Consider the following 57,671-nt stretch of genomic DNA (forward strand, 5'->3'; position numbering starts at 1 on the left):
AAAGGAGTCAGTCGAAAGATTGGCTCCTTTTTTTGGTATATACACCAGCCGTTGTAGAGATGTGGCGTGCCGCATCTTATCCTTTCGAAATGTGCCGGATTTTGGTTAATCCAGCACTAATTTTACGATAGCCCCGTAAGAGGGTACGTTCTTAAAAGCGTCTTGCAAAGGATATTCGCCAGCGTAGACCCGGGCACAAGTCAATACCCCGCCATGCGCGAACAGGCATACCTTTTGCAGCCCGCTTTTGCGAAGCTCATTCAAGAAGTCGCTAACCCGGTCGTATTGATCTTGTAGGGATTCACCGTTTGGAGTCGGGTTATTAACCCAATCCTTAAACCAAGCCTCTGAGCGGGGATCGGAGGATAGCTCATTCCACGATTTCATTTCCCATTCCCCGAAATTCACCTCCTTGATACGGTCTTCTCTCTCCGCCTCCGGAAAGCCGCAATAATTAGCTAAGCGCACGCAGCGGGTAAGGGGACTTGTCCAAACCTTATCGAACGTATGATCGCTCAAGCCTTTTTTTACCTCTTCCGCCTCTTCCTCGAAGGTCGGTTTCAATGGAACATCGGTTTGCCCGTAGGCGTAGCCGGCGGGAACATCGACAGAGGTATGTCTGATTAAATAAATCTCCATAATTATATAGTTTGATAGATGATCACGAAACCCATATAGAAGCTTAACTCACAAAGAAGAAAAGTCGCTCCACAGCAGTCTCCCGTATATCCTTGTATCTTTCTCTTCATGAAAGAGGTGAGGAAGTACCAAGTGATAACCGGGAATATACCCGCTAGTAAGTAAACAGGTTGGGGAAGCCATAATAATGGTAAGAAAGCACAAATGATGCTAAATACATATTCTCGAGAGGTCATTCGGCTATATACGGTCTTGTTCTTGGCTTCCTCCTCTTTCCTCGCGTAAGGCAGGCGATTGATGATCATGCTGGAGACGCCTTTGCAAAAAGGATCTCCAGCCAGTATGGCACATCCCGCTAGCTCGATCGGGAGACTGCTTACTAGTAGGTAGAACAGTCCGAAGTAGAAAATCAGTCCGATTACCCCATAGCTGCCTATATGCGAGTCTTTCATGATCGCCAATATGCGTTCCCGGCTCGTGCCGCCGCCGAAACCGTCGAAGAAATCCGCCAGCCCGTCCTCATGCAGGCAGCCGGTTATCAGCAATCGGGTAATCATGGCGCATAAGATCGCCACGGATGACGGAAGAATCAAGGAGGTAGCGTACAATACCAATACCGACAAACCAGCCGTCAGCCAACCGACCAACGCCCAATGGCTCACGATATTCTTGAAACAGGCCGCCGGAACCTCCGCCAACCGCCAGAACGGTAACCGAGTAAAGAATATAAACGCAGCGAGTATCCGCAACATATCAGAAATATTTAGTGATTGCCGCTTGCTTGAAACTATGCATCTCGTTGATCATGCGAACGGCGGAGTCGAGTATCGGGTAAGCGCATACCGAGCCGGAACCTTCTCCCAGCCGTAGCCCTAGATCGAGCAATGCTTTTGCCCCCAAGAAATCCAGTATCCGTTTATGCCCGGCCTCGTCGCCGCAATGCCCGAATACGCAATACGATTGCATTTCCGGATATAAGCGGGAAGCCACCAATACGCAATTCGTCATGATAAAACCATCCACGAGGATAATCATCTTCAGTTCGGCGGCACGCAACATGCCTCCTACAGCCATAACCATCTCATACCCTCCGAAGTAGCGCATTACATCCAAGGCGCTTCCATCCCCTTTGTAATTCTCCAACGAGCGTTTCAGTACGTTGTATTTATGCCGTACGCCTTCGCTGTCCAGTCCGCTACCGGCCCCCACACAGTCGATCAATGGGATTTGCGTGAGGCAAGTCATCCACATGCTGGAAGCCGCCGTATTCCCGATACCCATCTCTCCGAAACTGATCACGTTACAGCCTTCGTTGTAACAATCCGTCACGATATCGGCTCCGTATTGAAGGGCTTTCTCCATTTCCTCCACGGTCATGGCCGCCTCGTGAAGAAAGTTACGGGTTCCTCCCTTGCGCACCTTGCGGTCGATAAGTTGGGGGATAACGGGGAAATCGAAATCCACGCCGCCATCCACGATCTTCAACTCAAACCCATGCTGGCGGGCAAGGTAGCAAACTCCCGCTCCTCCGTTCAAGAAATTATGGATCACTTGGCGAGTTACCTCCTTGGGAGATTTGCTTACGCCCTCGTCGGCGATGCCGTGATCCGATGCATAGATTACGTTCACGGGATGACGCAAGACAGGCGATAAGGTTTGCTGGATCAATCCCACTTGCAGGGCGAGCGCCTCGAGCGTTCCCAATGAGCCTTTCGGCTTTGTCAGATTATCGATCTTGTCTTGTAAAGCGGCCTCCAGCCCTTTGTCCGGGGCCTCGATGTGAAATTGTATCATGATAGTAGTATTTTATATAAGTCGTTGTTCTTATTCCTTGATCTTGACGGGGATTCCGCTGACCATCAAGACAACCTCGTCCGCTTTAGAGGCGATATATTGGTTGAGCCAGCCTTGCATATCGGTAAATTTACGTTGCACCTCGTCTATCGGCACGCCTCCCATACCCAGCTCGTTCGTCACGAAGATCAGGTAGGCATCTTGCCGGGAGAGTTTATCGAACTCCGCTTTGAGGAGGGAGAGGGATAATTCCACGTCGCTTTGATTGTCGAAGAAGAAGTTCGTCCCCCAAAGGGTTACGCAATCGATCACCACGACACGATCGGTAAGATCGTGGCGGCTCAAGTATTTCTCCTCCTCTATATTGGTCCACTCGGGTCCACGGTCTCGCTGGTGGCGTTCCACCCGCTTCCGGAACTCCTCGTCCCAGATGCGGGAGGTAGCTAGGTAAACCGGGTTGGGCGACAGCGATAAGGCGAGCCTCTGTGCGTATCCGCTCTTGCCGGACCGCTGTCCTCCAGTCACTAAGATCACTTTCTTACTCATCGCCTTCGTGATTCCTGTTTTTCCGGTGGGCGGCACGTTTAGCCTTGTTGATCGGATTGTTCTTGCTCGTCTTCCGAAGGGCGGCCGATTTCGGGTTGGCGGCGATCCGCTGCGCCACCGCCGATTTGCTCAGTGCCTTTCCGAACTTGGGGCGTAAGGCATCCCGCAATAACTTCTCCTCGTCGGTAAGCTTGGCGGTCTTGGATTTCCAGCCTCCCTCTTTCTGCGCCTTACGGGCGGCAGCGTATTTATTGAACTTTCCGAACTTCTCCATTTTAGCGCCTTCACGGCCTCCCTTGTTCTCGGGTTTCGCTTTCCGGAGCGTGCCGAGTAATTCTTTTTCTTGCTGCACCTCCTTTTTCTCCTCCTCTTGCAGGCGGATATATTTCTCTACATTCAAGCGTTCACCGTCCACCAATACGACATCCTCCGCCGTGACCTTCTGGCCTACGTGCGGTTGCTTGCCGTTTACGGTTACCCGTTCCATCTCGATGAAATTGTCTGCTTCCCGGCGTGAGCAAACACCGGCTTCGCTTATCAGTTTGTTTAATCTAATTTCCATATTATTAATATTATATTATTAGTAAAATAAGGGTGACGATCACACCCATCAACAGTTCCGTATTACTATTCACTTGAATGGCGATACGCATATCCTCGGTCGTGAAAGGCCTCGCGTTCGTTCCGATATAAGGCTTCTCCACCGGTTTGCCGAAATAATCGTGCGTCCCCCCGAACTGGCAGTCCAAGACCGCCGCCAAGGCCGCTTCTGGATAACCGGAATTAGGGCTTGCGTGTTCAGGGCCGAAACGCCGTACGAAATCCCTTTTCCCCCAATTATTGGAGACCAGCAACATCAAATAGGCCGTGAGGCGGGCCGGGATGTAATTGGCGATATCGTCGATTTGCGCCGCTATCCGTCCGAACTCAAGGTAACGCTCATTCTTATAACCGATCATCGAGTCCAGCGTATTCACCATCTTGTAAGCCATCATCCCCGGCAACCCCAGCAGGGCAAACCAAAACATCGGGGCGATCACGCCGTCGCTTAAGTTCTCGGACAAGGTCTCCAACGCCGCCGCCCGTATCTCTTGCGGCGACAGGTTCGAGGTATCCCTCCCCACGATCCGTGCCACTTGCCGCCGTCCTTCTTCCGTGCTACGGTCCACGGCCTCGAACACCGCCTTCACTTCCTTGATAAGCGTCTTTCCGGATAGGCAATAAAATACGCCGACAGCCGTCAGCAACCCACTGAACTGCGGATGTATGATCCAAGCCCACGACAATATCCACTCGCAGATTAAATACACGCCAAGGATAAGCACGACTGCTAGTATGCCGCCTTTTAGGGCCCGCTCGGAGCCTTTATTCAACGCTTTCTCTCCGGCGCTGATCGCTTTGCCAAACCATACGATCGGATGGGGCCAACCTTCCGGGTCTCCCAGCAACCGGTCGGATAACCAACCACCCAAAAAGGGCACGATCTTGAGTAAATTGATAGAATGATGTAACCAATACATATTGAATGTCATTGAAGGAACAAACTTAGACAAAAAAAAGAACATAAGGAAGCGGTAAGCGATTCTTCATCACACATTAGGCGAAAGAAACCTACATTTAAAGGATTTCGAGCGTAGACTTTCATCTTCTATCATCTGTTGTATGATCATCCATCATCCGTTGCATGATCTTCTAACAGTTGGTGGATGATCATACAACGGATGGTAGAAGATGAATAGGTACGGAAAAAACGGCTAAAGAATGCCTTTAGAAGCCTTAAATCTTCGGGAAGGGAGGGCTTGATATACAGTGGATTCCTTTCAATTTTGTGTTTATTAACAAAAAAACGTTCTTACGGCCGGTTATTATTACTTTATTTGCTCCCACCGTATCGTGAAAGGAGTTAATCGAGATGACAGATGAAAAATCCATTTTAGAACAATTTGCCGTTGGAAATCATACCGCTTTCCGGGAATTGTTCATGCGTTACCATCTGAAAGTCTATTATTTCGTGCTGGGACTCGTGAAGTCCGAGAGTGATGCCGAGGACTTGACCCAAGAGATTTTCCTAAAGCTTTGGACGCATCGGAGTCGTTTCACGGAAGTGAGGACGTTCGGTTCCTACCTCTATGTGCTGGCGAAGCATACGGCGTTCAATTATATCGAATCCCGCCGGGTGAATCTCGTGAGCTTGGAGAGTGCTTCGGAGGAAGACGAGGAGCGAAGTACGCCTTATGAGGATTTAGTCGCTAAGGATTTGCGATTGTTGGTGGATATGATTGTAGAGACCATGCCGCCACAGCGGAGGATGATCTACCGGATGAGCCGTAATGAGGGATTGTCGAACACAGAGATCGCCGAGAATTTACAACTCTCAAAAAAGACCGTAGAAAAACATTTGAATCTAGCGTTAAGGGAATTGCGGAACGTAGTATTGACTTTCCTTCTTGTTATGATATGTTAATGAATTGAGGGTGAAGTGAGAAAAGTAGGTCCTATAAACAAGATAAAATAGAAAAGCAGGAATGAGTCCTATAAAAAAGATATTAAAATACTTTTTCCATCATTCGTTCTCCGGGGAGATGGTGGATCGGGTACATCAACGATTGGCGGAGCCGGGAGACGAACGGGAAAAGGAAGAGGTTTTACGGGAGATCTGGAATGAGATCGGTTTTCCGGAGGCGGATAAACGAAGCGAGATGGCTTTCGCCCGGTTGGAGAATACATTGGACGTGAGGCCCCGTCCCTGTCTGCGTATCCCGGCATGGGTGCGTATCGCCGCTATCTGGCTGATCCCTTTGTTGTCGTTGGGTGTTTCTTATTATCTATATAGAGACGCACGGGATGTCAGGCAGCTCGCTTTTATGGAGCGGTTCGTACCTTCCGGCAAGCGGGAGCGGATCACCTTGCCCGATGGTAGCGAGGTCTGGTTGAATTCCGGTACCTTGCTGCTTTATCCATCCGACTTTATCGGGGATAAGCGAGAGATCTATCTGGTGGGAGAGGGATATTTCAAGGTGCGAAAACGTCCTGAGCAACCTTTCATTGTGCGGACGAAAGCGATGCGGGTACAAGTGTTGGGTACCGAGTTTAATTTATCCGCTTACTCGGACCAAGAGAAGATAACGACAACCTTGGAGGAAGGTTCCTTGAAGATCCTTCCTGATGATCCCTCGGTGGCTCCATGTATATTGAGTCCTAACGAGCAGCTTGTCTACATCCCTTCCCGGGGAAAGGTGGACGTGCGGCAGGTGGTGGGCTCGGATTACTCGGCATGGAAAGAGGGAGGCTTGTTGTTTAACAACGATTCTTTCGAGGAAATCTTGAAAACCTTGGAACGTGTCTACAACGTGAAGGTGCATTTGCGTACTTCCGCTTATCATTCCAACCGACTTACGATCCATTTCAATAAGCATGAGTCGTTGGAGAACATCATGATGCTGGTCAAGGAGATGATACCCGGCTTGGAGTATCAGATCAAAGAGGATGGGATCTATATTGATTGAGTTAAGGAGATATTAGGCTTTTATAATTCGTTAACGTTTTTCCGTTGGGTGCGCTCCTCGTTTCCCTTGTCCTAATAGTGAGTACGTACTACAAAGGAGATATAAATGTTTAACTAAAAAATCTAATATCGCATGAACAGGAATAAATCTATACGTGTCGCTATTCTTTGCCTGAGCCTCGCTATGGCTGGGAGCTTGCCTATCGATGCGCAAAAAGTGACCTTCCATGAAGGTTCGATCTCATTGAAACAGGCATTTGAGAAACTAGAGTCGAGCTCTGTTTATAAGATAGCCTATAACGATAGCCAATTGGACATGTCGAGAAAGGTCTCGATGAATCAGAAAGACATGGAAGTATTGCAGGTCTTATCACAGCTGTTAAAGAATACGGGATACACGTATAAAATAAACGGGAATTATGTGATCATCGTGCCGGAAGAGGTCAAGACTGTCAAGGGGAAAAAGCAAGTCTCGGGAGTGATTGTCGATACGAATGGCGATCCTGTGATCGGGGCGAACGTGGTGGAGAAAGGAACTACCAACGGTACGATTACCGATCTCGACGGAAAGTTTACGCTAGAGGTAAATGACAACTCTGTCCTTCAAGTTTCCTATATCGGTTATAATACACAAGAGGTCTCGGCGAACGGAAAGACGAGTTTCTCTATCAAGCTGGGCGAGAATACACAGACATTGGATGAGGTGGTAGTCGTAGGTTACGGAACGATGAAGAAGAGCGACTTGACCGGATCGGTTACCAACGTAAAGGCGGAGAAGCTGTTGAGCAAGCCGGTGGTGAATGTTGGGCAGGCCTTGGCGGGAAAGGCTTCCGGTGTGGAGATCTTTGAGAATGGCGGTACGCCGGACGGGAAAGTACGGGTGCGTATCCGTGGTAATAACTCTATCAACTCATCGAATGAGCCTCTGTATGTGGTAGATGGCGTGATTGGCGTAAGCAATATCAATCTGTTGAATCCTAGTGAGATCGAATCCTTGGAGGTATTGAAGGATGCCTCCGCCACGGCTATCTATGGTGCTCGTGGAGCGAATGGCGTGATCATGATTACGACGAAACGAGGTATCAAGAACGAAAAAGCGCAGATCTCGTACGACGGTTATGTCTCTATCGGTAAAATGGCGAAGAAACTGGACTTGATGAACGCTTCCGAGTGGTGGCAGAATTACAATACCACGATGGATAACGGGCAGAAATATGATCCGGAAGGGTATGCGCAAGGCAAGTACAAGAAAGTGACGCCGGCGGATCTGCCGAATTTGTTCGATGCTAACGGTAACCCGCTGTATGATACCGATTGGCAGGATGAGGCTTATCAAACGGCTATCAACCATAATCACCAAGTCAGCATCCGGGGCGGAGCCGATAAGACCTTGTATAGCGTGCATTTGGGATATATGCATAAGGATGCTTTGATGCGTAACGGTTTCCTAGACCGGTATAGCGGTAGGATCAACTTAGATTCCCAGCTTCGGGATTGGTTGAAAATGGGTGCCAATATGTCGTTCAATTATAATAAGGGAAACGATAATTACAAGAGTTATGGAGTAAAGCGTTTGGTACAGGAAGCTATTCCGTTGATTCCCGTAAAATATCCCGATGGCTCTTGGGGAAGCAACCGTGATTTCCCCGGTGCGGTACAGGATACACCTTCCCGGTATCTGGAAGAGATGGTGAACGAGACTTCCAATATCCAGACGATCGCCGACCTATATCTGGATTTCAAGATCACGGACGACTTGAACTTTAAGTCTACTTTCGCCGTAGATGCCAGTAATAGGAAACGTAATTATTATTCGGGTAAGGATCTGATCCAGTTCAGTAAGACGGCGGGAGGTATCGCTACGATAGAGACTTTGAAGGAAATGTATTGGCAGAATGAGAACTACTTTAATTATAATAAGGAGTTTAATAAAAACAATCGCATGAATGTGATGCTTGGATTAAGCTGGCAGCAGCGAGTTGCCGAAAGCGTGGAAGCTACCTCGCAGAATTTCAGCGATGATTTTTACCAATGGCATAATCTGGGAGCGGGAACGGTGACGATTCCGTCGAAATCGGAAGATTACGGTTGGTCTATCAACTCTTATTTCGCGCGTATCAATTATACCTTGAAAGACCGCTATCTATTTACGGCCACAGGCCGTTACGACGGATCGTCCAAATTCGGAAAGAATAATAAATACGCATTCTTCCCCTCTTTCGCCTTTGCGTGGAGAGCCTCGGAGGAAAGCATCTTGAAAGGTGTCAATTGGCTGAATAATTTAAAGGTACGTACTAGTATCGGCGAGATCGGAAACCAAGAGATCGGCAATTACGCTTTCTACCAGAAGCTAGGCTCGGAGAATACCATTTTTGGTAATGACTATTATACGGCTCTATACCGCAGTACGTTCGGTAACCCGGACTTGAAATGGGAGAAGACCTTGCAATGGGATGCCGGTGTCGATGTGAGTGTATTGAATCAGCGTATCGATCTGTCTTTGGATTATTATTATAAAAAGACGAGCGACTTATTATTGGAGGCCCCGATCCCGGGAACTTCTGGATTGAATACGATCATGCGGAACATCGGCTCCGTGCAGAACCAAGGTTTTGAGTTGACCTTAAATACGCATAATATCCAAACGGATAATTTCAACTGGATGTCTACAGTATTATTTAACGTAAACCGTAATAAGATATTGAACTTAGGCGAGAATGATGAGGATATTTATCCGAAACCCCGCCATGCGCAAGGGGATATGCTGATCCTGCGTGTCGGTGAACCTGTTGGTTCGCTATGGGGATTGCGTCGTCTGGGAACTTGGGGGGAGGACGAGGCCGCTGAAGCGGCTAAATACAACCGCCTTCCGGGAGACGTGAAGTATGAGGACTTGAATGGCGACGGGAAGATCAATAGCGAGGATAATACGATTATCGGCTGTACCTCCCCGGACTGGACCATGACGATCTCTAATACGTTTCTTTATAAGAACTTCGATTTCTCGTTCGATCTCCGCTTCGTGTTCGGGAATGATGTCGTGAATTGCGCTACTCATAATGCTGAAGACCGGTCGGGTGTAGCGAATGGCTTCAAGTCGAATTTGAACGCTTGGACTCCGCAAAACCAGCATACGATGGTCGCCCAGCGTCGTCCGATGAAATCGTACTATGATTCTTATCCGGATTCACATTGGATGCAGAACGGTTCTTTCGTTCGGGGGCAGAACTTCGTCTTGGGATATACTTTCAGCAAGAGCTTGCTCCAGAAGATAAAGTTACAGGATTTGAGAATCTACGCGAGTGCTCAGAACTTGTTCTGTATTACGAAGTACAAAGGCTATGATCCGGAGGTTACGACCTATGAGGATGCTGCTTTCGGACAAGGTATCGACGACTTCAGCGAGCCTAAAGCACGTACTTTTACTTTCGGTTTAAATGTTAAATTCTAATGCGATTGAGTTATGAAAATAAATAAAATCTATATCGTCTCATTATGTGCGTTATTCTTGTCTTCTTGTAATAATTTCTTGGACGAGCAGCCTACCGGTACAATGACTACCGATTCAAAGTTGACAAGTAAGGAGTCCGCTTTGGCCTTGACGAATTCGGCTTATTTGAAGAATACGGTCTTTAATAAGATGACCCCGGGTTGGGGATGTAATACGATCTTATTGCTCGAATATATGACTGGCAAAGCTACTTCCGAGAATTCCCAATCGAATTATAAGGACTTTCAGGATCTACTGGTGAGTGATCGTTCTTTATATATCGAGGACTGGTGGCAAGATTGTTATGCAGGTATAGCGAACTGTAACCTCGCGCTTCAAAAACTCGGGGAGTTCGAGAATCTGGATGCTTCCTTGGTTAATGGCTACATGGCCGAGGTGAAGTTTATGAGGGCTTTGTATTATTTCTATTTGGTACGTATCTTTGGTGATGTCCCTAAGATTACGACCGTACAGTCGGAGTTGGGAGAGCTGCAAGTATCTCGTGCCCCGGTAAAGGAAATCTATGATGAGATCATTATTCCGGATTTGTTGGAGGCCGAGCAATCGGATCTGGCTTTTAGCGATCATACAGGGCGTGTCTCGATGGGAGCGGTGAAAGCGCTTCTTGCGGATGTCTATCTTACGTATGCCGGTTATCCTTTGCAAGGAGGTAAATCTTATTACGCGGAATCGGCTAAACGTTCATTGGAGGTTATAAAATCGAATGAGTATACGCTCTTCACGGATTATGAGAGCCTACGGCTTCCGTCGCAGAATAATAAGGGAGAGTTTATTTATCAAGTTCAGTTCTCCTTGAACAAGCGGCATAACGAGTCGGTACGTATCTTTTTACCTTCTCGTTCCGGCATTTCCGCCTACGATTTGGAATATGGTAGTCTGATCCCTACCAAGGAATTCGTGGAAAGCTTTGAGAAAGGAGATAAGCGTACGGAAGAGAAGCAATATTTCTTTACGAACTACAAGGGGCATCCGAGTAAGTTCTCTCCGGGAGCGGCAGAGTTGGAGTTTATGGATTTGAATGGCTATTATATCTATAAGTTTTTTGATCAAGTGGCTATTGATAATACGGCGAAGTCAGACTTGAACTGGAGTGTATATCGTTACACGGATGTATTATTAATGTATGCGGAAGCGCAAGTGAACGCGGATGGTACTCCGAACCAGCAATCCATCGATATCGTGAACCAAATACGAGGAAGGGCCGGATTAGTACCGTTTAAGCAGACCAACGCAAGCGCATTCTTGGAGGAAGTCTGGGACCAACGTTACTTTGACCTATGTTATGAGAATAAGATGTGGTTTGATATGCTACGCACCCGTAAGATCCGGGATGATAAATCCGGGGAATATGTGGACTTTATCGGCTATAAGACGAATTGGGGTAAGGTGTATACGGAAACCCAGCTATTGTTCCCGATTCCATTAAGCGAACGGCAGGCGAATCCGAACCTGACTCAGAATCAAGGTTATTAACGAATAGAAAATAATATATGAAGATCAAGTTGTCTTTATTAGCCACCGGTTTACTATATGTGCCGGTGGTGTTCGCCCAAAAGCAACCCAATGTCGTGATCATTCTGGCGGATGATATGGGTTACGGGGATGTTGGATGCAATAATCCATATGCTAGGGTACGTACACCGGCCATCGATCAATTGGCCCGGAACGGTATCCGTTTTACGGATGCCCATTCTGCGGGTGCGTTGAGTGGGCCTTCACGCTACGGTTTAGTGACAGGACGTTATTTTTTCCGTACGCCGAAGAAGTCCGAGTATTGGGGGTACTTGTCTCCATATATCGAACCAGAGCGTTTGACGATCGGTTCCTTGATGCGTAATGCCGGCTATACGACCGCTTGTGTCGGGAAATGGCATCTAGGGCTCGACTGGCAGTTGAAAGATGACTCGAAACCACAGATTCTTACCCCTAAGAAATTTGGTTATACGAATACGGATTTCTCCGCCCCTGTAAAAAGAGGCCCTACGGAATTAGGGTTTGACTATTCTTTCATCCTTCCGGCTTCCTTGGATATGCCGCCTTATGCGTTCGTGCGTAATGACCGTGTCGTGGACCCGGATGTCATCTTGACGGCGGACGCTTATCCGAAGAAACAGGATGAGACGGTTTACGCTTGGGATCGTAAACATACGAACGAGAATGATATTTATTGGGAACGGGGCGTTTGGTGGCGTAACGGAGAGATGTCGCGCTCCTTTAAGTTTGAGGAATGTTTCCCGACAATCGTAGATGAGGGTATCGCTTTTATCGATCGGGAAGGACGAAAGGACAAGCCATTCTTTTTATATATGCCGTTAACCGGTCCGCATACCCCATGGCTGCCCACCGTTCAGTTTAAGGGATCTACCGAGTTAGGTACCTATGGCGATTTTATGGGCGATATCGATAATGTCGTGGCTCGGGTGAATGCCAAACTAAAGGATTTAGGTCTGGAGAAGAATACGATTGTCATTTTCGCCAGTGATAACGGAGGCGCATGGGAAGAGGAGGATATCCAGCAATACGGGCATCAAAGTAACTGGAGCCGCCGTGGGCAGAAAGGTGATGCGTGGGACGGCGGTCATCATGTTCCGCTGATTGTTCATTGGCCGGATCATATCAAGTGCCCCGGGGTTTGTTCCCAAACGGTTGGCTTGGTAGATATATTGGCTACATTGGCGGATTTAACCGGGCAATCCCTTCCTAAAGGACAGGCAGAGGATAGCTTTAGCTTTAAGAAAGTATTGGATGGTGATATGAATGCCTCGACGAGAGACCAGATCATGTACTTGTCCGGCTCCGGCAAATTAGCGATCAAGAAGGGAGATTGGAAATATATCGATTGTCTGGGCTCCGGTGGTTTTACGGCTCCCGCCCGTTTATCCCCGGTGAAGAATGGACCGAAAGGCCAACTTTATAATATGCGGACCGATTCTTTGGAGAGTAATAATCTCTTCTTGCGTGAGAAAGGCATTGCGAATGAGCTTTCTGCGTTGTTGAAGAAATTGTTGGATCAAGGATATAGCCGTCCGCAATAAAGGTAATCTTGATTAGGCAAAAAGTTGAATCGAATGACAAAGTTAGGCGTATTGTTTAGTGTTTTGGGAGTGGGGGCCGGTTGTATTCCGGCCTTCGCTCAAAAACAGCTCCCCAATATCATCGTAATGTTATCGGATGACCAAGGTTGGGGCGATTTGGGCTTCACGGGGAATACCTTCGTGCAAACTCCTAATATAGATCGTATCGCTCATGAGGGAACGATCTTGGAGAATTTTTATGTCTGTCCGGTGTCATCCCCGACAAGGGCGGAGTTCTTGACCGGACGCTATCATGTACGGAGTGGCGTTAATTCTACGACCGGGGGAGGCGAGCGCTTTAATCTGGGAGAGAAAACGATCGCGGAATATTTCCGGGAGGCCGGATACGCTACCTCTCTATTTGGAAAATGGCATAGTGGTACGCAATATCCCTACCATCCGAACGCAAGGGGCTTCGAGGAGTTCTATGGTTTTTGTTCCGGGCATTGGGGGAATTATTGGAACCCGGTGTTGGAGCATAACGGAGAGATTATTTCGGGCGAGGGCTTTATCATAGATGATCTGACCGATAAAGCCTTGGATTATATACGTGATCATAAAGAACATCCATTCTTTATGTTCTTGTCTTATAACACACCTCATAGTCCGATGCAAGTCCCGGATAGTTGGTGGAACCGTGTAAAAGATCGTACCTTGTCGCAGCGAGCTACTTTCCCGGAGCAAGAAGATACTACGTTTACGAAAGCGGCTTTGGCCTTGGCCGAGAATTTAGATTGGAATATCGGACGTGTATTGTCTTTGTTACATTCATTGGATTTGGAACAAGAGACGATTGTTATTTATTTCTCGGATAACGGCCCGAATAGTTTCCGGTGGAATGGTGGAATGAAAGGGCGAAAAGGCTCTACGGATGAAGGGGGTGTTCGTTCGCCGTTTTGTATCCGTTGGCCGGGACATATAAGGAAAGGGGCCGTGGAAACCCAGTTGTCCGGGGCTATAGACTTAATCCCTACTTTATTAGGTTTGGCGGGAATAGAATATACCCCGTTAAGGAAACTGGACGGAATCGATTGGGGACAGCGATTGCTGGATGAGAAAGCTCCTGCTATAGATCGGGTTTTATATAGTTATTGGGGAGGTAAGACGAGTGTGCGTATCTCATATTATCTATTGGATGCGGAAGATCATTTATATAAAACGGATATAGATCGTGAGCAACGGAAGGATGTATCGGATAAAGAACCCGAGATATATGAGCGGATGAAGCGTTATTCGAATTGGTTTAAGGATGAGTTACTGGCGGATTTCCCGAAGAAGGATACCCGTCCGTTTATAATCGGTCATCCGCGGGAAACCTATTCAAAGCTACCGGCCCGGGATGCGAGGATATCTGGCCCGATCGAACGCTCCAACCGTTATCCGAATTGTTCTTATTTTACGAATTGGAAAAGCCCGGAAGCGGAGATAAGCTGGAATGTGGAGGTTGAGGAATCCGGCTTGTTCGAGGCTTTTATCTATTATACTTGCGATAAACGAAATATAGGCTCTACTTTTGAACTTCGTACGGACCGGGATGCCGAGAATCTTGTATTTACATTGGATCAAGTAAATGACCAACCCATGCTCGGTGCGGATTTGGATAGGGTTCTCCGGGAGGAGTCTTATGTGAAAGGATTTACTCCTTGCTCTGTCGGTACGATTCCTCTATCGAAAGGTACGGCCACTTTATCCTTGCAAGCGAAAACGATCCGGAATGAGGAGGCTATGAATTTTTGGATGTTGGTGCTAAAACGAGTGAAATGAGTCTGAGATTGAAAAAAGTTGTATAACTATTTGCCAGTTATCAAATAATCACTACCTTTGCACCGCAAAATTTTTTATTAATCAATATTAAACAGCGTTTTATGAACAATTACGAAACCGTTTTCATTTTGACTCCCGTTTTGTCTGACGCTCAGATGAAGGAAGCGGTAGAGAAATTCACGAACCTTCTGAAAGCTCAAGGAGCTGAGATCGTGAATGAAGAGAACTGGGGCTTGCGCAAGTTAGCTTATCCTATCGACAAGAAGACAACAGGCTTCTACCAGTTGGTTGAATTCAAGGCAGATCCTAGTGTTATCGCTACGTTGGAGTTGAACTTCCGTCGTGACGAGCGTGTGATCCGCTTCTTGACTTTCCGTCAAGACAAGTATGCCGCAGAATATGCAGCTAAGAGAAGAAATCTGAAATCATCTAAAGAAACAGTAAAGGAGAATAATTAATTATGGCAGCAACTCAATCAGAAATCAGATATTTAACTCCGCCTTCAGTAGACGTTAAGAAGAAAAAATATTGCCGTTTCAAAAAGAACGGTATCAAGTATATCGATTATAAGGATCCTGAATTCTTGAAGAAATTCTTGAACGAGCAAGGTAAGATCCTTCCGCGTCGTATCACTGGTACTTCTTTGAAGTTCCAACGTCGTGTGGCTCAGGCTGTAAAGCGTGCTCGTCACTTGGCTTTGCTTCCTTACGTGACCGATTTGATGAAATAATTAATTAAGAGGAGACAGAATATGCAAGTTATTTTGAAAGAAGATGTAGTGAATTTAGGCTACAAAGACGATATCGTAACAGTAAAAGACGGTTACGGACGTAACTTTCTAATCCCCACGGGTAAGGCAGTGATCGCTTCAGAGTCTGCTAAGAAAGTATTGGCTGAGAACTTGAAGCAACGTGCCCACAAATTGGCTAAGATCAAGGAAGACGCTCAGACTTTGGCCGCTAAGTTAGAGGGTGTAGCTTTGACGATTGGTGCTAAGACTAGCTCTACAGGTACGATCTTCGGTTCTGTAACGAATATCCAAGTTGCTGAGGCTTTGGCTAAGGCTGGTTTCGAGAATATCGATCGTAAGATTATCTATATCAAGGAGTCTGTTAAGGAAGTAGGTAGCTATAAGGCTGTTTTGAAACTTCACAAAGAGGTTTCCGTTGAGGTTCCTTTCGAGGTTGTTTCTGAATAATAGATACTTTAATATATCATGAAAGAGGGTAGTTTCGAAACTGCCCTCTTTTTTTGTTTTAATTATAAAAAAAGACATCTGTCAATCAGCAAAAAAGCGCTACATTTGTTCCCGAATTTGCAATAATTTTAGAAAGTGAGCAAAAAGTCTTTTCTATATATTAACTTGCTATTTGCGTTGTTTTTTTTCTTGCCCGGACTTCAGGCGAGAGAGAAGACTTTTACGGTCGTGATCGATGCTGGGCATGGCGGGAAGGATCCGGGCGCTAGAGGGGCGAATATTAATGAGAAGGAGATAAATCTCGCTGTCGCCTTAAAATTGGGTCGACTGATAGAGAATAACGCGGAGGATGTGCGTGTGATCTATACTCGTAAGACGGATCGTTTTATCGAGTTGGACGAACGTGCGAATATAGCGAACCGCAATAAGGCGGATCTTTTCGTGTCTATCCATACGAATGCCGTAAAGCGTGGAAGTACCGTGCAAGGTACGGAGACGTATACGCTGGGTTTGGCCCGTAGCGAAGAGAACTTAGAGGTGGCTATGAGCGAGAACTCAGCGATCTTGTTGGAGGATAATTATCAACAACGGTATGAGGGATTTGACCCGAACTCTTCGGAGTCATATATCATTTTCGAGTTTATGCAGAATAAGCATATGGAGCAAAGTATTAGTCTGGCTTCCGAGATACAGAAATCGTTCGGGGCTTGTAAGCGGGTAGACCGTGGCGTAAGACAGGCTGGTTTTTTGGTGCTTCGCAAAACGAGCATGCCCAGTGTTCTGGTCGAGTTGGGGTATATCTCGAATCGTCAAGAAGAGCAGTTCATGAGAACCGCCGCCGGACAAAATAAATTGGCGGAAGCGTTGTACGATGCTTTTTGCAAATATAAGAAGAATTACGATCGTCGTAAAGGAAATTTTTCCGGAGTTGTCGCTGCTCCCGTAGCGAATGAGGAAACTCCGCCTCCGGGGAGCGAGGCTGATATCTTAAATAAAAAACAGCAAGCTACAAGACAGAAAACCTCAGTTTCTTCTACCACTTCCGTGAACAGGAACACGAAAGGAAAGGTTATATATAAGATACAATTCTTGACTTCCAATAAGAAGCTTCCTGCGAACTCCCGGTTATTTAAGGGGTACAAGAACGTGGATTTCTATGTGGAGAAAGGTATCTATAAATACACGTATGGCGAGACTTCGGATTTTAACTCGATCCGGAAGATGCGCCGAACGATCGCGAAGGATTTTAAAGATGCCTTCATCATCGCTTTTAAGGATGGGAAGAAGGTGAAATATTAATGATATAGGAATAAATTATACATTATAAATAAAGGAAATGAAAAGTGTATTCACTAAAGAGGCGAAGATCGGACTTGTGACGATCGTAAGTCTGGCGTTATTGTATTTAGGCATTAATTATCTGAAGGGTATTAACCTGTTTCAACCGGTGAACCATTACTACGTATCATTCAGCAACGTAAAGGGGGTGACGATTTCCAGCCCTGTATTTGTGGATGGTTTTAAGGTGGGATTGGTTCGTGATATTATTTATGACTATGATACGACCGGTAAGATCATCGTTGAGGTTAGTTTGGAAGATAAGATGAGGCTGAATAAGGGAAGTTATATAGCGGTTGTCAATACTTTCTTAAGCGGAGCTGAGTTGCATATTCATTTGAACACTTACGTGGATGACTTTTTGAAGCCGGGTTCTACGCTCGAGGGACGAATGGAAGAGGATATGATGCAATCCGTACAGGAGAAGATCTTGCCAAGCGTTGAGAACCTTTTGCCGAAGATCGACACGATTTTGGGTAGCTTGCAAACCTTGATCGCTCATCCGGCCTTGGCTCAATCCTTGAATCATATCGAAAAAACGACTAGCAACCTAGAGGTGTCTACCCGTCAGTTGAATCAGATGTTGAGTAAGGATGTACCGGGTATCGTGAATAACTTGAAGACGATGACGGATAATTTCTCGGAGGTGAGCGCCAACTTGAAAGAATTGGATTTGGCTACAACGGTCAATTCCATCAATGCGACCTTGGCGAACTTGAAGTTGACTACGGATAAATTGAACTCGACGGATAATAGCATCGGCTTATTGTTGAACGACAAAGGATTGTATGATAATCTGAACAGCACGATGGACAACGCCTCCAAGCTATTGCTAGATTTGAGGGAGAATCCGAAAAGATACGTCCATTTCTCTGTTTTTTGATTATGTTAAAAAATCATAGTATAAAAGACGTTATTTAGAATCATTCTAATTAGACAAAAAGTTAGGGGACTCCTGCTGATTATACGCATAAGGCCTTTAGGTAAAGTGAGATAGATACTTCCTGAGGCCTTATTCCGTCACCGGACGTCAGCGTTTACGCTTTTGTAGAGGTCTCTAAAATAAAGGGTTTTTGAACGTTGGTCGATCTAAATAGCAGTAAATCAGACAGGTATTAGTAACTATCTGAATCTAAAAGGGATATTGAAAATTCATATTTACCAAACAAAATAGCACTTTTTTTTTCGGAATTAATTTCTAAACTTTGTAGTCCGAATGTAAAAAGTATTAGTGGGAGAGAAAGAAAACATGCAGACTGATTATCAAACATTGTGGAATAAGTGCCTTGCGGTCATAAAGGATATTGTGCCTAAGGCAGCTTTTGACACATGGTTCGTACCTATCGTTCCGTTATCATACGAAGACAAGAAGTTTACCATACAGGTGCCTAGTCAATTCTTCTATGAGTATCTGGAAGAGAAGTATGTTAATGTTTTGAAAGTTACATTGTATCGTGTAATCGGTCAAGGAACCATTCTTAACTACCGTATCATGGTGGATAAGACCACTGGTGGTACGGTTGATTATCCGGCGGAGAATGCTTCCACCGCTGTAAAGAAAGTCACTCCCAAGGACGCTAACAAGGCTCCGAATCCTTTTATGACGACTGCTCCGCAGGATTTGGACCCTCAGTTGAACCCGAAGTATAATTTTGATAATTATTTCGAGGGTACGAGCAATAAGCTGGTTCGTACGGCGGGTGAGGCTGTTGCCCAGAATCCGGGAAAGACTACGTTTAACCCGTTGTTTATTTTTGGTCCGTCAGGAGTGGGTAAAACTCACTTATGCCATGCGATCGGAACCCGTATCCGGGAGTTGCATCCGGAAAAGAAAGTGTTATATGTATCTTCGCATTTGTTCCGGGTACAGTTTACAGATGCTATCCGTAAGAATACGACTAATGACTTCTTGAATTTTTATCAAAATATCGATGTGCTGCTGTTAGATGATATACAGGAGTTAATCGGTATGGATAAGACTCAAAATACATTCTTCCATATTTTCAACCACCTGCACCAGTTAGGTAAGCAGCTTATCTTGACTTCTGATAAACCTCCTGTGGATTTGCAAGGGATGGAAGAGCGCTTGATCACCCGTTTAAAATGGGGATTGACGGCTGAGTTGAGCCGTCCGGATCTGGATCTACGTAAAAAGATACTGAAGAATAAGATCAACCATGACGGAATCATGATTCCGGATGAGGTCTTTAACTTTATCGCTAATAATGTGACGGAGAATGTCCGTGACTTAGAAGGTATTCTCGTCTCTTTAATGGCTAATGCGGTTATCAATAATCGTGAGATCGATCTGCCGTTGACGAAACGTGTGGTTAGCCAAGCGGTTCGGTTGGAGAAGAAACAGATCTCCGTACAGATGATTCAGGAGATCGTTTGCAAGTATTTCAACTTGGAGCAATCGGTTATCCAGACTAATTCCCGTAAACGTGAGATCGTGCAAGCCCGTCAGATCACGATGTATTTGGCGAAGAAATATACGGACTCCTCTTTTTCCCATATTGGAAAGATTGTAGGAAAGAAAGACCATGCGACGGTCTTGCATGCTTGTAAGACGATCAAAGACCAGATTGAGACTAGTAAGTCTTTCCGGTCTTCCGTAGAGGAAATCGAGGTCTTGCTCAAGAACTAAATTAAGAATCCCTATATAGTAGGATAAGGACGTCTCTCTAAAGAGACGTCCTTCTTTGTTTTGGGAAATCCGTGTAAGTGTTAAGTTTTCTTTTTGGAAAACTATTTGATGCTTGGTTTTGTTTAAGTAGTTGAAAATGTGGGGTTGCGAGTTTGGTTTTGGAAAACTTTTCAATAAGTATTCTTTTTAACGTAGGGTAATTTGGATAACTGGTAAAGTATGCGTAAACTTGCAGTCGCAAAATAAATATAATAATTGTGGATCGTAAAACTTACACTTTTGACGAAGCGTTTAAGGCTTCATTGGATTACTTTACCGGTGACGAGCTCGCCGCTAAAGTATGGGTAAATAAATATGCCTTGAAGGATGCGTTTGGAAATATCTATGAGGAATCTCCGAATGATATGCATCATCGCTTGGCAAGTGAGATTGCCCGTGTGGAAAAAAAGTATCCGAATCCGTTGTCGGAACAAGAACTTTTCGACCTGTTTGATCATTTCCGCTACATCGTTCCGCAAGGAAGTCCGATGACGGGAATTGGCAATGATTATCAAATTGCCTCACTCTCTAATTGTTTTGTTATCGGATTAGACGGGCAAGCGGATTCGTATGGTGCGATTATTCGTATTGACGAAGAACAGGTACAATTAATGAAGCGCCGTGGTGGTGTAGGCCATGATCTTTCGCATATCCGCCCGAAAGGTTCTCCGGTTAAGAATTCCGCGTTGACTTCTACCGGGTTGGTTCCGTTTATGGAACGTTATTCGAATTCCACCCGTGAGGTGGCCCAAGATGGCCGTCGTGGAGCTTTGATGCTGAGCGTTTCTATTAAACATCCGGACTCGGAGGCGTTTATCGACGCTAAGATGACGGAAGGTAAGGTTACAGGTGCAAATGTATCTGTGAAGATTGATGATGATTTCATGAATGCCGCGGTTAATGGCGGTACCTATAAGCAACAATATCCAATTGATTCGGATTCTCCCGTTTATGTGAAGGATATCGATGCTTCTGGCTTATGGAAAAAAATTATTCATAACGCTTGGAAATCCGCTGAACCGGGTGTGTTATTCTGGGACACGATCTTACGTGAGTCTGTACCAGACTGCTATGCGGATCTGGGGTTCCGTACGGTTTCCACGAATCCTTGTGGCGAGATACCTCTTTGTCCGTATGATAGTTGCCGTTTGTTAGCAATCAATTTATATTCATATGTGGTAAATCCGTTCACTCCGGACGCTTATTTCGATTATGATTTGTTCAAGAAGCATGTAGGTTTGGCCCAGCGGATTATGGATGATATTATTGATTTGGAGTCGGAGAAGATCGAGATGATCTTGGCTAAGATCGACTCGGATCCGGAATCCATGGAGGTAAGACAAACAGAGCGTCATTTGTGGGAAAAGATCCAACGAAAGACTTTGCAAGGACGTCGTACAGGTGTGGGCATCACGGCGGAAGGCGATATGATTGCCGCTTTAGGTTTGCGTTATGGAACAGAAGAAGCAACCGATTGTGCGGAACTTATACAAAAGACATTAGCTTTGGCCGCATATCGTTCATCCGTAATGTTGGCGAAAGAACGTGGTGCCTTTGAGATATTCGATGCGAAGCGTGAGGAAAAAAATCCGTTCATCAACCGTTTGCGTGAGGCTGATCCTGCTTTATATGAGGATATGTTGAAATACGGCCGTCGTAATATCGCTTGCTTAACAATCGCTCCGACAGGAACGACTAGCTTGATGACACAGACCACTTCCGGTATAGAGCCGGTATTCTTGCCGGTATATAAGCGCCGCCGCAAAGTAAACCCGAACGATTCCGAGGCTCGTGTGGATTTCGTGGATGAGACAGGCGACGCTTTCGAGGAGTATATCGTATTCCATCATAAGTTTGTAACGTGGATGCAAGCGAATGGTTATTCGGCAAGTAAGAAATATACACAAGAAGAAGTGGAGGAGCTAGTTGCTAAGTCTCCTTATTATAAAGCGACTTCCAATGATGTCGATTGGTTACAAAAAGTCCGTATGCAAGGACGCATTCAGAAATGGGTGGACCATTCTATCAGCGTAACGATCAATTTGCCGAACGATGTAAGTGAGGAGTTGGTAGACTCTTTGTATGTTGAGGCATGGAGATGCGGATGTAAAGGATGTACTGTTTATCGAGATGGTTCTCGTTCCGGTGTCTTGATTGCGACAGATAAAAAGAAGAAAAAAGAGGATTGTAACTGCATGCAACCACCGGTTATCGTATCTACCCGTCCTCGTGAATTGGATGCGGATGTGGTAAAATTTCAGAATAACCGTGAGAAATGGATCGCTTTCGTCGGCTTGTTGAATGGCCGTCCGTATGAGATCTTTACCGGTTTGGCCGATGATGACGAGGGTATCATGTTACCTAAAAACGTTTCTAAAGGTACGATCATCAAGAGCTATGATGAGGATGGTAATAAGCATTACGACTTCCAGTTCAAGAATAAACGCGGTTATAAAATGACAATCGAAGGTTTGGATGGCAAGTTTAATCCGGAATATTGGAACTACGCTAAATTGATCTCCGGTGTGCTCCGTTACGGAATGCCTATTGATCAGGTTATAAAACTGGTACAGGGTATGGAGTTGAATAGCGAGTCTATCAATACTTGGAAGAATGGCGTGGAACGGGCCTTGAAGAAATATTTACCGAACGGCATGGAAGCGAAAGGGCAGAAATGTCCGAACTGTGGGTTGGAGACCTTAATTTATCAAGAAGGTTGTTTGATCTGCACGAATTGCGGAGCCTCTAAATGCGGTTAAATAATTGACTAAATCTATATACCATGAAAGTCACTTTTAATATAAACTTCCATACCGTTTGGGGACAGAAGTTATGTGTAGTGGGCTCCATACCGGAATTAGGCTCTTGGGAACCTGCTTTGGCTAAGGAGATGAATTACTCTGGGGATGGAAACTGGAAACTGGAACTGGATCTTCCACCCGATATAAAAGATATAGAATATAGATATTTCTTAAGTGTTAATGATAAGCAGATCTTTGAGGAGTGGGAGAAGAATCACCGGATTGTATTGGATGGACAATCTGATTCTTACATCCTTTATGATTATTGGCAAATCCGTCCGGATAATCTAGCCTTTTATTCTTCTGCTTTCACCAAAAGTTTATTCGCTCATCCCTGCAATACACATGAGAGGGTCGTTAGAAGTGGAAGAAAATTGGTGATAAAGATATCCGCTCCCCGGGTGGAAAAGAATCAGTGTGTAGCCATTACTGGAAATCAAGAATGCTTAGGTAACTGGCATCCGGACAAGGCTTTATTGTTGAGTTGCGATACTTTTCCGGAATGGCATATTGATTTAGACGCTGCGGAGATACGGTATCCTTTAGAATATAAATTTTTGGTTTGGGATAATGATTCCCGTCAACCTTTGTATTGGGAGAGTGATGAGAATCGTATTCTAAGTCTTGTTCCCCAGAAACAGGGTGAGACCGTTGTTATATCTGGTCTTTACTTCCGGGATAGCTTACCGTTATGGCGTTGTGCCGGCTCGGTTATCCCCGTCTTTTCCTTGCGCTCGGAAAAGAGCTTTGGGGTAGGTGATTTGGGAGATTTACACATGTTGGTGGATTGGGCTAGAAAGACGCACCAACGTATCATTCAAGTATTACCTATGAATGATACGACGATGACCCATACTTGGGTGGATTCCTATCCGTATAGCGCTATTTCTATTTATGCCCTTCATCCCATGTATGTGGATTTATCGGCTTTGGGGACCTTGCAAGATCCGGAGAGAGCTGCTTTTTATGCAGGGAAGCAAAAAGAATTAAACGCAAAAGATACGGTTGATTACGAGGAAGTACTGAAATATAAATTGGGTTATTGTCAAGAATATTTCGCAGGGGAGGGTAAGGCTGTATTAGATACGCCGGAGTTTAAAGAGTTCTTGGCGCAAAATGAGTCATGGTTGATGCCTTACGCTACTTATTGCTTCTTGCGGGAAAGTTATGGGACATCGGATTTCTCTCAATGGCAAGGTAATTCTACTTACAATAAGACACGTGTTCGCGCCCTATGCCGGGAAGATAGTGACGCATGGCCGGAGATCTCGTTCTCTTATTTCTTGCAATATGTATTGCACAACCAGTTCAAGTCGGTATCGGATTATGCCCGTAAGAATGGAGTTGTATTGAAAGGTGATTTACCCATTGGCGTGAGCCGCACTAGTGTAGAGGCTTGGACGGAACCGAAATATTTTAATATGAATGGTCAAGCGGGTGCTCCCCCCGATGACTTTTCCATGAACGGTCAGAACTGGCTGTTCCCGACTTATAACTGGGATGCGATGGAGAAAGATAATTTCTCTTGGTGGAAAAAACGCTTCGCTAAGTTAAGTGATTATTTCGATTGTTTCCGTATAGATCACATCTTGGGATTTTTCCGAATATGGGAGGTTCCTTGTGAATATGTGCAAGGGCTTTGTGGTCATTTCAATCCAGCGTTGCCGTTCTCGAGAGAAGAGATCGAGCAGTATGGATTGAATTTTAACGAGTCTCGTTTCACGACCCCACATATCAATCGACAATTCTTATCGGAATTGTTTGAGGAAAATACAGAAGAGGTGATAGGTGCTTATTTGGCACAATCCTCCTCCCGGCATTATGTGTTAAAACCGTTCTGTGATACGCAAAGGAAGATTGAGGCGTTGTTTGCGGATAAGGCGGATCCTGTTTCCCTACGGATCAAGAATGGCCTGTTTACGATTGCGAATGAGGTATTATTTCTTCGTGATCCAAGAGAGACCGATAAGTTTCATCCCCGGATCTCGGCGAATCAATCCTATATCTATCGGGAATTGAGTGGTTCCGACCGTTATGCGTTCGATCAGTTATACTGGCATTTCTTCTATCATCGCCATAATGATTTTTGGAAGGCGCAAGCGTTTAAGCGTTTGACACCGTTGGTTGCGTCCACGGAGATGTTGGTTTGTGGAGAGGATCTCGGTATGATCCCCGCCTCTGTTCCCGAGGTTATGAATAAGTTGCAAATACTAAGCTTGGAGATTGAGCGTATGCCGAAGAGCCCACAGCGGGAATTTTCCGATATGTTCAATCTGCCTTATCATTCGGTTTGTACGACTTCTACACATGATATGACTCCTCTTCGTAATTGGTGGAAAGAAGATCCGGAGAAGACACAGCGTTATTACAACCATGTATTGCAACGGATCGGTGAGGCCCCGGATGAATGTACGGCTGAAATCGTTGCCCAGATTATTTCTAATCATTTGAAGACTCGTTCCATGCTGACGATTATTCCGTTGCAGGATTGGTTTGCTATGGATGATTCTATCAAGCGGAAGGATATAGAATCCGAGCGTATTAACGTTCCTGCGAATTCAACGCATTATTGGCGCTACCGGATGCATATTACGTTGGAACAGCTTTTACAGGCTGATAACCTGAATAATAAGATAGTCTCGTTGATAAAAGAGGCTGGACGAAAATAAGAAAGACTAAGGGCCGTATCGAAAAGTGCGGCCCTCAGTCTATTTGTCCGCTTTCTTTTTCTCGGAACACATCGAGCAGGCTCCGTTGAACCGTGCGTTTGGTTCGATCTCTAGGGATTGGGTATATATATCTCCCTTGATAATTGCTGTTGATTTTAGAATAAGCTTTGCGCTTACTTTTACGGAGCCATCTACCTCACCGAGAATCTCAGCATTCTCGGATACGATATTGCCTGTTACGCTACCTTTGGGGCCGATAACGATCTTGCCGTTGCAACTGATATCTCCCTCTACTTTTCCATCCAAGCGAAAGTCTGTCTCTGTGATAATATTACCCTTTATCGTTGTCCCCGCAGCCAAGGCGTTGTGTAATCCGCCTGCGGAATTTTCATCTTTTTGTTTTATTCCCATCATAATGTGTTGTTACTTGGTTGACAAATATAAGACTATTTTTTTGCAGGAAGGTTTACTTTCTATACATTTACAGATAAATTAAAAGATTATGACAACAAAGATTGAATTACGAAGGATGACATTCTATGCCTATCATGGCGTGGCACCCCAAGAGACCCGGGTTGGGAATACTTTTATCGTAGATTTGATACTGACAGCTCCGTTGGAGAACGCGGTATGGAGCGATGATTTAAGCGATACGATCAATTACGCCACAGTATATGAAACCGTGAAAGCAGAAATGGCTATCCCCTCGAGACTTCTCGAGCACGCGGCGGGGCGTATCTTGAAGGCTTTGAAAGAGAGATTTCCACAGATCACGGAGGTGGAACTTGTCTTGTCTAAATTAAATCCTCCGTTTGGCGGAGATATTCATAGTGCCTCGATAATTCTTAAAGAAAGCTTTCTTTCTGTTTAGAAACTTTTATTTACCTTCGCGTTTGTAAAGAAGTGATGCGATATACGATATACTAAAAGCACAAATACGATAACATTATGGCATTTACCAACAACGTAATGATTGTTCGTCACGGATTGCTGGCGAAGTTAGTAAAGCTCTGGAAAGAAAACCGTCTTCTAGAAGAAATTGATCGCTTGCCGATCGAGTTGAGTCCCCGAAAATCGAAAGTGAGGGGCCGTTGCTGTGTACATAAGGAACGTGCCGTCTGGAAATACAAAACCTTGCCTTTGCTTGGTTTTGATATGCAGGACGAGGAAGATGAGTTGACACCGCTTTCAGAGTATGCGAAGCGTGCCTTGTTCCGCTCGGAGAATAAGAAGGAAAATATCATGTGTGTAGTGGATGAGGCGTGTTCCTCTTGTGTCTCCGTGAATTATGAGATCACGAATCTTTGCCGGGGGTGCGTGGCTCGTAGTTGTTATATGAACTGCCCGAAGGACGCTATCCGATTCAAGAAAAATGGTCAGGCCGAGATTGATCATGAAACTTGTATCAGCTGTGGTAAATGCCACCAAAGCTGTCCGTACCATGCCATCGTTTATATCCCGATCCCTTGCGAGGAAGTTTGTCCAGTTAAGGCGATCAGCAAGGACGAGTATGGGGTGGAGCATATCGACGAGTCTAAATGTATATATTGCGGTAAATGTGTGAATGCTTGTCCGTTCGGTGCTATCTTCGAGATCTCGCAAGTATTCGATATCTTGCAACGCTTGCGGAATAAGGAACAGATGGTAGCGATTGTCGCTCCGTCTATCTTAGCTCAGTTTAGCGCTCCGAAGGAAAAAGTGTATGGCGCTATCAAGTCCTTGGGATTCGAGGAAGTGGTCGAGGTGGCGCAAGGCGCTATGGAAACCACCCGCCATGAGGCGGAAGAATTGATCGAGAAATTGAAAGAAGGACAACCGTTCATGACCACTAGTTGCTGTCCGTCTTACGTGCAATTGGCCGAGAAACATATCCCGGATTTAAAGAAATACATCTCTTCTACCGGATCTCCGATGTATTATACGGCCCGTATCGTGAAGGAAAAATATCCGGATGCGAAGATCGTGTTTGTTGGCCCGTGCGTGGCGAAACGAAAAGAGGTGAAACTAGATCCGTGCGTGGATTTTACACTTACGTTTGAGGAAGTAGGTTCCGTATTGGAGGGATTGGGTATCAAGATCGAGGAGGCCCAGCCTTTCTCCGTATTATTTAACGCTGTCCGTGAGGCGCATGGCTTCGCCCAAAGTGGTGGTGTGATCAACGCCGTTAAGGTTTATTTGAAGGACGAGAACGTAAATGCCGTGCAGGTAGCCAACCTGACAAAGAAAAATGTGGCATTATTACGCGCTTACGCTAAAACCGGAAAGGCTCCCGCGCAGTTTATAGAAGTGATGGCTTGCGAGGGCGGTTGTGTGACCGGTCCTTGTACGCACGCCGATAAGACTGCCGGACAAAAGCAGCTTATTAAGGAGCTTACTAAATTCTAGACAAAATGATTAAAAAATTGGTTTTATTTGTCTCCTTGACGGGAGTTTTTCTATGTACCGCTTCTTGCGGGCATAAAGAATTACCGTCAATGGGAGATTATTCCGTACAGGTATTTAATGATACCCGCATACGTTTCGCTCCGGATGTATATCCCGCCGCTTTTAACGCTCCGGGACCGGACAGTATCTATCATTTGGTGAATGGCCGTATTATCTTGAAGAAGGTAACATTGCCGGAATATAAGCGAAACGTTTCCGTCAAACTCCGGGTTACGGTAGCTTCGAATGGAGATCGCTGGGATAAATCCGGCTCTTGTTTTGTATTGCCAAATGCCTCGGGCATTAATTTGTTGAATATCGCTAAAGGCGAGAAGGAGTTTCCTGCGGTGGATAGCGTGAAACTGGAGAAGATGATCGGTATCATCCCCGGGACGGATTATCAACCTACCGTGGAATTGATGCGTTTCATGACTCCGTTCGGAGTAGGGCATTACAGTAGTCCCGAGGATAGCTTGACGAAACATCGTAAACCGGTGTATGTCGACCATTGGGAAGATAGCGTAAGCTGGGAGCAAGACATAACCGATTTGTATCCTCTTTTGGAAGGTGGTGCTTATGTTGGAATCTTTATCGATACATGGACACCGGAAGGATACGTCGCAAGCATGACGATTGATGTGGATGAGTCCGATCTGACTTGCGACGCTTTGCCGAAGAAACATGTAGAGCCGTTGATGAATACGGTTTATTATATCGGGCAGGAATATCCGGATATATTCGCCCGGAAGGACGTGTCATTGGATTTTGATATTCCTCAAGGCGCACGTGATGTCCGTCTGAAATATATCGTTACGGGACATGGCGGTCATTCCGGCGGGGATGAGTTCGTGGAAAAACAGAATATTGTTTCCGTTGATGGAGTTCCAGTCTTGGATTTTGTTCCTTGGCGTACGGACTGCGCTTCTTTCCGTCGTTTTAATCCGGCTACCGGGGTTTGGTTGAGAAAGCGTCTGGCTTCCTATATCACCGAGAAGGGATATTCGGAGAAAGAAGTAGAGGAACCCTTGGCGTCTTCGGATCTTTCCCGCTCTAATTGGTGTCCCGGATCGGATGTGATACCGGAAGAGGTAGCGTTGAAAGATATCCAACCCGGCCATCATACGCTGACGGTGAGTATTCCGGAAGCGGCAGAAGTGGATGGGAATAAGCTGAATCATTGGTTGGTCTCAGCCTATTTGGTCTGGGATGAGTAAATAATGTGATAATATGTTATGTACCAATGTGCCAATCATTCTCTCTTCAACTAATTGGCATATTGGCACATTAGCCAATTAAAAAATTATTGATATGGAAGACTTGTTACCTTTCGCCCTATTATGTTTCACTTCGTTTTTTACGTTGACCAATCCACTCGGTACGATGCCGGTTTTCTTGACCATGACCAATGGTATGAATGACCATGAGCGGAAAGCGATTGTCCGAAGGGCCACGATCGTGTCGTTCATCACCTTGATGGTTTTTACTTTCTCCGGTCAGTTCCTGTTTAAGTTCTTTGGTATCTCTTCGAACGGCTTTCGCATAGCTGGCGGCTTTATTATCTTCAAGATCGGTTTTGATATGCTTCAAGCACGCTACTCCAATGCGAAGTTGAAAGAGGAAGAGGTGAAAACCTATGCGGATGATATATCCATTACTCCTCTGGCGATCCCGATGTTGTGCGGTCCGGGAGCGATCGCCAACGCTATCATGCTTATGGATGACGCTTCGACATTCACCTTAAAGGGTACGTTGATCGGAATAATCGCATTGGTCTATTTTATCACATTCTTGATCTTGCAAGCTTCTACCCGGCTGGTACGTATATTGGGAGAGACTGGAAATAACGTGATGATGCGTTTGATGGGATTGATACTGATGGTGATCGCCGTGGAATGTTTCGTAAGCGGATTGAAGCCTATCTTGATCGATATCTTGCGTGAGGCGATGGGCTAACAAATTACCAGACCAGCTTCTTTCTGCGATGGGTGCTAAATATTGGAATAACCTTTTTTTATCCTCATCGCAATCGGAGATATTTGCTTTCCAGATAAGTTGCTCTGCTTGGAACGGGAGATACGATATGATATCATGGGTGTGTGTTGTTCCGTTTGAGATCGTGATCTTCTTGGATTTAGCATACAGGTTCATATCCTTCATTTTTTGCTGTCCTTCAGGTGTCGTATCATGAACTTCTTGTGTGAAATGAAGTCTGTTTATTTTTAACATGGCTAGGTGATCGATCAATTCTTTGAGATTATCCTTCGAGATGAGAGTGAAAGGTGTGTGTATTGCCACGGTCCGATTGCTGTATCGGGGGCCATCTAGTATGGTCATTCCCGGTACGTTCCATTGAATATTCTCTACCTGAGTTTGGTTGTTTATTGCTGGAGGAAGCAGAAAACGTAAGGTTTGCATTGCGTAAAAGAAACCTTTTTGTCCAGATGCTTTTATTAGAATACAAGAGGGGGCTATATTCAGTTTATAATGTTCGGCCGCTAGTTCTCTGTCTGTGCGGAATATGATATTGGCTCGTTTGTCTTGTATTTTTATTTCTGGGGTGAATCCGGCGGAAAGCGTGAACAGATCGGTCAACTCCCGAGCGATCATAGCCTGTTTTTCATTTTCTACACTGATGAGAGTTGCCTTATTGAAGGTGAAATCACCTTTGTCTGATACACTTTGCAAGGGGAAAGGAATGATCTCCGGTTTTTCGTCCGGAAGGAAACATTTTACAAGTATCATAACCAAAATAATAAAATATATACCTGTTGTACGTAACATAAGAATAATTTTTAATGATATGCTTTTTTGTTTAATTTTTCACTTGCTGCAAATCTATGCTTTAAGGATATTTTCTTGGGTCCAAAATCGTCCGTGAAAATTCAAAAAACGTTTTTTTATACTCTGCAAGCCTTATATTTCGGACGATTTAGTATTTTTGCCGAACAATGGGTGATATACAACTATGCGAGTATTTTGGAGGTTTTTACAATTATATCTATTGCTGTTTTTTGTGTGTTTAGCGGAGTCTCTTTATGCAGCTCCTAAGTATTATTTTAAACAAATTTCTTTGGAAAACGGATTATCGCAGTCTTCCGTAAAATGTGTACTGGTAGATGAAAGAGGTGTTATGTGGATTGGTACCCGGTTTGGGTTGAATCGTTTCGATAGGGAAAAGATTACCGTTTATCAGGAGGAGAGGGAGAACCCGCATTCTCTTCCTTATAATGATATAGTTTTTTTGGAGGAAGATGCGGAGGGGAATGTTTGGGTAGGAACTAGTCGCGGATTGGCATATTTCGATCGTGGTACTCGAAAATTTGTACGTCAGGAAATAGACGGTCAACCTTTGGTCGCTGCTTGTAGCCTCCTCATGCCGGAAGGAATCTATTTTTTAGGGAAGCAAGGTGTTTTTTGTTATTCCTATGCGGAAAAGAAAATGATCCGGTGTAAGTTCAAGGAAAGTCCGTTTGAATTTTCGCCTAATTATGTTTATTTGTATGACGAAAAAGAGAGGAAGGTCATACTGTCTTTTCTGGAAAAAGGGCTTTGGTGGTATTCGCTAGACACCGGAGATATGGAACGTGTGTCGTTTATCCCCAAAGGGAATATCCCCTCCATGTATATAGATTCATTCAAGAGAATATGGGTGGCTATCTATAATAAAGGTGTTTTTTGTTATGATCGAGAGGGGAGATTGCAGGAGCATTTGGAAACCCCGGAGAGATTGACTCATAATATCGTGCAAGATATGTGCGAGAAAGATGGCGAACTTTGGCTGGCGACGGACGGAGGTGGTATCAATATATATAATTACAAAAATAAGACCGTAAGAGCGATTATGCATCTTCCGGGCGATCGCCATTCGTTGCCGGTAAATTCTTTCGCCTGTCTGTATATCGATGATGAGGATAATGTTTGGGCGGGCAGTATCAGGGGAGGATTGATCGGCATCAAACCTGTTTTTATGACGACTTATCGGGATGCTCCTCCCGGGGCTTCTTACGGTTTGAGTTTTCAGTCGGTCACTTCCATGTATGAAGATCGTGATGGGAAAATCTGGATAGGAACGGATGGGGGAGGTCTTGATTTGTTTGATCCGCAAAAAGAGACTTTCCGGAAATATCCTCAGACTGCGGGGATGAAGGTGGTGTCTATCATGCCGTATAGCGATTCGGAATTGTTGTTATCTTTGTTTGGTGTAGGGCTTTATCATTTTAATAAAAATACAGGAGAATGCCGGGAGTTTTTGTTAAATTGGGGGCATGTGCGAAAGGATTTATTCTTACGAGGTAATTCGATTCGTTTATTTCCTTTAGACGAGGACTGTTTTTGTCTTTTATCCGATAATCATTTGTCTGTGTATAATCGGCGGAAACAACAATTTGAGCCTTTACCGGAAGATCTGTTACCGCAAAGTTTGCTTGCACCCCGTTTCATACAAGGCGATTCTTGTTACATAAGTTCTTCCGCAGCTTTGTATGTGTTGGATATCCCGCATAAGCAACTACGTCCGTTATTTGTGAGGAATGAGGATATCGGTACGATACTTGCGGTAAAACAAGATAAAGATAACCGTTTTTGGTTGGGGACATCTTCCGGTCTATATGTTTATGACCGTCTCTCGGAAAGATTGGACACGGTTGATCAGGATCGTTTTATTGGGGTAACGTCTCTTGCGTTTGATCGTTCTGATCGCCTTTGGATAAGTACTCATGAAGGGTTGTATGCGTATGTACCGGAAGAGAAGCGTGTAATCGTTTTTGGGGAATCTGACGGTGTCTTTACACGTGAGTTTCTTCCGGAACCTGCTTTTGAGGCTTCTTCCGGTAATATTTATATTTCTGGGGTGGAAGGGCTGGTTAGGATACGGCCCGACTATGACATTCATGAGGAAGAGGATTTTTCTGTAAGCATGATTAATTTGGCTTTAGATGGGGCTCCGATTCATCCCGATGGTATATCCGGGGAACAGGCTATTTCCATTCCGTGGGATTATGTTTCTTTTGGGTTAAGTGTTATCGTGAAAGAGAAGGATTTGATGCGGAAGAAATTATTCCGTTTTTACATCAAGGGAGACCGTGAGGAGTTGTTGGAGACTTCAAGCCATGCATTTACATTTCCGGCACTTTCTCCGGGCAACTATGAATTATGGGTTTCCTATAGCAAGAAGAATGGAGACTGGAGTGTTCCTTTGAGATTATTGACAGTAGATGTGGAGCCTCCTTTGTGGAGACGCGCTTGGTTCCTGATCGCGATGGGGGTGATTGTGTTTGCGGCAATTGGAGGGATGATCTGGTCTGTCATGCGACGCAAAGAAAGGAAACTTGCTTGGGCCATGAAAGAACATGAACGAAAGTTTTATGAGGAAAAAGTCCGTTTCATGGTGAACATCAGCCATGAATTACGTACGCCGCTTACTTTGATCTATGCTCCGCTCAAACGTTTGCTGAAATCCGGAAAGGTGACGGATAAAGATGTATCCCGGCAATTGGATGGTTTGTTGTTGCAAACTTGCCGGATGCGGGAGATCGTCGATATGGTGCTCGATGCCCAGAAGTCTGATACGAACGGCGATGTTATGGATATTCGTTTTTACGATCTTAACGATTGGATACGATCGGTAACGGATGATTTTATCATGGAATTCGAAGCCCGTAGGATTTCTGTGCGGTTCCAGTTGGATGCTTCAGTAGAGAAAGTACCCTTTGATACTTCCAAATGCCGTGTCGTTTTATCTAATTTATTGATAAATGCGATGAAATTCAGCGATCCGGATACCTCATTAGTCATTGGTACGGAGCGTATGGATAAGAATGTGCGGGTTTTCCTTGCGGACCAGGGGATCGGATTGAGACATGTGGATATAAACCGTCTTTTTACCTGTTTTTACCAAGGTGAACACGACCGTAAAGGGAGTGGGATCGGGTTGGCTTATGCCCGGAAACTAATAGAGTTGCATGGCGGAAGTATAGGTGCTTACAATAATGAGGATGGAGGTGCCACTTTCTATTTCGACCTTCCTTTCACGCAAGCGTTTGTTGCCGCGGAACCGGATAGCGTTATCGATTTAAGCGTGAAGGGCACTGACAAGCCGGAAACAGATGTGTGCGGGGTACAGGTAGATACGGAGCTTGCTAAATATACATTGTTGGTGGTTGAAGATGAGATAGAGCTGCGTAACTACTTACTCGGTGTCTTGCAGGCAGAGTTTAAGGAGGTTTTTGTAGCCGGAGACGGGGAAGAGGCTTGGGAAATCTTGGGGCAATGTCAGCCGGATATTGTAATCAGTGATGTCATGATGCCTCGGACTGATGGTTTTGAGCTGTGTTACCGAATCAAGAACGACGTAGCGGTTAGCCATATTCCTGTGGTTCTATTGACCGCTAGGGTGGATCAAGCAAGTTCGGTAGAGGGGTATAAATCAGGGGCGGATATCTATTTGGCGAAGCCGTTTGATATAGATTCCTTGTTGGTGATTCTACGGAATATATTGAGACAGCGAGACCTACTTCGTGTGCGTTATCGTGAGTCCGGTTGTCTATTCTCTCCAAAAGAGGATGCGACAAGCAATGCGGACGAACAATTCATGTGTAAATTGAATACGTTGCTTCGGGAGAACTTGAGTAATCCGGATTTGAATGTGCCTTTTATCGCCTCTGCGATGGCGATGAGTAGAACGACGCTTTATAGCAAGTTCAGTCATTTGTCGGATGTCTCGGTTGGTGATTATGTGATTCGGTTTCGTATGGTCGAGGCTTCTCGGTTGCTTTCATCTCATAAGGATATCAGTATTCAGGAAGTAGCGGACCGTGTCGGTTTTTCCAGCGCTCGTTATTTTAGTACGGCTTTTAAACAAAGCTATGGGGTCACTCCAACCGAATATCGTCGAAATAATTAAGTGTTAGTTGCAGACTATTCTTTTCATAAATTCAATCTTTTTAGCAAAATCTGATAGATATCTCCTATAAACAACTTTTTGGGTGAGTCATATGTTTTAAATAGCTCCTGAATGAGGACATTATGATAGATTTTCTATGATAATTATTATTGTCTACCTATTGACATTTCGGGTTGGCTAGTGTAAAATTGGCTTAAAAAAGTATGGCTACAATAAAAGTAAAGTTTCGTCCATCGACGGTGAGAGGCAAAGCGGGTGTTGTCTGTTACCAACTTTGTCACAGACAGGAGAATAGGCAAATAACTACCGATATGCGGATATTTCCTCATTGGTGGAATGGGGAGAAACGAGAGTTGGTTGTTACGCCTGACAATGAAAAAACTATTTTTTCTTATCAGAAACGAATAAATGCGGACTTAGCTGCGATCCGGAAAATCATTCGGGAATTAGATGCTGTAGGGAATGAATACACCTTGTCCGATGTGATCGGGAGATTTCGATCTCCAAAAACTGAAACCGGAATGTTGGACTATTTGAGAAAAGAGATTGGACTCCTTCATGATAGCGGTCAATTCAGTACTTCCCGTAATTATTTACGAACATTGAACAGCTTTTCCTCTTTTTTAGAGAATTGTGATATACCTCTCACCGCATTAGACTCCGATACGGCTTGCAAATATGAGAAATGGCTATGGGGAAGGAGAGTGAGTAAGAATAGTAGCTCATTTTATATGAGAATCTTGCGTGCCGCTTATAATAAAGCTGTACAAGAGCAACTTGTGGAGCAAGCTTTTCCTTTTCATGAGGTATATACCGGGATCGCCAAGACATCGAAACGTGCCGTTAGTGAAAAGACCATTTTGAAATTGCAGAGACTTGACCTGTCTTATTCATCGGCTTTGGCTCTCTCCCGGGATTTGTTTGTATTCAGCTATAGTACTCGAGGGATGGCGTTTGTGGATATGGCTTATTTGAAAAAAGAAAATATAGGTAAAGGGGTAATTACTTACTGTCGCCATAAGACCGGTCAAAACCTGACGTTGCGTATTGAACCTTGTATAGAGGCGATCTTGAGACGATATCTATCGGACTCTTCGAAAACTCCCTATGTATTTCCAATCATTACCGATGAAAATCCGGATCGGGCTTATTTGCAATACCAAACGGGATTGAATTACCATAATCAGAAATTAAAGCGATTGGGGAAGTTAATCGGTGAGACATTGCCTCTATCTTCATACACTCCCCGCCATAGTTGGGCTACCGCTGCACGCAATCATAATATCCCTGTTGCGGTTATCAGCGCAGGAATGGGACATACCTCCGAGAAAACAACTCTTATTTATTTGGACTCTTTGGATAACTCGTTGATAGACAATGCGAATAATGGGATTTTAAAAGATCTAAATTCTACTGTCTCTTGGTAAGAAATCTTAGAAATACGTCGCAAATGTAATTATAATCTGCAAAACAAAAAAATAAAGGGGGGATTTTTGGATATAAATTGTATCCTCTGTTGATGTAACTCGTTAACAAATAGCGTATATAAATACGTTAATTGTTTTCTTCTCTATTATTCTTTGTCTGGTCTGGAAAATGAGAGTGTATACTTTTTTCGACAACAACCTTATCTTTTTTCGAGTATCAAATTGAGTAAACCGAGTAAAAAAGTAGTTTATATATATATTATATATTTGATAATAAGATAAATAACTATTTGTACTGTTTCTTACCAAGAAACGGTAGAAATATAGGGTTAGGGTTTCCCATTCACTGTAGTCAGGAATGGTCCTCATTTCGGAATTTTATATAAAAATAGCCGGATTAACCTTGATTGCTGTATATCCTTTAATCAAAAAATAAGGAAATACAGGAATGGAAGGTATATCCTCTTTGTACATGAATAAAAACGGTATAATTCATTGAAAACAATAACACTTGACGGCAACCATTGGTTTGCGCTAAAAGTATTTTATAACAAAGTTTTTGAGATCGAGGAATCCCTCAAGAAGGATGATATCGATTGCTATTTCCCTTGTGAGTATGCGGTGGTCATGCGGAATGGAGTAAGAAAGATCATACGTAAACCAATTATCAGTTCAATCCTGTTCTTTCATTCTACGACATTGCGTGCGATGGAGATACAGAGGCAATTCACGGACAAGGTGATCCTGTATACAAGAGATAAGGAATTGAAAAAGGTGCCACTTATCATTCCGGACCGGGAGATGAATATTTTCATGTTGGTCACGTCATCCGGCGAGAAAGGAATGGAATATTTGGGGGCTGACAGTACCAAGTTTTGTCGGGGAGAACGTGTGAGAGTGATTGACGGGAAATTCAAGGGGGCGGAAGGATATATCTGCAGGATCAAGAAAAACAGCCGTTTGGTTGTCGCCATTCAGGGGGTCTGTGCCGTAGCGACCTCCTATATCCCACAAAGCTTTATTCAAAAAATATGAGAACGATAATAGAGACCGGTCTTTTTTTATCAGGTGGTTTTTTGATATCCATTTTACAGGGATTGATACTTATCCCCAATATCTTGTTGATCTCCTATAAGAAACGATTGTTTGATCAGCCCGACGAGCGTAAGGTGCATTCCATACCTGTTCCCCGCTTGGGAGGTATCTCTTTCTTCCCGGCGATACTCGTGTCGCTCTGTTTGATAATCGGTCTGTTCCATTGCGTTGGGATTCCGATAGCTCGTTTGCTAACCGATCGAAGTTTGTTGGAGTTACTGTTTTGGGTCAGTGGTTGTATGCTACTTTATCTCATTGGTGTGGCAGATGATCTGGTGGGTGTCGGTTATCGTTACAAATTTGTTGTTCAGGTTTTTACGGCGATCCTATTGGTGTTGCCGGGGGCATGGATTAACTCGTTAGGCGGTTTGTTCGGAATTTATATGCTTCCTTCGTGGGTGGGTATTCCTTTGACGGTTTTGATAGTCGTTTATATAACCAACGCTATTAACCTGATTGACGGTATAGACGGCTTGGCTTCCGGCTTGAGTTGTATCGCGCTTACCGTATTGGCGGCTATCTGTATATCTAACGGATCTTATTTTTATGCATTGTTGGCGTTAGCTACGTTAGGTATATTGATACCTTTCTGGTTCTATAACGTTTTTGGCAACGCTCAGCGTGGGCACAAACTTTTCATGGGGGATACAGGAAGCTTGACGATCGGTTATATCCTCAGCTTCTTGGTAATACAACTAAGTGTCGTACATTCAGATGGGGAGGTCCGGACAAACCCTTATATGGTTATAGCATTCTCGACGCTCTTGGTTCCTCTTCTTGATGTCTTCCGTGTGGTGTTGCATCGATTACGTAAAGGCAGGAATCCCTTCTTACCGGATAAGAATCACATCCATCATAAGTTGTTGCGGACTGGTATGCGTGTCCGTACGGTATTGGTGACGGTCCTGTTAATCTCCTTCTTTTTCATAGGGATGAATATCCTGCTGTCCCCGGTTTTAAATCTTACTTGGTTATTGGTACTAAATATGTTGTTGTGGGCATTGATACATCTTATCATCAACCGGTGTATCATCCTTTACAAGGAAAAAAGTAGCATCAATGAAATCAATTAATTTTATATCAATAAGAGTTCTCATTATTCGTAACCGTTATGGCTACAAATATGGCTACCATTACGGCTACGCTGGATATACGAAAGAGGAATAAATAGGATGTGGTTTTTCAAAAAGCAGACCAGTCTTGTGGGAAGCGGTATTTTGGAGGGATTTACTGATTACCATTCACATATATTACCCGGGGTGGATGATGGTATACAGACGTTGGGTGAATCTTTGGATACGTTGGATTGTTTGGAGAAACTAGGAGTTAAATCTATTTGGCTTACTCCCCATGTCATGGAAGACATTCCCAACACGAGCGAGAAATTGAGAGAACGTTTCCAGCTTCTTCTTCAATATTATTCCGGAGGTATAGCTCTCCATTTAGCTGCGGAATACATGTTGGATAACTTATTTGAGGAGCGACTGGCCTCGGAAGACTTGTTGCCGATTGGCAAGGCTCAAAAACATTTGCTAGTGGAGACTTCCTATTTTAATCCTCCGATGGGATTAAATAATATTCTGCTTCGGATCAAGGCAAAAGGCTATATACCTGTACTGGCGCATCCCGAACGATATACCTATATGAATGAGAAAGATTATTGGCGATTGAAAGGTATGAACGTGAGGTTCCAATTGAATCTCCTTTCCTTGATTGGTGCATATGGTCCGGAGGTTCGAGGTAAGGAGGAGTGGCTACTGAAAAACGGCTATTATCAACTCTGTGGAACTGATATTCATAGCCTTAAGCTTTGGAAAGAAAGTGTTATGAAGAAAAGAATATCGGGAAATGTCTCTCGAATGTTGCAAGGCATCATAGCGACACATTTCCCGGGATAGTTAATGGAACAAGTAACGATATTCATCGCACGAGAAGCAGGGACAAGCTTTCTTTACGCCGGGCAAGTCACGATGCCCCACGATAAGCGCATGAGGAAAGAGCGTGTGGAGTTTCCACAGGAGTTCCCTCAATTGCTCCTTCTGTTCCGGGGTACGGGTATCGGCGGTTTTGCCGCTTTCATCCAATCCGCCTTCATAACAAATACCTATGCTGCAACGATTGAGTCCACGGACATGGGCACCTACTTCCAGCAGTCGGCGATGCTGTGTCACGATTCCACTCCTGCGGATATAGAAATGATAGCCGATGGTACGGAATCCCCGTACCTTATGGTCACGGAGAAGCTGTTCCACCGTATAGTCACGGTCACTTTGGGTAGCGGAACAATGTATGACGATGAAGCGGACAGAGTCCGCCCCATTCATCATTAATCCGCTTTCCACTTGCGTCAGCAGGGTACGCTCGTTGAGCGTCTCTTCTCCGCCGACAATCATGGGAAATGTTTCTTGCGTCATTGTCACTAGAATTTAGAAGTGAGAAACACAGGAAGATACACCTAATGCCGTTAAGGCTGCGATAATAGCCTGTACGATAGCTTGGACTATTTTCTTCCAATCGATTTTACTTGATTTGCTCATGTCTGTTCAAATTTTGAGGTAAATAATGTATAGTTTATGAAAATCAGATCTCACCGGGGCTTTCGGAATCCCCTTCCTCGGGAGTTACGATAGGTACCCCACCCTTAAAGTCGATTCTCACCAAATTGGTTTTCTCGGGCAGGAGCGCATAACGGAACGTCCCGTTAAGGATCGTATACTCGGCGTTAAACGCCGGTCGGATACTTTTCACCAGCTTGGCTGTCACCTCCTTGGGTGTGCTTACGCTTTTCTCGGTGAGCAACTCGTTGTAGAAGATGCCCAATCCGTCCAGCTTGATCTTGTAACCAAGCGCCATGTGGGTTTGGCAGAAATAAGCGAGACGTTCGATGACCCCGATCACGTCGGCTGGTGTCAAGGCCGACTCTTGTGCGATCTGGGTAGCCACCTGCTTGGTAGTGATTGTACCATAATAATAAGCTTGAGCACTGTAAACAGTTTCTCCCTTACGAGGGCCAATGTTCAAATCGATTTTTCTAGCATAAAAAGGCTGTGCCATAATGTTAAAATTTTAATAGTGAATACTCTGTTATTTTTATCAATGTCATTGACTGATACAAAAGTAAGGAAGTCGAAAACCTCACTTTCCGATGCTTTCGGTTTCATTCCGGTTGTTTCGTTTAAGGCATTTCCGAAGTGAATAACTAATGGCTTGTCAAGTGAATAACTAACGGCTATACCTAGTGAATAACTAGCGGCTCGGGAAGTGAATAACTAATGGCTTCAGTCCCCGCTTACGGTTCACCGAGATACTGTACGATGATGCCTATTTGCCTAGGTGTAAACGTCTTGTTATAAGTCTTATAGTACGCTCCTTTCAATTCGGCGATCAGGTGGGGGTTATGCTTCATTAAGTTGCGGAGGTTTGCGATGGCAGATTCCTCGTTGACCGTATCCGGAAAATAGAGCCTCGCCAACTCCCTTTTGGAGTACGGGCGGATTCGGAAATTCGTGTTGTTCATATTAAAAAAGAGTTTTAGGTGAAAACTGTTCATTGCTTTTACATCCGGATGATATTGCGAAACTATATAGTTTGTGACAAAGCGTGGAATATCTGCAAAAAATATCTAAACACTTCAAAAACAATCAAGGGGTAATTCTCTCCATATAATATACAATGAATAAAGAAGAATATAAAAAATCACTTCACCGTCATTATCCCGAAGAACCGGACAATGTGTTGGAGTTGGCATGGCATTTCCACGGTATGGAGAAAGCGAAGAAATATATAAAATTGTTGGAGACATGTAATCATAATGCCGATTTAGCGATAAAAGCCATTCGGGCGATGTACGTGTCGTGTGACATAGATGCGGTCAAGGCCGTTAGTGAAAAATTTATTACGGTTTTACTGCCTTTCACTTGTATGGAAAAAACAGCCAAGCCCCATTCCGTGACCTTCCATGTGCGGAAAATGCTGGACGATTGTGATGTAAAGGCTGAGCGTAAAACAGAGGAAGCTCGGTTACGACAAGCCTGTCTTACCCGGCAGCGAGCCAATAGTCCTTCTCGAACTGCGGATGTAACCATACAGATCCGGTTCCAAACAGATAATGAGGATTTGATTCGTCAAATCATGCAGTTGGCTTCGGCAAGTAATGTTGTACTAGTTAAGGTTGAAGAGAGTGATTTGGAAATTGGAGGTAACTATTGCGAATCGACACAGGGTTGGGATGATGCCCAAAATATCTCCATGTCTCTTAATGATTATTATAATGTTTCCCAAGTTTTCGATCCCCCCGGAACTTTAAATTGGTTTCAACTGGAGGGTGCGGCAAAAGATATGCTGGTAACTATCGCCAATCTACGTTCTATCTTTGGAGAAGAAGATCCGGAGGTGGAATACATATCTATATATAAAGGTATAAGAAGTTTGTCACTGAGTCATGCACAAAGATTGGCTGAGTGTGAGATGAGTGGTTGGTAGTCAAATTAGGGCTCAATCATAGTATAATCAGTACAGTGAAGTTACAAGATAAGTAGACTTGGGATTATCTGACGTTTAATTTTTAACATAACACTAGATAGGTACTATAAAAGTGCCTATACATTGGTGTATACTCTAATTTGAGCACTAAACGAAAATGATAAATGTTCTTGTAAATGCCTATGCTGTCAATCCTTATTGGGGCAGCGAACAAGGAATGGGGTGGAATTGGGTTGTCAACATCGCCAGATACTGCAATGTGTATGTGATAACTGAGGGTGAATTTCGGGATAACATAGAGGAGGCTATGATGTCACTTTCTCAAAAGGATCATCTTCATTTTTATTACAATCCACTTCCCACTAAAGTGAGAAAGATGTGTTGGAACCAAGGTGACTGGAGGTTTTACTGGTATTATCGGAACTGGCAAAAACAAACGTTGAAAATAGCGAAACAAATTATAAAAAATAACCGAATAGATATTCTTCATCAACTGAATATGATTGGATTTCGTGAACCAGGTTATTTGTGGAAGATCAAAGAAGTTCCTTTTGTTTGGGGACCCATCGGAGGGATGGAATTGATGCCAATGGAATATCTGCTAGGAGTTCCAATGAAGCAGAGGTTGTTTAATTATCTTAAAAATATAATTAACCAATATCAATACTTATATTCGTCAAGGGTTCATGCAGCCATTCAAAAAGCGGATATATTAATTTCCGCTGTAAAAAGTGTCAGTGATATCCTATCGAATCACTATCAGAAAAACAGTTTACTAATCAATGAAACTGGAATTGACTCCAATTCTACTTTTCGGAGAAAAACAAGTAAATCTGACGAGCCTTTTAAAATTATATGGATAGGAAAATTTGACTTTCGCAAACAACTTCCAATAGCGATTAAATCAATAACAGCCATGAATCAGCGGAATGTGGAACTGCATATTTGTGGTACAGGGAACGATGATGCCGTGAATGAAATGAAACGTATGGCCGAAATTTGTGGAATAGCCTCGAAATGCCACTGGCATGGGAATGTGTCTCATGATAAAATTCTGAAGATGATGGCTTCATCTGATTTGATGTTTTTTACTTCAATCATGGAAGCTACATCCACGGTGGTGCTTGAAGCCATAACGGTAGGATTGCCGATACTGTGTTTTAACACTTGCGGTTTTGGTCCTATAGTAAAAGATTTTGCAGGTATTACAGTTGAATTATCTAATCCTTATAAATCAGTTCAAGATTTTGCTCATGAACTTTCACTATTATATCAAAACCGAGCTGTCTTGAATGACATATCAACCAGAATGTTAGAAAAGAGACAAGAGCTAACATGGGAAGCAAAAGCAAAAAAGTTAGTAAGGCATTATGAGGAAATATTAAAAAAATAATTTCTTCTGACTGATTAAGTTTACTTATTGATTGTACAATAAACCTATTCATTATGTTATTATGAATACATTCTTTAATATCCACTACGAGTTTGACAAACAACGGGTTCATACTTCTATAGCACGGCAGCTGGAAAAATTAGGTTCTGACTATATCTGTGTAGTAGATGGTGTAGTGTTGGGCACAGCGAACAGGAAGTCTGACTATCTGAGAACAGTCAATGGTGGGATGTTCTCCATTTGTGACAGCAGTTACGTCCCGTTGTATATCCATTGGATTTACGGAAAGCGTTATGAGCAATATTGCGGAAGCCAAATCTTTATGGACATCATTCATAGCAGGAAGTACAGGATGATCTTCTTGGGAACATCACGAGCCATATTGAGAGGGTTGCAGAGCAATTTGTCAAAAGAAAACCCGGATGTGGCTGATATGACCTTCTTGGAACTTCCTTATATGTCGGTAGAGGAATTTGATTATGCCAACATAGCCAAAGAAATAGAAACTGACGAGGCTGATATTATTTGGATAGCTTTGGGAGCTCCTAAACAAGAATATTTTATGGATAGATTAAAGCCCCATTTGAAACGAGGGGTCATGATTGCGGTTGGGGCTGTTTTTAAATTCTATAGTGGCGTGGAAGCAAGGCGTGCTCCAAAGTGGATCATCAAATGGCACTTGGAGTTCGTGTACAGAATATTCAGAGAACCCAAGAAGCAATTGAAGCGGTGTGGAATGATTCTATTTACTCTGCCAGAATTGCTACTAAGGGAAATCGAACGAAAACGAAAAACGGGAGTATATAATAACAACTGTTTCTTCAGAGAAAACGATAATGAAACTAACGAAAAGGAATGATAATCCTTAACCCAATTGATTTTATGAAAGTATTTTACCGGAAATTAGACAAGTACCTGCTTGTATTGACATTCTTGTGCTTTTTAGCTTCTTGTTCTTCAAGTAAAAGAATAGCCTATTTTCAAGATTTGAAACCCGGAGAGAGTGAACTTTTCACTTCACTCTCTCCCCACTATATCAAAGTGCTCCCCGGCGATAAGATAACGATTCTGATAAACAGCAGGGAACCTCAGTTGGCTGAATTATTCAATTTGGCAATCACGGCTAAAGCTATTGGCACGACAAGTAATAATTCCGGTATTCTTTCATATACGGTTGATTTGGAGGGGTATATAGAATTTCCGGTATTGGGGGCAATAAATGTAAACGGAAAAACAAGGAAAGAAATCGCCTCATTGATAAAAGAGGAGTTGATTTCCCGCGAATTGTTAAAAGACCCTGTGGTAACAGTCGAGTTCGCCAATCTTTGCATCTCGGTTCTGGGTGAAGTGAAAACGCCGGGGCGCTATAGCATAGACCGGGACAAGGTCACACTGCTTGATGCTATCGGTATGGCCGGAGACTTGACCATCTATGGCAAACGGGACAAAGTATTTGTATTACGAGAGAATGGCGGCACACGGTATTCTTATAGCGTAAATTTATGTTCCGCAGAGGATCTGTTTTCATCCCCAGCTTACTATTTGCAACAGAATGACATTGTTTATGTGGAACCGGGTAATGTCCGTGCCAATCAATCCACGGTCAATGGCAATACGATTCGGAGTACATCTTTCTGGATTTCTGTGACCTCACTTATTGCCTCATTAATATCAATCTTTTTATAATTCGTATTTTATGGAAATTCCTAAAGAAGATAGAATAGACTTTATTAGAATAAAAGATTTTATTTCTCTTTGTATCTTAAATTGGAAATGGTTTGTGGTTTCCATATTGTTGATTACTAGTATGGGAGTAGTATATGTACTAAGATCCCCATCTGTTTTTAGTCGTACCATGACGATACAAATTCAAAGTGACATGCAAGGCAAATCGCTTCCCTCGAATTTCGAATCTTTTGAAGATTTAGGTATCATCCAGCCTAAATCGAATGTCTTGGACGAAATAGTTGCCCTGCAATCTCCTTCCATTATGACCGAAGTTGTGAAGCGGTTGAATCTATACATTCATTATGCCATTCCGGGAAGGTTTCATGGTAAGGAACTATATGGTCCTTTCTTACCCGTCTTGGTATCCATGCCCGATTGGCAGGGTAACGAGTCCGGAGAGTTTACTATGCACCTCCAAGGCAACAAAGTTAAGTTATCAGATTTTATCTGGAAAGGGGATGCGATTTCACTTCCTTCCGACATCAGTGCCACTCTTTCTGATACGATAGCATCTCCATTGGGACGATTGCTCATTGAGCCTACGCCCATATATACGGCCGATAACGAATATGTCCTGCATGTTACGATAGATCCCCTGTTATCTACGATAAGAAATTTCAACAACAAACTTACCGTCACGCAGTACAATGAAAAAAGCTCTATTGTGGAATTGATTTTCAAAGATACCAGCATATCTAGAATAGAAGAAATACTCAACATGTTAGTAGCTGTTTATAACGAGAATTGGATGAAAGACAAAAATCAGATAATGGTGGCCACCTCCATGTTTATCAACGAGCGTATTAATATAATAGAACGTGAGTTGGGAAGCGTGGATGAAAACATATCTTCTTATAAAAGTGAGAACTTGCTTCCGGATGTACAGGCAGCTTCTGACTTATACATATCACAGAACAGTGCTGCTGACGCACAACTCTTATCGTTGAACAACCAATTATATATGACTCGCTATGTTCGGAATTATCTGTTGGACAATGCCAACAAGGAGAAATTGTTACCTGTCAACTCCGGCATTGAGAATATGAGTATCGAAAATCAAATATCGGAATATAATGGGAAATTACTGCAACGTAATGGATTGATGGCCAATAGTAGCACAGTGAATCCGCTGGTTATGGATATGGACGAAGTTCTGGCTGAATTACGTAAAGCCATCATCGCTTCCATAGATAACCAATACCACAAACTTGAGATGCAGATAGGAAGCCTTCAAAAAGACAAAAGTCAGGTTACGGCACATCTTGCGGCAAATCCAAGCCAAGCTAAGTTCCTGCTATCTATTGAACGGCAACAGAAAGTGAAGGAATCTCTCTACCTGTTTTTACTTCAAAAGCGGGAGGAAAACGAACTGGCACAGGCATTCATCACCAACAATACACGTGTCATAACACCTCCTTATGGAAATGATATTCCTGTAGAGCCACAAAAGAGAAAAATTGTTCTGTTCGCATTTGTCCTCTCTTTATTGATACCAGCAACCATTCTTCTCATCAAGAAGAGTTTAGATACGAAAGTACGTGATAAAAAGGATGTGGTGGAACTTTCCTTACCGTTCCTCGGAGAAATTCCGCAGTGGAATTCCAAAAAGAGAAGAAAAAATTACTTTCACGGAAAGAAAACAGATTGGGACTCTCCAGCCATACTTGTTGAGAATGGAAAACGCGACATCATGAATGAGGCTTTCCGTGTATTGCGGACTAATCTGGAATTTATTGTGAATAAGGAACAAAAATCAAGAATAATTATACTGACTTCTTTCGTTCAAGGTTCTGGAAAAACATTTCTTACAATAAATACCGCAATTAGTCTGGCTGTCAAAGGAAGTAAAGTCTTGATTATTGATGGCGATTTGCGTAGGAATGCCATATCCAAGTTTATTCACTTTCACAAAAAAGGGTTGAGTGATTATCTGGCTGGTGAATTCAATGACATCGAGAAACTTTTCATTTCGAAAATAGAACTGGATGCTGACTCAGAATACACTGATGAGAATGGGAAACGGTTTTTGTCCGATAATCTACATGTCCTTCCGGTAGGTACCATTCCGCCGAACCCGACCGAATTACTTCTCAACGCCCGTTTTGGACAACTGCTGGCGGAGGTGCGTACTCGGTACGATTATATTTTCATTGATTGTCCCCCTGTCAACATCATGGCGGATTCTCAGATCATTGGACAATATGCCGACTACACTATTTTTATAGTTCGGGCAGGTTTTCTGGATCGCGCCATGTTGCCGGAACTGGAAAAAATCTATCGTAAAAATACATATAAAAACATGTCGCTTGTTCTTAACGGGACTGACATGGGGGGTGGACACTATGGTTATAAATATGGATATCATTCTTATAATTACTATACAGATGAGAATTGATTATTGCATACCATAGCGCTTTGTAGATGAGGTTCGTTGCAATGACTGGCAATACAATCAGATAAAGGTTTTGAATATATAACAGGAAAGTAATAGATACTATGTCGACAACGGTCGCACGTGTAATTAGGAATACCGGTTATCTGTATGTTAGGATGGGCATCACTATGTTCATCTCTTTGTACACCACCCGTATCATTCTTCAGGCGTTGGGGGCTTCGGATTTTGGCGTATTTAATATCGTTGGGGGCACCATTGCGATGTTGGGATTCCTAAATATATCCATGGCAAGTGCCACACAACGCTTTATGTCCTACACCGAAGGTTCCGGAAACTATGAGAAGAAAACGGTAATATTCAATGTTAGTATCCTGTTACATTTCATTGTGGCAATTGTTGCGGGAATAGCATTGATAATCAATGGATATATTTTTTTTAACGGGATTCTGAACATACCCATGGAAAGAGCTCATGCCGCCCAAATAGTTTATGGGGGATTAGTGGCTAGTACGATGTTTACGGTCATGACTGTTCCATACGATGCGGTACTTAATTCCCGTGAGAATATGCGCTATTATGCTTTTGTAGGTATTCTGGAATCTGTCTTAAAACTGTTTGTGGCATTTGCCTGTGTATATGCATCGCATGACAGGCTGATAGTTTATGGGGTATTGATGGCATGTATTCCGTTTATCACTCTTTCTATCATGCTATTATATTGCCATAAACATTATGCTGAATGTACCTTGTCCATACAACATTATTTCGATCGGGATACGATGAAAGAAATGGCAAGTTTTTTCGGATGGAATCTGTTGAATACAATGATTGTAATCATTAGTATACAGGGACAAAGCGTTCTTTTGAACCACTTTTTTGGAACGCTTCTGAATGCGGCACAGGGTATCACGACTCAACTGAACGGGCAGCTACAAGCTTTATCATCGGGTATGACTAAAGCTTTGAATCCGGTAATTGGAAAGAGTGCAGGTGCCCATGATGGGAATCTGTTTTTGAAATCTGTAATTTATGGATCCAAATTCTCATCTGCACTATTTTCGATAATTGCGATTCCTGTATTTCTGGAGGCACCCTACATCTTAAAAATATGGCTAAAAGAAGTTCCAGAGTGGACTGTGGTGTTTATCCGTTTTCAGTTGTTGAAGACCTTTGTCGACATTTTGTGTGTAACCGTTCCAAGGGCAATAGAAGCCACTGGTCGTATCAGGCGTTTTAAGATATTAAGCAGTTTTACCAATATCATTCAGCTACCTCTTATATATATAGTTTTCCATATGGGTTTTCAACCTTATTTCATGTATATAATCGCATTGCTTTTTGGTGCGATAATGACTTATTCCATAGCTTTGTATTGCGCAAGAACTGATTGTAACATACCGGCTCGCTATTTTATCCTTAAAGCGATACTACCTGTATCCGCATCCGTCCTGCTCACATTGGTCATTGCATATCCGTGTATGATGGCGATTGCTGTAAATTCCATATCTTCCTTGGTCTTCTCGGTGACATTGACCATGTTAATATTTGCAGTCTCATTCTATTGCATCTGCTGCCAAAAGGAAGAAAGGAGAATCTTGTATAGCCTATTTATTTTGATAAAGACAAATAAAAAGGAATCATGAACTATTGGGAGGTATCATTGATGGACTGTCAGATAAAAATAACCGACAATAAAGCAGTTTGGAAAATTCAGGCAGCATTGGCTCTGATTTTTTTGCTTAACCCTTTTTTGGGGGTACTGTCAACATTGTTTTTTGTTTTTGTTTCAAAAGAAAAATCAATGGCATTCTACTTGGTCATTATTCTTACCTTGTTCATGTGGTGTTTGCAGTCTACACGGTCATTCCATTTAGGAGAGCCGAGTGACTGGGCGGGGAACTATTATTATAATTTTCATAATGCGGCAATAACCGACACACTCACTTATCTTTTTTTCACGACAAAGGAATATGCCTGGCAGGCATTTAATCTGATAGGCTATTATCTGTTTGACGGAGATTTCCTTTCTTATGCGAATTTCATTGTTGCTTTGACCTATATGTTCACATTTGCTGCCATTTATAAATTTTGGAACTATATTCAAGCTGACCCCCGTTTCCTTGTTGCTTCTTTGTGCCTATTTGCTTTTGTGACAGAAGTGAATGGCATCTGCAATAATTTGCTGCGCCAGCAGTTCGCCATGTCAATGATGCTGTATGCCATTATTGAAAGATGCACCAACGGACGTATTCTTTATCCTTTGCTGGTTATCTCTTTTTTCACGCATACTATGACAGGTTTTTTTATTCCATTCTTGTTTATTCGTTTAGGAAAGAAAGCTTCTTTTCGCTTTTACATCTACATCGTCTTGGGATTTGGATTACTTTACATCCTGTTTACCAACCTGTCCATATTTTCCTCCAGTAGCTTTTATGCATTCCAGCGGTTAGCTACCGCTTCAAATGCATATGCATTGAAAGATATTATACAGCCTTCGGCGGTATATCCGTTCTTGGCGGTTACGGTTATTCTTTATGTCAAAGCGTTTTTCTTTGATAGCGAACGGCGAAAGTGCGAACTTTATATTAACAACTTGTTCTTGATTTTGATTTCCATGTGCCTGCTCATGACCTCGATGCCGCTCATGCAGACCCGTTATTTCATCATCCGTTTCTTTTTCATGCCGTTAGTGGTTCCCTATTTCTTTACGGCAAAGGGGAGTTTATGTGACTATTATTTGATAACTGTTCCGCTGTGCTTTGCTTTCCGCTTTTTCAGCACACCATCTATTTGGTTGGCTTCTTCTAACGACATCGTGTATAGAAGTATTTTCGATTACCTGTGACAGATAAATAAACTCATGTACTTATATTGCATTTGTTATATTGCATTGGTGATTCTTGCGGGATTAACTGTTTTCAGACATCGGTGGAATGGAACACAGATATTGTTCAGTCCGTTCAATGTAGACCGAACCCTTTCCCTGCGGGGCATATTGGTTTTGTTAATCGTTTTGCATCATTTGTCCGGTGTCACTTCTTTTCCGGGCTTATCGCCGTCTTTTCGTATGCTTGTCAGTCAGTTTACCTTTTTCGGAGGAGGGGCCGTATCCATGTTCTTTTTCATAAGCGGATATGGTTTGATGGCTTCTTTACATAAGAAAGGGAAAATTTACTTGGACTCATTCTATAAAAAAAGGTTTTTGAAACTGTTACCGCCTTTACTCATTGCGACCTGTATTTTTATCTGTATAAGGATGTGTTTTGAACATCTGTCTGCATGGAATATTTGCTACGAAATGACTTTAGGCAACCCTCCTTTGCCCAATTCATGGTATATGTATGCACTTTTCATTTTATACATCTTTTTTCATGCCGTTTTTTCCATATGCGGAGTGCAAGGTAGAAAAGCGTTGAATTGGATGTGGATTGGCTCTTTTGCCTATATCGCTTGCATTTTATTGTTGGGCTGGGGTTATTGGTGGTATACGTCCGTCTTGTCCTTTAATATTGGTATAGAATATGCCTGTATGAGCCAGGGTGTTCAATCGTTTGTGCGGAAAAAACTGATCTCATTTTTTGTTGGATCAATATTGTTTTTGTTGGTTTTTATATTCATTTATCTCAGATTTGTCTCTGATGGAATGAAAATCGCTTCTCTCATCGCATTAAACGTCACATTGCCCATAGTGATGGTATGGGTGATTCAGGTATTAGGAATTGTAAACTTGACTAGTCTTAAATTTTTAGGAGGAATTTCCTATGAATTATATCTTGTACATGGTATTTTTATTTATTTATCGAAAAACTATTATTCTTATGGAGGTACATTGATAATAGTATGTTATACACTATCCATAGTAACGGCATTCATGCTAAATCGCGGATCGAAGTATATTAATAACAAAATTATAAAAGTAATATGATTTCTATTGTCATTCCTTTGTACAACAAAGCGCATACGATTGTGCATACTTTGAATGCGGTTTTCAAACAGGAGTATCAGGATTTTGAAGTCATTATAGTCGATGACGGATCGACTGACAATGGAGTGGGGATAATCCAGCAACATTTTCACGACAACCGGATACGGATATTTCATCAAGAAAATCAAGGCGTAAGTGTCGCTCGGAATAGGGGGGTAGAAGAAGCTCGCTGTGAATATGTAGCCTTGCTTGATGGCGATGACGAATGGCATCCCGATTATCTGAAAATCATGACCAAACATATTCAAAACAACCCCCGATGCGGATTGTTTCTATGTGCATTTATCGCTCAAGGTGCTTCTCGCTCTATTTATTGTATACCAAAAGGATTTGAGAATTATCAAGGAGAAATTAATCTGTTTCATAATGTTTCTCTGTTTGGGCAGACAAGCGGAACTGTCTTAAAGAAAAGCGTATTTAATCGGACGCATAGGTATATTCCACACATGATTTATCACGAAGATTATCTTCTTATACAAGCTGTTGCTTTGATAGCGCCAGTTTTTTATTGTGGTATTCCTTTAAATAAGTATAGGGGGGATGTGCCAGGTCAAACGACTCAAAACCCCAATACGCCTCAAGCTGAAGAATCCAAATTGATGTATTACAATATCGGTATGGAAGATAGCTTGCGGGTAAGTGAAAAAGGGAATGAATCTTTGAATATTTATCTTAGGTATTTTTTGTTTCATGACTTTAAAAGGAGACTTTCTCTTAAAGATAACGAAGCGTTGCTCCGTTTTATACAACGTCTTTCCTTTGATGTCAAAAAGTTGTTTTATCCTTTTGAGCTCAGCTTGATAGCGCATTATCCAAGAGTCGCTATTCTTTACATAAACCTGACGAAAGTTCGCTGGAGGTTAAGAAGGTATCCTACATGGGGTGATAAATGTGATTTGAATAAAATTAATCCACAATATTTAAATTGGTAAACAAATGACGTACATAGAAACAGTGCTATGGAGGAGCTTGCGTAAAATTTATGGCAAGATGACTGGATTTCAGAAATCAGCCGTCATAGTTGAAGAAACCGATCCTCTGAAAGCTTCGGATGCAATCTATACTTTACTTGATTCCAAGAGGCCTTGCATGATTGCACGCTTCGGAGCTACGGAAATGGCTTGCATTCTCAATTACTTAAGCATTCGCCAAGGAAAACCTCTTCTAAAAAAATATCTGAGAGGTGATGTCTCTGATTGGTGGTGGAACAAGAACGTCATGAACCAAATGCAAAATTGGAGTGGATTCTTCCCTCCTGACATTGAGCATCTTTCCCGGTTTTGCGAAATGATGCTTCAAGACGCTTCTTTGCTGGATATATGTGGGTCTTTTGAGACCGTACAGAGAGGATTACATATTCTCCGACCTTATATGTGCAATCCATTATTTATACCCTTATCTTTCTTTGATCCATTCGTAACATCTCGACCTTGGTCAAGAGTATTGAAAGGGAAGAAGGTTGTTGTGATTCATCCGTTTGCCGAACTGATCGAAGCGCAATACGCCCGTCGTTCTGATTTGTTTGACAATAAAGATGTTTTGCCGGACTTTGAGCTAAGGACAGTAAAGGCTGTACAAAGTCTGGGTGGCGACAACCAAGGTTTCAAAGATTGGTTTGACGCACTGGAATGGATGAAGCGGGAAATAGGAAAAGCGGATTTTGATATCTGTCTGATAGGATGCGGAGCTTATGGATTTCCTTTGGCTGCACATGTGAAAAAAATAGGCAAACAAGCCGTTCATTTTGGCGGTGGCTTGCAATTGATGTTTGGTATCAAGGGTATTCGTTGGAAAAATCCACAAATTGCACTTGATGTGGGGCTTCCAGAAGATTGCTATTTGAAATATTTTTCTAATCCTGCATGGGTTAGTCCAGACGCATATCGTACGGTACATAGCGATAAAGTAGAAAACAATTGTTATTGGTGATTTATGTATGCTTTACTTCGATTAATCATGAAGACATACAGAAAATATCATTTTCATGTATGGAAGACATTGGTTGTAAACTTTAAGTTGCTTCCTTTCAAGCAAGCTATTCATTTGCCGATTGTCATTTATGGGAAAACGCAATTAATCATAAGTAATTCTTCGGTAAAGCTTCTCTGTTCTCCTCGTTTTGGAATAGTCAAGTTTGCCAAGAATCATGAATATTTTTATCCAACCCCAGCTCCCTCATTATTGTTTATGATAAATGGTACGATGGTACTAGAAGGTGACGTTCAATTCTCTTCAGGCTGTACTTTGCGCATCAATGATGGAATATTGCAACTGGGAGAAAATGTCTGTTTTTCAGGTGGATGTAAAATCTTATGTAACAATCGGATATTTATTCGAGCGTATAGCCAGTTCGCTTTCGATTGTGTTTGTTGTGATACGAACTTTCATTATATACTTCAGAAAGACGGCTTGGTAAAGGATTGTGTGGGAATTATCGAAGTGGGGAATAGGAACTGGATTGGAAATTCTACTACCCTTATGCGGGGTACTCAACTTCCCGACAATACCATTGTGGCAAGTAGGAGTTTTGTGAATAAGAGTTTTTTAGGTTACCATGATGATGGAATACTTATAGCAGGTAGTCCTGGTAAAGTGGTTCGATTAGGGGATCAGCGTGTTTTTTCCGCACAGAAAGAGATGGAAATCAGAGCTTTCTTCAAAAAAAGTAAGATGACTGAAATGTGGTTAGCTGAATCAGATTTTTTCTTTTATGAATGATGAAATGAAGCTGTAGTATATTTATTGAATAATTGTTGATCCACAAAGTAACTAAAAAGTTGTAATTCTATAAGCGATGAAAATATTGCATGTTTTATACGAATTGAAATTTTCTGGGGCTGAGATCATGTATGTTGATGCAGCCGATGAATTTAGAAGCCTTGGGTGTGAATTGTATGTTATAAATTCGGCAGAAAGGTTGGGTAAATATGCCGACATGTTTAAAGATGCAGGTTACAAAGTATATCATCTACCTTGTCCGAGTGGATTGATTACCAGATGGAGTTATTGCCAACAAATAGTCCGGTTGGTGAAAAAAGAAGGAATAGATGTCATTCATACCCATGCATCGAATATGAAATGGGATATGGCTTTGGTTGCATGTCTGGCGGGAATACGTTCTGTCTACACTTTTCATAGTTGCTTTAAGTCCAGACCTATTTCATACCTTTACCATATATGGTTAAGATGGAGTGCAAAGAATTTGTTGAGTTGTAAATTCCAAACGATATCAGATAGTGTGTACGATAATGAACGTTTATATTATCATAATGACACGATAAAAATCTATAATTGGTTTGGGAATAAACGATTCTTTCCGGCTGATAAGGCAGAGAAGCAAGCTGTTAGAAAAGAACTTGGCATCTCAAAAGATAGTTTTGTTATAATTTCCGTAGGAGGTTGTAGTGTTAATAAACGGCATCATGACATTATCAAAGCACTTCCCGATTTGCTAAAAGAAAAAAATAATCTAATGTATCTTCACCTTGGACAAGGAGATACTACCGAAGAAGAAAAAACTTTGGCAAGAAAACTTGGAGTTGAGAACAAAATTCGTTTTATGGGAAATCAAAAAGAGGTGAGAAAATTCCTTATTGTTTCTGATGTATATCTTATGACTTCACACTATGAAGGCATCTCCTTAACTACTATAGAAGCCTTGGCTTGCAAAATTCCGGCAATATTATATGATGTTCCCGGATTGCGGGATTTCAATAAAGAACAGTTGTGCTCTTTATTGATACCAGAGCAATCGACTGAGATCGTAAAAGCAATCAAAAAGCTAAGGACAAACAGCGGTGAAAAGGAAATGATAATCAAGAACGGATATGAAATGGTTATGAGAAAGTTTTTTCTGCCAACAAACGTAAGGCAAATATTCAAGTTATATCAAGGATCTTAAAATGGAACAGATAGAGGCAAACATAGCCGTATTACTGACAGTTCATGACAGGAAGAATAAAACATTGAGATGTTTGGAAAATCTTTATAAACAAGTATTGCCAAATTATTTGCGCCTCGATATTTATCTAACCGATGACGGTTGTACGGACGGAACACCGGAAGCGATTAAAAGGCAATTCCCGAAAGTTCATATTATCAAAGGTGATGGTAACTTATTTTGGAACAGAGGAATGTATAGGGCATGGGAAGAAGCTGCCAAACAAGATTATAATTTTTATCTATGGTTGAATGATGATAGCTATTTATTTGACGGTGCGTTGTTTACTTTGTTAGATAATTCTGCAAAATGCAATCATCAGGCCGTAATAGTAGCACCAATGAGGTTAAGGGAAAAAGGCGTTACTACGTATAGCGGATATGATGGTTCGCAAAAAATAACTCCTAATGGAAAGTTGCAGGAATGTGAAAAGTTTAATGGAAATTGCGTTTTGATACCACAATGTGTTTTTAAAAAGGTTGGCAATCTTGATTGGACTTATCGTCATGCCATTGGAGATATTGATTATGGATATAGGGTACGGAAAGCCGGCTTTAAGAATTATGTTGCTACTGGATATCTAGGCATTTGCGAGAGCAATCCAAAGTTGCCTGCATGGGCAAGAAAAGAGATCCCGTTCATTAGGCGGATAAAAAATCTTTATTCCCCCTTAGGGTATGCAGAACCGATACCTTTTTTCCTTTTTGAAAAAAGGCACATCGGATTTGTGACAGCCGTCAAGCATTTTATTACAATTCATATAAGAGTTTTATTTCCGCAATTATGGAAACAATAAATAAATCCATGTTTGTTTTTCAAACAGATTCGGATATTGTACGTAATGTGTATGATACCCAACACAACTATCTGATTGAGTATAATGAACAATGTAAGGATAAAACGTATTGTGCTGTCTATTTTTGCAGCAATGATCTATATTATCCAAACGTTGAAGATATTTTCAGGAAAAGGATTGTAGAGAAAAACTTCTTTGAATGGTATAATTTAAGGATAGAAAAAGCGTATAAACATATTTTTGTTCGTGATGTATTCAAGCAGTGGTATTTGTCCGGTATCAACCAAAGCATTGATTCTCCGGAAAGACTAATCGAATTTCTGAAAAATGAAACCGATGGATACCGTACTATCATGTCTGGCAGTTCAGCAGGTGGTTATGCGGCCATTTTGTATGGTTCCATCCTCAAAGTCGAAAGGGTATTTGCTTTCAATCCTCAAGTAGAATTGACATCCCTATTAACAAAGAGTAATGAAAAGACAAATCCGCTAATCTTTAGATTAAAGGATGGTCCTTATAGGAAGTATTTTGATATTGTCCCATTTATTATGCCTATGATGAATATTTATTATTTCTTTTCCAATCAATCCAGATGGGACATCGAGCAGCGGTCATATTTGGGAGACACAAAGGGAATCCATTTACTGCCATTTAGATCAACACATCATGGTATCCCTTTCTTGAAAGTGGCTCTTCCTGTCATATTAAATATGGAAGATATACAATTAAAGAAGTTTGAGAACAAAATTCAGCATCCGCTTATATTCACGATGAGACTTGTGGGATTGAGAAAAACAATCATAGGATTCTTTTCACAGGTATATGCGACATGCAGGAAAAGACGTTAAAAGATAGTTATGAATATAGCAATTGTTGGTACAGGTTATGTCGGATTGGTTTCTGGCACCTGCTTTGCGGAAATGGGTGTTCATGTCACTTGCGTGGACGTGAATCGAGAAAAAATAGAAAACTTACAGAACGGTCGGATTCCTATTTACGAACCCGGATTGGATGAAATGGTGATGCGCAATTTTCGTGAAGGAAGGTTGAGCTTTACGACCCATCTAACGTCTGTCTTGAATGATGTGGACATTGTGTTCTGTGCCGTGGGGACACCTCCCGATGAAGACGGAAGTGCCGATTTACGATATGTATTGGCAGTGGCAAAACAATTTGGTGAGAATATTCAGAAATATACCCTGCTTGTCACCAAATCAACAGTTCCTATAGGGACTGCCCAAAAAGTGAAGGCTGTTATTCAGGCAGAGCTTGATAAACGATGTGTGAATGTTCCCTTTGATGTAGCTTCCAATCCTGAATTTCTAAAAGAAGGAGCAGCCATCAAAGATTTCATGTCGCCAGACAGGGTTGTGGTAGGAGTGGAATCGAAAAGAGCCAAGGAGTTGATGGGTAAACTTTACCGTCCTTTCCTGCTGAACAATTTCCGGGTAATATTTACCGATATACCCAGTGCGGAAATGATAAAATACGCAGCAAACTCTATGCTGGCTACCCGTATCAGCTTCATGAACGATATTGCCAATTTATGCGAATTGGTGGGAGCTGATGTGAATATGGTG

49 protein-coding genes and 1 pseudogene (1 of these 50 running past the window's edge) are annotated in these 57,671 nt (G+C 42.8%); 38 read left to right on the forward strand and 12 right to left on the reverse strand.

Translation table 11 applies throughout. The annotated features are described in order from the left end of the window. Positions 1–105: 105 nt before the first annotated feature. Genes cobC through cbiB form a run of 6 tightly spaced genes read right to left on the reverse strand, consistent with a single transcriptional unit; the run spans position 106 to position 4,511 of the window. The gene (gene cobC / locus DW033_RS13490; protein WP_005855050.1) at positions 106–639 is read right to left on the reverse strand and encodes an alpha-ribazole phosphatase; all 534 of its coding nucleotides are present in this window, start codon (positions 637–639) and stop codon (positions 106–108) included. A 2-nt stretch (positions 640–641) separates the two neighbouring features. Beyond that, the gene (locus DW033_RS13495; protein WP_048928354.1) at positions 642–1,391 is read right to left on the reverse strand and encodes an adenosylcobinamide-GDP ribazoletransferase; all 750 of its coding nucleotides are present in this window, start codon (positions 1,389–1,391) and stop codon (positions 642–644) included. Between the two features lies 1 nt (position 1,392). Further along, positions 1,393–2,433 carry a nicotinate-nucleotide--dimethylbenzimidazole phosphoribosyltransferase gene (gene cobT, locus DW033_RS13500; protein ID WP_008774498.1) on the reverse strand — a complete coding sequence of 347 codons (1,041 nt, stop codon included), beginning with the start codon at positions 2,431–2,433 and terminating at the stop codon, positions 1,393–1,395. Positions 2,434–2,463: 30 nt separating this feature from the next. Next, complete coding sequence (locus DW033_RS13505; RefSeq protein ID WP_008774497.1) at positions 2,464–2,979, reverse strand: bifunctional adenosylcobinamide kinase/adenosylcobinamide-phosphate guanylyltransferase; 516 nt, start codon at positions 2,977–2,979, stop codon at positions 2,464–2,466. Beyond that, positions 2,972–3,541, reverse strand: a complete 570-nt coding sequence (locus DW033_RS13510; protein WP_009276779.1) for a S4 domain-containing protein — start codon at positions 3,539–3,541, stop codon at positions 2,972–2,974. The genes DW033_RS13505 and DW033_RS13510 overlap by 8 nt, the downstream gene beginning before the upstream one ends. Positions 3,542–3,551: 10 nt before the next feature. After that, positions 3,552–4,511: an adenosylcobinamide-phosphate synthase CbiB gene (gene cbiB / locus DW033_RS13515; protein ID WP_122382857.1), complete on the reverse strand. Its 960-nt coding sequence runs from the start codon at positions 4,509–4,511 to the stop codon at positions 3,552–3,554. 380 nt (positions 4,512–4,891) lie between these two features. On the opposite strand from cbiB, the gene DW033_RS13525 reads away from it, so the two are divergent. The 14 genes from DW033_RS13525 to DW033_RS13590 all read left to right on the forward strand — a co-directional run bounded on the left by DW033_RS13525 (position 4,892) and on the right by DW033_RS13590 (position 25,525). Next, positions 4,892–5,443, forward strand: a complete 552-nt coding sequence (locus tag DW033_RS13525) for an RNA polymerase sigma-70 factor (protein ID WP_009018594.1) — start codon at positions 4,892–4,894, stop codon at positions 5,441–5,443. Positions 5,444–5,504: 61 nt separating this feature from the next. After that, positions 5,505–6,485 carry a FecR family protein gene (locus DW033_RS13530; RefSeq protein ID WP_122382833.1) on the forward strand — a complete coding sequence of 327 codons (981 nt, stop codon included), beginning with the start codon at positions 5,505–5,507 and terminating at the stop codon, positions 6,483–6,485. A 132-nt stretch (positions 6,486–6,617) separates the two neighbouring features. Continuing rightward, a complete protein-coding gene (locus DW033_RS13535) occupies positions 6,618–9,935 on the forward strand; it encodes a TonB-dependent receptor (RefSeq protein WP_122382834.1) in 3,318 nt (1,105 codons plus the stop codon). Between the two features lie 12 nt (positions 9,936–9,947). After that, the gene (locus tag DW033_RS13540) at positions 9,948–11,468 is read left to right on the forward strand and encodes a RagB/SusD family nutrient uptake outer membrane protein (protein WP_122382835.1); all 1,521 of its coding nucleotides are present in this window, start codon (positions 9,948–9,950) and stop codon (positions 11,466–11,468) included. Between the two features lie 17 nt (positions 11,469–11,485). Continuing rightward, a complete protein-coding gene (locus tag DW033_RS13545) occupies positions 11,486–13,030 on the forward strand; it encodes an arylsulfatase (protein WP_122382836.1) in 1,545 nt (514 codons plus the stop codon). Between the two features lie 33 nt (positions 13,031–13,063). Beyond that, the gene (locus tag DW033_RS13550) at positions 13,064–14,833 is read left to right on the forward strand and encodes an arylsulfatase (protein ID WP_122370114.1); all 1,770 of its coding nucleotides are present in this window, start codon (positions 13,064–13,066) and stop codon (positions 14,831–14,833) included. A gap of 101 nt (positions 14,834–14,934) precedes the next feature. Next, a complete protein-coding gene (gene rpsF, locus DW033_RS13555; protein ID WP_005865478.1) occupies positions 14,935–15,291 on the forward strand; it encodes a 30S ribosomal protein S6 in 357 nt (118 codons plus the stop codon). Between the two features lie 2 nt (positions 15,292–15,293). Next, positions 15,294–15,563: a 30S ribosomal protein S18 gene (gene rpsR, locus DW033_RS13560; RefSeq protein WP_005637107.1), complete on the forward strand. Its 270-nt coding sequence runs from the start codon at positions 15,294–15,296 to the stop codon at positions 15,561–15,563. A gap of 21 nt (positions 15,564–15,584) precedes the next feature. Beyond that, positions 15,585–16,031, forward strand: coding sequence for a 50S ribosomal protein L9 (gene rplI / locus DW033_RS13565; protein ID WP_005855078.1), 447 nt, complete (start codon positions 15,585–15,587; stop codon positions 16,029–16,031). A 135-nt stretch (positions 16,032–16,166) separates the two neighbouring features. Further along, a complete protein-coding gene (locus tag DW033_RS13570) occupies positions 16,167–17,330 on the forward strand; it encodes an N-acetylmuramoyl-L-alanine amidase (protein ID WP_009018600.1) in 1,164 nt (387 codons plus the stop codon). A 37-nt stretch (positions 17,331–17,367) separates the two neighbouring features. Then, positions 17,368–18,252, forward strand: a complete 885-nt coding sequence (locus DW033_RS13575; protein ID WP_005855082.1) for an MlaD family protein — start codon at positions 17,368–17,370, stop codon at positions 18,250–18,252. A 366-nt stretch (positions 18,253–18,618) separates the two neighbouring features. After that, on the forward strand, positions 18,619–20,016 hold the full coding sequence (gene dnaA, locus DW033_RS13580) for a chromosomal replication initiator protein DnaA (protein WP_008774487.1): 1,398 nt from the start codon (positions 18,619–18,621) through the stop codon (positions 20,014–20,016). Between the two features lie 257 nt (positions 20,017–20,273). Next, on the forward strand, positions 20,274–22,814 hold the full coding sequence (locus DW033_RS13585; RefSeq protein ID WP_005855085.1) for an adenosylcobalamin-dependent ribonucleoside-diphosphate reductase: 2,541 nt from the start codon (positions 20,274–20,276) through the stop codon (positions 22,812–22,814). Between the two features lie 23 nt (positions 22,815–22,837). Continuing rightward, complete coding sequence (locus tag DW033_RS13590) at positions 22,838–25,525, forward strand: 4-alpha-glucanotransferase (protein ID WP_005865486.1); 2,688 nt, start codon at positions 22,838–22,840, stop codon at positions 25,523–25,525. A 39-nt stretch (positions 25,526–25,564) separates the two neighbouring features. Here the strand turns inward: DW033_RS13590 and DW033_RS13595 are convergent, their stop codons facing one another. Further along, on the reverse strand, positions 25,565–25,936 hold the full coding sequence (locus tag DW033_RS13595; RefSeq protein ID WP_005855088.1) for a polymer-forming cytoskeletal protein: 372 nt from the start codon (positions 25,934–25,936) through the stop codon (positions 25,565–25,567). A gap of 91 nt (positions 25,937–26,027) precedes the next feature. On the opposite strand from DW033_RS13595, the gene folB reads away from it, so the two are divergent. The 4 genes from folB to DW033_RS13615 all read left to right on the forward strand — a co-directional run bounded on the left by folB (position 26,028) and on the right by DW033_RS13615 (position 29,902). After that, positions 26,028–26,396, forward strand: a complete 369-nt coding sequence (folB, locus tag DW033_RS13600; protein WP_005855090.1) for a dihydroneopterin aldolase — start codon at positions 26,028–26,030, stop codon at positions 26,394–26,396. Positions 26,397–26,473: 77 nt separating this feature from the next. Further along, positions 26,474–27,910, forward strand: coding sequence for a monomeric [FeFe] hydrogenase (locus DW033_RS13605; RefSeq protein WP_005855092.1), 1,437 nt, complete (start codon positions 26,474–26,476; stop codon positions 27,908–27,910). 5 nt (positions 27,911–27,915) lie between these two features. After that, positions 27,916–29,163: a PNGase F N-terminal domain-containing protein gene (locus tag DW033_RS13610; RefSeq protein WP_121961114.1), complete on the forward strand. Its 1,248-nt coding sequence runs from the start codon at positions 27,916–27,918 to the stop codon at positions 29,161–29,163. Between the two features lie 94 nt (positions 29,164–29,257). Continuing rightward, the gene (locus DW033_RS13615; RefSeq protein ID WP_005865493.1) at positions 29,258–29,902 is read left to right on the forward strand and encodes a MarC family protein; all 645 of its coding nucleotides are present in this window, start codon (positions 29,258–29,260) and stop codon (positions 29,900–29,902) included. A 426-nt stretch (positions 29,903–30,328) separates the two neighbouring features. On the opposite strand, the pseudogene DW033_RS13625 reads toward DW033_RS13615, so the two are convergent. Then, positions 30,329–30,730, reverse strand: a pseudogene (locus DW033_RS13625) (glycoside hydrolase family 20 zincin-like fold domain-containing protein); the annotation flags it as partial. Between the two features lie 184 nt (positions 30,731–30,914). Between DW033_RS13625 and DW033_RS13630 the strand changes: the two are divergent. The 5 genes from DW033_RS13630 to DW033_RS13655 all read left to right on the forward strand — a co-directional run bounded on the left by DW033_RS13630 (position 30,915) and on the right by DW033_RS13655 (position 39,270). Then, positions 30,915–34,850 carry a two-component regulator propeller domain-containing protein gene (locus DW033_RS13630; RefSeq protein ID WP_122382837.1) on the forward strand — a complete coding sequence of 1,312 codons (3,936 nt, stop codon included), beginning with the start codon at positions 30,915–30,917 and terminating at the stop codon, positions 34,848–34,850. A gap of 203 nt (positions 34,851–35,053) precedes the next feature. Next, positions 35,054–36,277, forward strand: coding sequence for a site-specific integrase (locus DW033_RS13635; RefSeq protein WP_005865498.1), 1,224 nt, complete (start codon positions 35,054–35,056; stop codon positions 36,275–36,277). A 495-nt stretch (positions 36,278–36,772) separates the two neighbouring features. Next, a complete protein-coding gene (locus DW033_RS13645) occupies positions 36,773–37,312 on the forward strand; it encodes a UpxY family transcription antiterminator (RefSeq protein ID WP_005865503.1) in 540 nt (179 codons plus the stop codon). Beyond that, positions 37,309–38,445 carry an MraY family glycosyltransferase gene (locus DW033_RS13650; protein ID WP_005865505.1) on the forward strand — a complete coding sequence of 379 codons (1,137 nt, stop codon included), beginning with the start codon at positions 37,309–37,311 and terminating at the stop codon, positions 38,443–38,445. Before DW033_RS13645 ends, DW033_RS13650 begins: the two co-directional genes overlap by 4 nt. A 99-nt stretch (positions 38,446–38,544) precedes the next feature. Then, on the forward strand, positions 38,545–39,270 hold the full coding sequence (locus DW033_RS13655) for a tyrosine-protein phosphatase (RefSeq protein WP_005865508.1): 726 nt from the start codon (positions 38,545–38,547) through the stop codon (positions 39,268–39,270). On the opposite strand, the gene DW033_RS13660 is transcribed toward DW033_RS13655, so the two are convergent. From DW033_RS13660 to DW033_RS13670, 4 genes are all read right to left on the reverse strand, one after another. Then, complete coding sequence (locus DW033_RS13660; RefSeq protein ID WP_005865510.1) at positions 39,271–39,786, reverse strand: N-acetylmuramoyl-L-alanine amidase; 516 nt, start codon at positions 39,784–39,786, stop codon at positions 39,271–39,273. Between the two features lie 12 nt (positions 39,787–39,798). Beyond that, complete coding sequence (locus DW033_RS24520; protein WP_005865512.1) at positions 39,799–39,909, reverse strand: smalltalk protein; 111 nt, start codon at positions 39,907–39,909, stop codon at positions 39,799–39,801. 43 nt (positions 39,910–39,952) lie between these two features. Beyond that, positions 39,953–40,426, reverse strand: a complete 474-nt coding sequence (locus DW033_RS13665; RefSeq protein ID WP_005865514.1) for an HU family DNA-binding protein — start codon at positions 40,424–40,426, stop codon at positions 39,953–39,955. A 235-nt stretch (positions 40,427–40,661) separates the two neighbouring features. After that, positions 40,662–40,922 (reverse strand): DUF4248 domain-containing protein, encoded by a 261-nt coding sequence (locus DW033_RS13670; protein WP_009018605.1) that lies wholly within the window; start codon positions 40,920–40,922, stop codon positions 40,662–40,664. 122 nt (positions 40,923–41,044) lie between these two features. Here DW033_RS13670 and DW033_RS13675 point away from each other — a divergent pair, with 122 nt between their 5' ends. The 15 genes from DW033_RS13675 to DW033_RS13745 form a co-directional block, all read left to right on the forward strand. Next, a complete protein-coding gene (locus DW033_RS13675) occupies positions 41,045–41,854 on the forward strand; it encodes a hypothetical protein (RefSeq protein WP_122382838.1) in 810 nt (269 codons plus the stop codon). 157 nt (positions 41,855–42,011) lie between these two features. Continuing rightward, entirely contained in the window at positions 42,012–43,247 is a 1,236-nt protein-coding gene (locus DW033_RS13680; RefSeq protein WP_005865520.1) for a glycosyltransferase family 4 protein, read from the forward strand. A 61-nt stretch (positions 43,248–43,308) separates the two neighbouring features. Beyond that, a complete protein-coding gene (locus DW033_RS13685) occupies positions 43,309–44,106 on the forward strand; it encodes a WecB/TagA/CpsF family glycosyltransferase (RefSeq protein WP_005865522.1) in 798 nt (265 codons plus the stop codon). 23 nt (positions 44,107–44,129) lie between these two features. Continuing rightward, a complete protein-coding gene (locus DW033_RS13690; RefSeq protein ID WP_005865524.1) occupies positions 44,130–44,933 on the forward strand; it encodes a polysaccharide biosynthesis/export family protein in 804 nt (267 codons plus the stop codon). Positions 44,934–44,943: 10 nt separating this feature from the next. Next, positions 44,944–47,370, forward strand: a complete 2,427-nt coding sequence (locus DW033_RS13695) for a tyrosine-protein kinase family protein (protein ID WP_009018606.1) — start codon at positions 44,944–44,946, stop codon at positions 47,368–47,370. A gap of 101 nt (positions 47,371–47,471) precedes the next feature. After that, positions 47,472–49,013 carry an MATE family efflux transporter gene (locus DW033_RS13700; protein WP_005865528.1) on the forward strand — a complete coding sequence of 514 codons (1,542 nt, stop codon included), beginning with the start codon at positions 47,472–47,474 and terminating at the stop codon, positions 49,011–49,013. Next, on the forward strand, positions 49,010–50,215 hold the full coding sequence (locus DW033_RS13705; RefSeq protein ID WP_005865530.1) for an EpsG family protein: 1,206 nt from the start codon (positions 49,010–49,012) through the stop codon (positions 50,213–50,215). Before DW033_RS13700 ends, DW033_RS13705 begins: the two co-directional genes overlap by 4 nt. A gap of 15 nt (positions 50,216–50,230) precedes the next feature. Continuing rightward, positions 50,231–51,295, forward strand: a complete 1,065-nt coding sequence (locus DW033_RS13710) for an acyltransferase (RefSeq protein WP_005865532.1) — start codon at positions 50,231–50,233, stop codon at positions 51,293–51,295. Next, entirely contained in the window at positions 51,292–52,287 is a 996-nt protein-coding gene (locus tag DW033_RS13715) for a glycosyltransferase family 2 protein (RefSeq protein WP_005865534.1), read from the forward strand. Before DW033_RS13710 ends, DW033_RS13715 begins: the two co-directional genes overlap by 4 nt. A 58-nt stretch (positions 52,288–52,345) precedes the next feature. Next, entirely contained in the window at positions 52,346–53,284 is a 939-nt protein-coding gene (locus DW033_RS13720) for a hypothetical protein (protein ID WP_227154285.1), read from the forward strand. 27 nt (positions 53,285–53,311) lie between these two features. Next, positions 53,312–54,073, forward strand: a complete 762-nt coding sequence (locus tag DW033_RS13725) for a hypothetical protein (RefSeq protein ID WP_227154287.1) — start codon at positions 53,312–53,314, stop codon at positions 54,071–54,073. Positions 54,074–54,149: 76 nt separating this feature from the next. Next, positions 54,150–55,256: a glycosyltransferase family 4 protein gene (locus tag DW033_RS13730; RefSeq protein ID WP_005865540.1), complete on the forward strand. Its 1,107-nt coding sequence runs from the start codon at positions 54,150–54,152 to the stop codon at positions 55,254–55,256. A 1-nt stretch (position 55,257) separates the two neighbouring features. Further along, entirely contained in the window at positions 55,258–56,091 is an 834-nt protein-coding gene (locus DW033_RS13735; protein WP_005865542.1) for a glycosyltransferase family 2 protein, read from the forward strand. Then, on the forward strand, positions 56,079–56,939 hold the full coding sequence (locus DW033_RS13740; protein ID WP_227154289.1) for a hypothetical protein: 861 nt from the start codon (positions 56,079–56,081) through the stop codon (positions 56,937–56,939). The genes DW033_RS13735 and DW033_RS13740 overlap by 13 nt, the downstream gene beginning before the upstream one ends. A 9-nt stretch (positions 56,940–56,948) precedes the next feature. Next, positions 56,949–57,671, forward strand: partial view of a UDP-glucose/GDP-mannose dehydrogenase family protein gene (locus tag DW033_RS13745; protein WP_005865546.1) — the 5' portion only. It continues 591 nt past the right edge of the window; only the first 723 of its 1,314 coding nucleotides appear in the window; the start codon lies at positions 56,949–56,951; its stop codon lies off the right edge, out of view.

The organism is Parabacteroides sp. AF39-10AC (assembly GCF_003635405.1).
GTDB lineage: Bacteria > Bacteroidota > Bacteroidia > Bacteroidales > Tannerellaceae > Parabacteroides > Parabacteroides distasonis.

What these genes read in the sequence shown, in the direction of transcription:
- cobC (WP_005855050.1), bottom strand. Translation starts at nt 639, where the DNA reads ATGGAGATTTATTTAATCAGACATACCTCTGTCGATGTTCCCGCCGGC.
- DW033_RS13495 (WP_048928354.1), bottom strand. Translation starts at nt 1,391, where the DNA reads ATGTTGCGGATACTCGCTGCGTTTATATTCTTTACTCGGTTACCGTTC.
- cobT (WP_008774498.1), bottom strand. Translation starts at nt 2,433, where the DNA reads ATGATACAATTTCACATCGAGGCCCCGGACAAAGGGCTGGAGGCCGCT.
- DW033_RS13505 (WP_008774497.1), bottom strand. Translation starts at nt 2,979, where the DNA reads ATGAGTAAGAAAGTGATCTTAGTGACTGGAGGACAGCGGTCCGGCAAG.
- DW033_RS13510 (WP_009276779.1), bottom strand. Translation starts at nt 3,541, where the DNA reads ATGGAAATTAGATTAAACAAACTGATAAGCGAAGCCGGTGTTTGCTCA.
- cbiB (WP_122382857.1), bottom strand. Translation starts at nt 4,511, where the DNA reads ATGACATTCAATATGTATTGGTTACATCATTCTATCAATTTACTCAAG.
- DW033_RS13525 (WP_009018594.1), top strand. Translation starts at nt 4,892, where the DNA reads ATGACAGATGAAAAATCCATTTTAGAACAATTTGCCGTTGGAAATCAT.
- DW033_RS13530 (WP_122382833.1), top strand. Translation starts at nt 5,505, where the DNA reads ATGAGTCCTATAAAAAAGATATTAAAATACTTTTTCCATCATTCGTTC.
- DW033_RS13535 (WP_122382834.1), top strand. Translation starts at nt 6,618, where the DNA reads ATGAACAGGAATAAATCTATACGTGTCGCTATTCTTTGCCTGAGCCTC.
- DW033_RS13540 (WP_122382835.1), top strand. Translation starts at nt 9,948, where the DNA reads ATGAAAATAAATAAAATCTATATCGTCTCATTATGTGCGTTATTCTTG.
- DW033_RS13545 (WP_122382836.1), top strand. Translation starts at nt 11,486, where the DNA reads ATGAAGATCAAGTTGTCTTTATTAGCCACCGGTTTACTATATGTGCCG.
- DW033_RS13550 (WP_122370114.1), top strand. Translation starts at nt 13,064, where the DNA reads ATGACAAAGTTAGGCGTATTGTTTAGTGTTTTGGGAGTGGGGGCCGGT.
- rpsF (WP_005865478.1), top strand. Translation starts at nt 14,935, where the DNA reads ATGAACAATTACGAAACCGTTTTCATTTTGACTCCCGTTTTGTCTGAC.
- rpsR (WP_005637107.1), top strand. Translation starts at nt 15,294, where the DNA reads ATGGCAGCAACTCAATCAGAAATCAGATATTTAACTCCGCCTTCAGTA.
- rplI (WP_005855078.1), top strand. Translation starts at nt 15,585, where the DNA reads ATGCAAGTTATTTTGAAAGAAGATGTAGTGAATTTAGGCTACAAAGAC.
- DW033_RS13575 (WP_005855082.1), top strand. Translation starts at nt 17,368, where the DNA reads ATGAAAAGTGTATTCACTAAAGAGGCGAAGATCGGACTTGTGACGATC.
- dnaA (WP_008774487.1), top strand. Translation starts at nt 18,619, where the DNA reads ATGCAGACTGATTATCAAACATTGTGGAATAAGTGCCTTGCGGTCATA.
- DW033_RS13590 (WP_005865486.1), top strand. Translation starts at nt 22,838, where the DNA reads ATGAAAGTCACTTTTAATATAAACTTCCATACCGTTTGGGGACAGAAG.
- DW033_RS13595 (WP_005855088.1), bottom strand. Translation starts at nt 25,936, where the DNA reads ATGGGAATAAAACAAAAAGATGAAAATTCCGCAGGCGGATTACACAAC.
- folB (WP_005855090.1), top strand. Translation starts at nt 26,028, where the DNA reads ATGACAACAAAGATTGAATTACGAAGGATGACATTCTATGCCTATCAT.
- DW033_RS13605 (WP_005855092.1), top strand. Translation starts at nt 26,474, where the DNA reads ATGGCATTTACCAACAACGTAATGATTGTTCGTCACGGATTGCTGGCG.
- DW033_RS13610 (WP_121961114.1), top strand. Translation starts at nt 27,916, where the DNA reads ATGATTAAAAAATTGGTTTTATTTGTCTCCTTGACGGGAGTTTTTCTA.
- DW033_RS13615 (WP_005865493.1), top strand. Translation starts at nt 29,258, where the DNA reads ATGGAAGACTTGTTACCTTTCGCCCTATTATGTTTCACTTCGTTTTTT.
- DW033_RS13630 (WP_122382837.1), top strand. Translation starts at nt 30,915, where the DNA reads ATGCGAGTATTTTGGAGGTTTTTACAATTATATCTATTGCTGTTTTTT.
- DW033_RS13635 (WP_005865498.1), top strand. Translation starts at nt 35,054, where the DNA reads ATGGCTACAATAAAAGTAAAGTTTCGTCCATCGACGGTGAGAGGCAAA.
- DW033_RS13650 (WP_005865505.1), top strand. Translation starts at nt 37,309, where the DNA reads ATGAGAACGATAATAGAGACCGGTCTTTTTTTATCAGGTGGTTTTTTG.
- DW033_RS13655 (WP_005865508.1), top strand. Translation starts at nt 38,545, where the DNA reads ATGTGGTTTTTCAAAAAGCAGACCAGTCTTGTGGGAAGCGGTATTTTG.
- DW033_RS13660 (WP_005865510.1), bottom strand. Translation starts at nt 39,786, where the DNA reads ATGACGCAAGAAACATTTCCCATGATTGTCGGCGGAGAAGAGACGCTC.
- DW033_RS24520 (WP_005865512.1), bottom strand. Translation starts at nt 39,909, where the DNA reads ATGAGCAAATCAAGTAAAATCGATTGGAAGAAAATAGTCCAAGCTATC.
- DW033_RS13665 (WP_005865514.1), bottom strand. Translation starts at nt 40,426, where the DNA reads ATGGCACAGCCTTTTTATGCTAGAAAAATCGATTTGAACATTGGCCCT.
- DW033_RS13670 (WP_009018605.1), bottom strand. Translation starts at nt 40,922, where the DNA reads ATGAACAGTTTTCACCTAAAACTCTTTTTTAATATGAACAACACGAAT.
- DW033_RS13675 (WP_122382838.1), top strand. Translation starts at nt 41,045, where the DNA reads ATGAATAAAGAAGAATATAAAAAATCACTTCACCGTCATTATCCCGAA.
- DW033_RS13680 (WP_005865520.1), top strand. Translation starts at nt 42,012, where the DNA reads ATGATAAATGTTCTTGTAAATGCCTATGCTGTCAATCCTTATTGGGGC.
- DW033_RS13685 (WP_005865522.1), top strand. Translation starts at nt 43,309, where the DNA reads ATGAATACATTCTTTAATATCCACTACGAGTTTGACAAACAACGGGTT.
- DW033_RS13690 (WP_005865524.1), top strand. Translation starts at nt 44,130, where the DNA reads ATGAAAGTATTTTACCGGAAATTAGACAAGTACCTGCTTGTATTGACA.
- DW033_RS13695 (WP_009018606.1), top strand. Translation starts at nt 44,944, where the DNA reads ATGGAAATTCCTAAAGAAGATAGAATAGACTTTATTAGAATAAAAGAT.
- DW033_RS13700 (WP_005865528.1), top strand. Translation starts at nt 47,472, where the DNA reads ATGTCGACAACGGTCGCACGTGTAATTAGGAATACCGGTTATCTGTAT.
- DW033_RS13705 (WP_005865530.1), top strand. Translation starts at nt 49,010, where the DNA reads ATGAACTATTGGGAGGTATCATTGATGGACTGTCAGATAAAAATAACC.
- DW033_RS13710 (WP_005865532.1), top strand. Translation starts at nt 50,231, where the DNA reads ATGTACTTATATTGCATTTGTTATATTGCATTGGTGATTCTTGCGGGA.
- DW033_RS13715 (WP_005865534.1), top strand. Translation starts at nt 51,292, where the DNA reads ATGATTTCTATTGTCATTCCTTTGTACAACAAAGCGCATACGATTGTG.
- DW033_RS13720 (WP_227154285.1), top strand. Translation starts at nt 52,346, where the DNA reads ATGACTGGATTTCAGAAATCAGCCGTCATAGTTGAAGAAACCGATCCT.
- DW033_RS13725 (WP_227154287.1), top strand. Translation starts at nt 53,312, where the DNA reads ATGAAGACATACAGAAAATATCATTTTCATGTATGGAAGACATTGGTT.
- DW033_RS13730 (WP_005865540.1), top strand. Translation starts at nt 54,150, where the DNA reads ATGAAAATATTGCATGTTTTATACGAATTGAAATTTTCTGGGGCTGAG.
- DW033_RS13735 (WP_005865542.1), top strand. Translation starts at nt 55,258, where the DNA reads ATGGAACAGATAGAGGCAAACATAGCCGTATTACTGACAGTTCATGAC.
- DW033_RS13740 (WP_227154289.1), top strand. Translation starts at nt 56,079, where the DNA reads ATGGAAACAATAAATAAATCCATGTTTGTTTTTCAAACAGATTCGGAT.